At 73.6% G+C, this 56101-nt stretch carries 54 protein-coding genes; 23 read left to right on the forward strand and 31 right to left on the reverse strand.

The window, feature by feature from the left end:
• Positions 1 to 51: 51 nt before the first annotated feature.
• Both ABD332_RS16110 and ABD332_RS16115 read right to left on the reverse strand, forming a co-directional pair.
• Positions 52 to 1314: a sensor histidine kinase gene (locus tag ABD332_RS16110; protein ID WP_344502710.1), complete on the reverse strand. Its 1263-nt coding sequence runs from the start codon at positions 1312 to 1314 to the stop codon at positions 52 to 54.
• Entirely contained in the window at positions 1311 to 2003 is a 693-nt protein-coding gene (locus ABD332_RS16115) for a response regulator transcription factor (RefSeq protein ID WP_344502711.1), read from the reverse strand. Before ABD332_RS16115 ends, ABD332_RS16110 begins: the two co-directional genes overlap by 4 nt.
• Before the next feature lie 49 nt (positions 2004 to 2052).
• On the opposite strand from ABD332_RS16115, the gene ABD332_RS16120 reads away from it, so the two are divergent.
• Positions 2053 to 2553 (forward strand): hypothetical protein, encoded by a 501-nt coding sequence (locus ABD332_RS16120; RefSeq protein ID WP_344502712.1) that lies wholly within the window; start codon positions 2053 to 2055, stop codon positions 2551 to 2553.
• A 411-nt stretch (positions 2554 to 2964) separates the two neighbouring features.
• Here ABD332_RS16120 and ABD332_RS16125 read toward each other — a convergent pair whose 3' ends face one another.
• Complete coding sequence (locus ABD332_RS16125; protein ID WP_344502714.1) at positions 2965 to 3837, reverse strand: LysR family transcriptional regulator; 873 nt, start codon at positions 3835 to 3837, stop codon at positions 2965 to 2967.
• A gap of 75 nt (positions 3838 to 3912) precedes the next feature.
• Between ABD332_RS16125 and ABD332_RS16130 the strand changes: the two genes are divergently transcribed.
• The gene (locus tag ABD332_RS16130) at positions 3913 to 4635 is read left to right on the forward strand and encodes a CTP synthase C-terminal region-related (seleno)protein (protein ID WP_344502715.1); all 723 of its coding nucleotides are present in this window, start codon (positions 3913 to 3915) and stop codon (positions 4633 to 4635) included.
• Positions 4636 to 4737: 102 nt separating this feature from the next.
• On the opposite strand, the gene ABD332_RS16135 is transcribed toward ABD332_RS16130, so the two are convergent.
• The 8 genes from ABD332_RS16135 to ABD332_RS16170 all read right to left on the reverse strand — a co-directional run bounded on the left by ABD332_RS16135 (position 4738) and on the right by ABD332_RS16170 (position 11684).
• Positions 4738 to 5523 (reverse strand): endonuclease/exonuclease/phosphatase family protein, encoded by a 786-nt coding sequence (locus ABD332_RS16135; RefSeq protein ID WP_344502808.1) that lies wholly within the window; start codon positions 5521 to 5523, stop codon positions 4738 to 4740.
• A 48-nt stretch (positions 5524 to 5571) separates the two neighbouring features.
• Positions 5572 to 6288 (reverse strand): alpha/beta fold hydrolase, encoded by a 717-nt coding sequence (locus ABD332_RS16140; protein ID WP_344502716.1) that lies wholly within the window; start codon positions 6286 to 6288, stop codon positions 5572 to 5574.
• A 280-nt stretch (positions 6289 to 6568) separates the two neighbouring features.
• Positions 6569 to 7207 (reverse strand): CG0192-related protein, encoded by a 639-nt coding sequence (locus ABD332_RS16145; RefSeq protein ID WP_344502717.1) that lies wholly within the window; start codon positions 7205 to 7207, stop codon positions 6569 to 6571.
• 34 nt (positions 7208 to 7241) lie between these two features.
• Positions 7242 to 8510: a hypothetical protein gene (locus tag ABD332_RS16150; protein ID WP_344502719.1), complete on the reverse strand. Its 1269-nt coding sequence runs from the start codon at positions 8508 to 8510 to the stop codon at positions 7242 to 7244.
• Between the two features lie 163 nt (positions 8511 to 8673).
• The gene (locus ABD332_RS16155) at positions 8674 to 9762 is read right to left on the reverse strand and encodes an amidase family protein (RefSeq protein WP_344502809.1); all 1089 of its coding nucleotides are present in this window, start codon (positions 9760 to 9762) and stop codon (positions 8674 to 8676) included.
• 125 nt (positions 9763 to 9887) lie between these two features.
• Positions 9888 to 10718: a GDSL-type esterase/lipase family protein gene (locus ABD332_RS16160; RefSeq protein ID WP_425552219.1), complete on the reverse strand. Its 831-nt coding sequence runs from the start codon at positions 10716 to 10718 to the stop codon at positions 9888 to 9890.
• On the reverse strand, positions 10718 to 11218 hold the full coding sequence (locus ABD332_RS16165; RefSeq protein WP_344502721.1) for a hypothetical protein: 501 nt from the start codon (positions 11216 to 11218) through the stop codon (positions 10718 to 10720). The genes ABD332_RS16160 and ABD332_RS16165 overlap by 1 nt, the downstream gene beginning before the upstream one ends.
• Entirely contained in the window at positions 11205 to 11684 is a 480-nt protein-coding gene (locus ABD332_RS16170; RefSeq protein ID WP_344502722.1) for a GNAT family N-acetyltransferase, read from the reverse strand. The genes ABD332_RS16165 and ABD332_RS16170 overlap by 14 nt, the downstream gene beginning before the upstream one ends.
• Positions 11685 to 11890: 206 nt before the next feature.
• Here ABD332_RS16170 and ABD332_RS16175 point away from each other — a divergent pair, with 206 nt between their 5' ends.
• Positions 11891 to 12325, forward strand: coding sequence for an SRPBCC family protein (locus ABD332_RS16175; protein ID WP_344502723.1), 435 nt, complete (start codon positions 11891 to 11893; stop codon positions 12323 to 12325).
• Here ABD332_RS16175 and ABD332_RS16180 read toward each other — a convergent pair.
• Both ABD332_RS16180 and ABD332_RS16185 read right to left on the reverse strand, forming a co-directional pair.
• On the reverse strand, positions 12322 to 13329 hold the full coding sequence (locus ABD332_RS16180) for an LLM class flavin-dependent oxidoreductase (protein WP_344502724.1): 1008 nt from the start codon (positions 13327 to 13329) through the stop codon (positions 12322 to 12324). The genes ABD332_RS16175 and ABD332_RS16180 overlap by 4 nt on opposite strands.
• 141 nt (positions 13330 to 13470) lie before the next feature.
• On the reverse strand, positions 13471 to 15348 hold the full coding sequence (locus tag ABD332_RS16185) for a Calx-beta domain-containing protein (protein ID WP_344502725.1): 1878 nt from the start codon (positions 15346 to 15348) through the stop codon (positions 13471 to 13473).
• A 247-nt stretch (positions 15349 to 15595) separates the two neighbouring features.
• On the opposite strand from ABD332_RS16185, the gene ABD332_RS16190 reads away from it, so the two are divergent.
• Positions 15596 to 16363, forward strand: a complete 768-nt coding sequence (locus tag ABD332_RS16190) for a VWA domain-containing protein (protein ID WP_344502726.1) — start codon at positions 15596 to 15598, stop codon at positions 16361 to 16363.
• A gap of 22 nt (positions 16364 to 16385) precedes the next feature.
• On the opposite strand, the gene ABD332_RS16195 is transcribed toward ABD332_RS16190, so the two are convergent.
• From ABD332_RS16195 to ABD332_RS16205, 3 genes are all read right to left on the reverse strand, one after another.
• Positions 16386 to 16901: a gluconokinase gene (locus ABD332_RS16195; RefSeq protein ID WP_344502727.1), complete on the reverse strand. Its 516-nt coding sequence runs from the start codon at positions 16899 to 16901 to the stop codon at positions 16386 to 16388.
• 123 nt (positions 16902 to 17024) lie between these two features.
• A complete protein-coding gene (locus tag ABD332_RS16200) occupies positions 17025 to 17777 on the reverse strand; it encodes an SDR family NAD(P)-dependent oxidoreductase (protein WP_344502728.1) in 753 nt (250 codons plus the stop codon).
• A gap of 54 nt (positions 17778 to 17831) precedes the next feature.
• A complete protein-coding gene (locus tag ABD332_RS16205) occupies positions 17832 to 18224 on the reverse strand; it encodes a hypothetical protein (RefSeq protein WP_344502729.1) in 393 nt (130 codons plus the stop codon).
• Between the two features lie 268 nt (positions 18225 to 18492).
• Between ABD332_RS16205 and ABD332_RS16210 the strand changes: the two genes are divergently transcribed.
• A complete protein-coding gene (locus ABD332_RS16210; RefSeq protein WP_344502730.1) occupies positions 18493 to 19338 on the forward strand; it encodes a GNAT family N-acetyltransferase in 846 nt (281 codons plus the stop codon).
• Between the two features lie 35 nt (positions 19339 to 19373).
• Here ABD332_RS16210 and ABD332_RS16215 read toward each other — a convergent pair whose 3' ends face one another.
• Both ABD332_RS16215 and ABD332_RS16220 read right to left on the reverse strand, forming a co-directional pair.
• A complete protein-coding gene (locus ABD332_RS16215; RefSeq protein WP_344502731.1) occupies positions 19374 to 19754 on the reverse strand; it encodes a hypothetical protein in 381 nt (126 codons plus the stop codon).
• Positions 19755 to 19838: 84 nt separating this feature from the next.
• On the reverse strand, positions 19839 to 20504 hold the full coding sequence (locus tag ABD332_RS16220; protein ID WP_344502732.1) for a response regulator transcription factor: 666 nt from the start codon (positions 20502 to 20504) through the stop codon (positions 19839 to 19841).
• Positions 20505 to 20538: 34 nt separating this feature from the next.
• Here ABD332_RS16220 and ABD332_RS16225 point away from each other — a divergent pair, with 34 nt between their 5' ends.
• On the forward strand, positions 20539 to 22047 hold the full coding sequence (locus ABD332_RS16225; RefSeq protein WP_344502733.1) for a PAS domain S-box protein: 1509 nt from the start codon (positions 20539 to 20541) through the stop codon (positions 22045 to 22047).
• Positions 22048 to 22200: 153 nt separating this feature from the next.
• Here ABD332_RS16225 and ABD332_RS16230 read toward each other — a convergent pair whose 3' ends face one another.
• Positions 22201 to 23910: a DUF6311 domain-containing protein gene (locus ABD332_RS16230; protein ID WP_344502734.1), complete on the reverse strand. Its 1710-nt coding sequence runs from the start codon at positions 23908 to 23910 to the stop codon at positions 22201 to 22203.
• 151 nt (positions 23911 to 24061) lie between these two features.
• Between ABD332_RS16230 and ABD332_RS16235 the strand changes: the two genes are divergently transcribed.
• Entirely contained in the window at positions 24062 to 24547 is a 486-nt protein-coding gene (locus ABD332_RS16235) for a hypothetical protein (RefSeq protein ID WP_344502735.1), read from the forward strand.
• Entirely contained in the window at positions 24544 to 29169 is a 4626-nt protein-coding gene (locus ABD332_RS16240) for a WD40 domain-containing protein (protein ID WP_344502736.1), read from the forward strand. Before ABD332_RS16235 ends, ABD332_RS16240 begins: the two co-directional genes overlap by 4 nt.
• 34 nt (positions 29170 to 29203) lie before the next feature.
• Here the strand turns inward: ABD332_RS16240 and ABD332_RS16245 are convergent, their stop codons facing one another.
• The gene (locus ABD332_RS16245; protein WP_344502737.1) at positions 29204 to 29536 is read right to left on the reverse strand and encodes a DUF952 domain-containing protein; all 333 of its coding nucleotides are present in this window, start codon (positions 29534 to 29536) and stop codon (positions 29204 to 29206) included.
• A gap of 96 nt (positions 29537 to 29632) precedes the next feature.
• Between ABD332_RS16245 and ABD332_RS16250 the strand changes: the two genes are divergently transcribed.
• The gene (locus ABD332_RS16250) at positions 29633 to 29968 is read left to right on the forward strand and encodes a hypothetical protein (protein WP_344502738.1); all 336 of its coding nucleotides are present in this window, start codon (positions 29633 to 29635) and stop codon (positions 29966 to 29968) included.
• Here the strand turns inward: ABD332_RS16250 and ABD332_RS16255 are convergent.
• From ABD332_RS16255 to ABD332_RS16265, 3 genes are all read right to left on the reverse strand, one after another.
• The gene (locus ABD332_RS16255) at positions 29955 to 31721 is read right to left on the reverse strand and encodes a thiamine pyrophosphate-dependent enzyme (RefSeq protein ID WP_344502739.1); all 1767 of its coding nucleotides are present in this window, start codon (positions 31719 to 31721) and stop codon (positions 29955 to 29957) included. The two genes, ABD332_RS16250 and ABD332_RS16255, sit on opposite strands and share 14 nt — an antisense overlap.
• Entirely contained in the window at positions 31699 to 32508 is an 810-nt protein-coding gene (locus ABD332_RS16260) for an SDR family NAD(P)-dependent oxidoreductase (protein WP_344502740.1), read from the reverse strand. Before ABD332_RS16260 ends, ABD332_RS16255 begins: the two co-directional genes overlap by 23 nt.
• Before the next feature lie 121 nt (positions 32509 to 32629).
• Positions 32630 to 33535: an FKBP-type peptidyl-prolyl cis-trans isomerase gene (locus ABD332_RS16265; protein WP_344502741.1), complete on the reverse strand. Its 906-nt coding sequence runs from the start codon at positions 33533 to 33535 to the stop codon at positions 32630 to 32632.
• Positions 33536 to 33803: 268 nt separating this feature from the next.
• Here ABD332_RS16265 and aceB point away from each other — a divergent pair, with 268 nt between their 5' ends.
• From aceB to ABD332_RS16290, 5 genes are all read left to right on the forward strand, one after another.
• Positions 33804 to 35360 (forward strand): malate synthase A, encoded by a 1557-nt coding sequence (gene aceB, locus ABD332_RS16270; protein WP_344502742.1) that lies wholly within the window; start codon positions 33804 to 33806, stop codon positions 35358 to 35360.
• Positions 35357 to 36814, forward strand: a complete 1458-nt coding sequence (locus ABD332_RS16275) for an FAD-linked oxidase C-terminal domain-containing protein (RefSeq protein WP_344502744.1) — start codon at positions 35357 to 35359, stop codon at positions 36812 to 36814. Before aceB ends, ABD332_RS16275 begins: the two co-directional genes overlap by 4 nt.
• A 3-nt stretch (positions 36815 to 36817) precedes the next feature.
• Positions 36818 to 38017: an FAD-binding oxidoreductase gene (locus ABD332_RS16280; protein WP_344502745.1), complete on the forward strand. Its 1200-nt coding sequence runs from the start codon at positions 36818 to 36820 to the stop codon at positions 38015 to 38017.
• Positions 38017 to 39285, forward strand: coding sequence for a (Fe-S)-binding protein (locus ABD332_RS16285; protein ID WP_344502746.1), 1269 nt, complete (start codon positions 38017 to 38019; stop codon positions 39283 to 39285). The genes ABD332_RS16280 and ABD332_RS16285 overlap by 1 nt, the downstream gene beginning before the upstream one ends.
• A gap of 138 nt (positions 39286 to 39423) precedes the next feature.
• Positions 39424 to 39597, forward strand: a complete 174-nt coding sequence (locus tag ABD332_RS16290; protein ID WP_344502747.1) for a hypothetical protein — start codon at positions 39424 to 39426, stop codon at positions 39595 to 39597.
• 9 nt (positions 39598 to 39606) lie between these two features.
• On the opposite strand, the gene ABD332_RS16295 is transcribed toward ABD332_RS16290, so the two are convergent.
• The gene (locus tag ABD332_RS16295; RefSeq protein WP_344502748.1) at positions 39607 to 40221 is read right to left on the reverse strand and encodes a hypothetical protein; all 615 of its coding nucleotides are present in this window, start codon (positions 40219 to 40221) and stop codon (positions 39607 to 39609) included.
• A gap of 91 nt (positions 40222 to 40312) precedes the next feature.
• On the opposite strand from ABD332_RS16295, the gene ABD332_RS16300 reads away from it, so the two are divergent.
• Both ABD332_RS16300 and ABD332_RS16305 read left to right on the forward strand, forming a co-directional pair.
• Entirely contained in the window at positions 40313 to 42052 is a 1740-nt protein-coding gene (locus ABD332_RS16300) for an ABC transporter ATP-binding protein (RefSeq protein WP_344502749.1), read from the forward strand.
• A 90-nt stretch (positions 42053 to 42142) separates the two neighbouring features.
• The gene (locus ABD332_RS16305) at positions 42143 to 42787 is read left to right on the forward strand and encodes a GntR family transcriptional regulator (protein WP_344502750.1); all 645 of its coding nucleotides are present in this window, start codon (positions 42143 to 42145) and stop codon (positions 42785 to 42787) included.
• Positions 42788 to 42954: 167 nt separating this feature from the next.
• Here the strand turns inward: ABD332_RS16305 and ABD332_RS16310 are convergent, their stop codons facing one another.
• Positions 42955 to 43602, reverse strand: coding sequence for a hypothetical protein (locus ABD332_RS16310; RefSeq protein WP_344502751.1), 648 nt, complete (start codon positions 43600 to 43602; stop codon positions 42955 to 42957).
• A gap of 64 nt (positions 43603 to 43666) precedes the next feature.
• Entirely contained in the window at positions 43667 to 44650 is a 984-nt protein-coding gene (locus tag ABD332_RS16315; protein WP_344502752.1) for a calcium-binding protein, read from the reverse strand.
• Between the two features lie 119 nt (positions 44651 to 44769).
• On the opposite strand from ABD332_RS16315, the gene biuH reads away from it, so the two are divergent.
• The 4 genes from biuH (at position 44770) to hpxZ (ending at position 48412) form a co-directional block, all read left to right on the forward strand.
• Positions 44770 to 45612: a biuret amidohydrolase gene (gene biuH / locus ABD332_RS16320; RefSeq protein ID WP_344502753.1), complete on the forward strand. Its 843-nt coding sequence runs from the start codon at positions 44770 to 44772 to the stop codon at positions 45610 to 45612.
• Positions 45613 to 46293: a cysteine hydrolase family protein gene (locus tag ABD332_RS16325; RefSeq protein WP_344502754.1), complete on the forward strand. Its 681-nt coding sequence runs from the start codon at positions 45613 to 45615 to the stop codon at positions 46291 to 46293.
• 3 nt (positions 46294 to 46296) lie between these two features.
• A complete protein-coding gene (locus ABD332_RS16330) occupies positions 46297 to 47937 on the forward strand; it encodes a SulP family inorganic anion transporter (RefSeq protein WP_344502755.1) in 1641 nt (546 codons plus the stop codon).
• Positions 47938 to 48028: 91 nt separating this feature from the next.
• Positions 48029 to 48412, forward strand: a complete 384-nt coding sequence (hpxZ, locus tag ABD332_RS16335; protein WP_344502756.1) for an oxalurate catabolism protein HpxZ — start codon at positions 48029 to 48031, stop codon at positions 48410 to 48412.
• A gap of 8 nt (positions 48413 to 48420) precedes the next feature.
• Here the strand turns inward: hpxZ and ABD332_RS16340 are convergent, their stop codons facing one another.
• The 4 genes from ABD332_RS16340 to ABD332_RS16355 all read right to left on the reverse strand — a co-directional run bounded on the left by ABD332_RS16340 (position 48421) and on the right by ABD332_RS16355 (position 50984).
• Positions 48421 to 48987, reverse strand: coding sequence for an HdeD family acid-resistance protein (locus tag ABD332_RS16340; RefSeq protein WP_344502757.1), 567 nt, complete (start codon positions 48985 to 48987; stop codon positions 48421 to 48423).
• Positions 48987 to 49283 (reverse strand): chaperone modulator CbpM, encoded by a 297-nt coding sequence (locus ABD332_RS16345; protein ID WP_344502758.1) that lies wholly within the window; start codon positions 49281 to 49283, stop codon positions 48987 to 48989. Before ABD332_RS16345 ends, ABD332_RS16340 begins: the two co-directional genes overlap by 1 nt.
• On the reverse strand, positions 49280 to 50275 hold the full coding sequence (locus ABD332_RS16350) for a DnaJ C-terminal domain-containing protein (protein WP_344502759.1): 996 nt from the start codon (positions 50273 to 50275) through the stop codon (positions 49280 to 49282). Before ABD332_RS16350 ends, ABD332_RS16345 begins: the two co-directional genes overlap by 4 nt.
• A 91-nt stretch (positions 50276 to 50366) precedes the next feature.
• Complete coding sequence (locus tag ABD332_RS16355) at positions 50367 to 50984, reverse strand: Hsp20/alpha crystallin family protein (RefSeq protein ID WP_344502760.1); 618 nt, start codon at positions 50982 to 50984, stop codon at positions 50367 to 50369.
• Positions 50985 to 51139: 155 nt separating this feature from the next.
• On the opposite strand from ABD332_RS16355, the gene ABD332_RS16360 reads away from it, so the two are divergent.
• The 3 genes from ABD332_RS16360 to ABD332_RS16370 all read left to right on the forward strand — a co-directional run bounded on the left by ABD332_RS16360 (position 51140) and on the right by ABD332_RS16370 (position 52893).
• Positions 51140 to 51535: a DUF2267 domain-containing protein gene (locus ABD332_RS16360; protein WP_344502761.1), complete on the forward strand. Its 396-nt coding sequence runs from the start codon at positions 51140 to 51142 to the stop codon at positions 51533 to 51535.
• 167 nt (positions 51536 to 51702) lie between these two features.
• On the forward strand, positions 51703 to 52302 hold the full coding sequence (locus ABD332_RS16365) for a hypothetical protein (RefSeq protein WP_344502762.1): 600 nt from the start codon (positions 51703 to 51705) through the stop codon (positions 52300 to 52302).
• Positions 52303 to 52398: 96 nt separating this feature from the next.
• A complete protein-coding gene (locus ABD332_RS16370; protein WP_344502763.1) occupies positions 52399 to 52893 on the forward strand; it encodes a pyridoxamine 5'-phosphate oxidase family protein in 495 nt (164 codons plus the stop codon).
• 39 nt (positions 52894 to 52932) lie between these two features.
• Here ABD332_RS16370 and ABD332_RS16375 read toward each other — a convergent pair whose 3' ends face one another.
• The gene (locus tag ABD332_RS16375) at positions 52933 to 56055 is read right to left on the reverse strand and encodes a penicillin acylase family protein (protein ID WP_344502764.1); all 3123 of its coding nucleotides are present in this window, start codon (positions 56053 to 56055) and stop codon (positions 52933 to 52935) included.
• Between the last annotated feature and the right edge of the window lie 46 nt (positions 56056 to 56101).

Below are 56101 nucleotides of genomic sequence, written 5' to 3' on the forward strand. Positions count from 1 at the left end.
TTGCACTGACCACGGTGCCGGGCGCGGCGATAGCGGGGGCCTGTGGCAACCCTAAGGTTCGGTTAACGCGCCCAGCGTCACCGTGACCCGTGCGCCGCCGAGGGGTGAGCGGTCGACGGTGAGGGTTCCGCCGGCGGTTTCCGCGGTACGGCGGGCGATGTCGAGACCGAGACCGGTGGACCCCGCGTTGCTGACGCCACGGGCGCCCGCGGACGGGTCGAAGCCGGCTCCGGCGTCCTGGACGGTGAGGACGCGGCGGGAGTCCAGCGTGACCGCCAGGGCCACCCCCTCCTCCGTGTGGGCGAAGACGTTGCCCAGCAAGGCGTCGACGCACGCCGCCAGCTCCGTGGCGGAGACCGCGACGGGCAGCGGGCCGGCCGGCAGGTCCGTCTCGACCGGGCGGCCCTGGTCCTCGGCGAGCACGGTCCAGAAGCGGACCCGTTCGGCGACGACCGCGGTCGCGTCGCAGGACGGCACGTCACGCTCGCGGCGGGCGTCCTCGATGACGGTGGTGACGGCCCGGTCCAGGGCGGCCACGTGGGCGAGGATGCGGTCGGCGTCGGCGGGGTCGCGCAGGCCTTCGGCGTCCAGGCGCAGGGCGGTCATCGGGGTCCGCATGCGGTGCGAGAGGTCCGCGACGCGCTCGCGTTCGGACTGCAGGAGGTGGCGGATGCGGGCGGCGAGGTGGTTGAGGGCGGTGGCGACCGCGCGGACCTCCGGCGGCCCCGACGACGCCGGCGCCCGGCGGTCGAGGTCGCCGCCGGCGAGCGCGTCGGACACCGCGGCCAGGGAACGGATCGGGCGCACGACCATGACGGCGAGGCGGTCCGCGACGGCGACGCCGACGGCGAGCAGGCCGGCGCCGAGCAACGCGAGGACCAGCCACGCGCGGGTCACGCCCTGGCGCAGCTCGGCCAGCGGGACGAACACCCGGATGACCGCGGTGCCCTGCGGGAGGCCCTGGACGGCGACGAGGACCTCGCGACCGGCGGCGTGCTCGACGGAGAAGCTGCCGGTCCGGGCGGCGAGCCGCACCGCCGGGGTCTGGTCGGTGAACGGGCCCACGACGGCGCCGTCCGGCTGGTACACGCTGACCGGCCGCGAAGGGTCGACGTTGAGCTGCTCGACGGCGAGGCGCAGCGACTGCGGGTCGGCGGTGGCCACGAGAATGCCCAGGGACTGCGCCTGCGTCATGGCGACCGAGACGGCCCGGTCCGCGGCGACGCCGCGCAGCAGCAGCGCGAGCGGGACCAGGAACGCGAGCAGCACCAGCGTCATCGCGGCCGCGACGAGCAGCGCCAGGCGCCACCTCACCGCGGCAGCCCGAACTTGACGCCGACGCGGCGGACGGTGTGCAGGCGGCGCGGCTCCTGGGCGGTCTCCCCCAGCTTGCGGCGCAGCCACGACAGGTGGACGTCGACGGTCTTGTCGGCCGTCGTGTACGGCACCTGCCACACCTCGGTGAGCAGCTCGCGCTTGCCGACGACCTCGCCGGCGCGGGTCATCAGGTGGTACAGCAGGTCGAACTCGCGCGGGGTGAGGTCCAGCGGCGCGCCGTCGAGCGTCGCGGTCCTGGCCCGCGGGTCGATGCGCACCCCGTCGACGTCGAGCGCGGGATCCCGTTCGGGTGCGGACGGCCCGCCGTCGGCGCGGCGCAGCACGGCGCGGATCCGGGCGTCGATCTGTTCGGCACCGTACGGCTTCACGACGTAGTCGTCGGCGCCGGCGTCCAGGGCGCGGACCATCTCGCCCTCGGTGCGCCTGGCGGTGACCACGATGATCGGCACGCGGCTCACCGCCCGCAGCATCCGCAGCACCTCCCGGCCGTCGAGGTCGGGCAGGCCGAGGTCCAGCAGGACGACGTCCGGCGCCTCCGCGACGGCGAGCTTGAGCCCGTCCATCGCGGTCGCGGCGGGCACGACGACGTGCCCCCGCTCGGTCAGCGCGCGCACGACGCCACTGCGGATGGTCCCGTCGTCCTCCACGAGCAGCACCTTCGCCATAGCCAGAGGTTAACCATGCCTTAGCCATCGGCGGTGGATAGTGGTGTGCATGTGGACGACGTTGCACCGCCGGTGGGCCCTCGCGGGCGGCGCGTGGCTGGCGACCGTGGCCGTTGCGACCGCCGTGGCGACCGGCGCCGTCGGGTCGATGCGGCAGGGCATCTTCGGCACGTCGGACACCCCGTACAGCGAGGCCAAGGTCGACGCGCTGCTGGCCGGCGCCACGACGGGCCCGGCCGCGTCACCGGCCACACCACCGGTCACGCCGGACGGGACGCCGGGTCAGTCGGCGAGCCCGACGACGGCCGGGGGCGGGGTCGTTCGGGCCCTGACGACCTCGGCCGGGACGATCGTCGCGGTGTGCGACGTGGGTCTGGTCACACTGCGGTCGTGGACACCCAACTCGGGCTTCGAGACCGACCACGTGCAGCGGGGACCGGCGGCGGTCGCGTCGCTGCGGTTCAAGGCGCGCAGCGGCGGCGGCGACGTGCGCGCCGAGGTGACCTGCGCCGGCACCGAACCCCACCTCACCGTCGCCGGCGACGACTGACCCCTTCGCGGCATCGGCGCGTGTACCACGCAACGACGGCCTGACCTTGCGGCTTGTTGGTGCCCTGTGCGGCACTGAACGGCCCCCGCGGCACCGACGGCCTGGACCAACCGCCGCGGCGGCTGCAATCCCGGTGCAACGACGACCGACGCCCGTGCGACGGCGGCAGACCCGACACGACGATCATCTCGACCAACCGGCGCGGCGACCGCACGCCCGGTGCAACGACGGCCATGCGGCGGGATGAGCGGCCGGCACGATGAGGACCGGCGTCCACGCGGCGAACGAGTCAGGGATCGCAGCGCCTCAGCGAGGACGCGGGCCGGCGGAGTGAGCCGTTGACGGCCCGATGGCCATGCGGCGAACAAGCGGGTGGCGCGACGAGGGCCGGGGTCCGCGCGGCGGGACAGGTCAGGGTCGCAGCGCCTCGGCGAGGGCGCGGGCCGGTGGGGTGAGCGAGCCGTGGACGAGCTCCGTGCGGTGCACGAGTCGCGGCCTTGTCACCGGGACGCCGGCGACGCCCGGGTGGGTCAGCGGGCCGGGCAGCAGCGCCAGGCCCGCACCCGCGGCCACGAGCGCGAGCAGCCCGCCGGTGTCGGTGCCCTGGTAGGTGAACCGTTCACGGAACCCGCCGCTGTGCGCCAGCGCCCGCAGCTGCGGCAGTGGCGTGGCGACGTCGGGCGCGTCGATCCACGTCGCGTCGGACAGGTCGGCGAGGCCGACGGATGCGCGGCCGGCGAGCGGGTGGCCGGTGGGGAAGGCGACCAGGGCGGCGGACTCCGCCAGTACCGACGCCGCCAACTGCCCTGCGTCGGGCAGCGGCAACGGGTCGCTGGGCGCCGTCACGCCGTCGACGAGTCCGACGTCGAGCGTCCCGGTGGCGACGCCGGTGGCCACCGCGTCGCGGCCGGCCAGCAGCAGCGTGAACCGCACGCGGGGCATGGCCCGCTGCACCTCGGCGAGGACCGCGGCTGCCCGCGCGCTGCCGGCGAACGGCGTGGCGCCGAGCACGACCGTCGCGGCGGGCTGGCCCGACAGGCGGATCACGTCGGCGCGGGCGGCGCTCAACCGCAGCAGGATCGGGCCGGCGTGCTCGAGCAGCCGGGCGCCCGCGTCGGTCGGCGCGACCGGCCGCCGGTGCAGCAGGGTGGTACCCAGGTCGGACTCGAGCGCGGCGATCTGTTGCGACACGGCGGACTGCGTGTAGCCCAGCTCCTGCGCCGCGGCGGAGAACGACCCGGCGCTCGCGACCGCGACGAACGTGCGCAGCAGGTGCGGATCCACATCATCAGTATTGCTTATCCTGCTACGCGAATCAGTTGTTGGACTGATGTACGCCGGTCACGGGACAGTGGACGGATGACAGAGACCCGCACCGCCCGCATCGCCCTGGTGGGCGACCGTTCCCTGCACGTCCGTTCCCACGCCCGGATTCCGGGGCTGCTCGACGTCCTCCGCGCGCAGCACGGCATCGGCGTCGACGCGTACTGGATTCCGACACCCGACGCCCCGGCGACCGACCTCGCCGGGTTCGACGGCGTCTGGCTGCTACCGGGCAGCCCGTATCTCAGCGAGGAGGGCGCCCTGCACGCCGTGCGGGTCGCCCGGGAGCACGGCATCGCGTTCCTCGGCACGTGCGGCGGGTTTCAGCACCTGCTGCTGGAGTTCGCCCGCACGGTCTGCGGCATCGCCGACGCCCGGCACGGCGAGTCCGAGCCCGACGCCAGCCAGCAGCTGATCGTCCCCCTCGCCTGCTCGCTCGTCGGCCACGAGGGCGCGGTCAACCTGACCCCCGGCTCGCTCGCCGAGCGCGTCTTCGGGGTCGAGCGTTCGATCGAGCGGTACCACTGCGGGTACGGGCTGGACCACGCCTTCCTGCCGGAGCTGACCAGGCACGGGCTGCGCTTCACCGGCTTCGACGACGAGGGTCAGGTGCGGGTCGCGGAGCTGGCGGGGCACCCGTTCCTGATGGGCACCCTGTTCCAGCCCGAACTGGCCGGCGACGGCTCGCGCTGCCACCCGGTCATCCGCGCGTTCGCCGAGGCCGCCGTCTCCGTCGCCGCGCGGTCGGTGGTCTCGTAGCCGACCGGTCAGCAGCGGCGGCGCGCAGGCCGGTGCGCCCAGCCGGCCGCGTTCCGGGTCGACGCCGACGATGCGGGCGACGCTGATCCTGGCGTCGCCCGCTCAGCGCAGGTCGGCGACGACGGCGAAGTGGTCCGACGGCCAGACGCCGTCGTGGGGGACGGTGCCCGCCAGGTGGACGCCCTCGACGGACCCGCGGCCCGGGCCTTGCAGGCCCACCAGGACGTAGTCGATCCGGGCGTTCGGCGTCGCGTGGCAGGTGACGTGCGGGTTGCGGCGGTCCCAGGTCCACCCTGGGTCGCTGCGGCCGTGGTACCGCCACGCGTCGACCAGCACCAGGCCCGGCACGACCGGCGCGGTGAGGTGTCCGCCCAGGCGCCGCATCTCGTCGGACTCGGGCTCGGCGTTGAAGTCCCCGGTGAGCACCGGCGGGTGCTCCGGGATTCGGTGCCCGGCCACGAACGGCACCAGCCGCTCGACCTGCGCGCACCGGGCCGCGGAGCCGTCGGACGGCGAGTCCAGGTGGGTGGTGAACACCGGCACCGGACCGTCGGGAGCGTCGATGCGGGCGTGCAGCACCGTCCGGCCCTCGCCGCCGAGGTCCCCGATCGCGGTCGCACCGATCGGCCACCGGCTCAGCACCGCGTTGCCGACATCGACGGTGGTGTCGCCGATCCGGTCGTGCCAGCGCCCCGGCATCGGCGAGCTGCTGAACGCCCAGTGCATGCCGAGCTCCCGCGCCAGCAGCTCGACCTGGTGCTCACCGCCGCGGACCGCCCAGGCCTCCTGCAGGCAGCACACGTCGGGCTGCTCGGACCGGAGGGTGGCGAGGATCGCCTCGTGCCGGGCCCGCCAGTCGCCGAACCGCCACCACACGTTCCACGTCATGATCCACACCGGGCCGATCGTAGATCACCGATCCGGCGGGTGGTCCACTCAGCGCGGGGCGGCGAGGACGGGCAGGAGCGCGGCGGGGTCCTCGACGTGGGCGTTGTGACCGAGGCCGGGAAGGTCGACCGGCTCCGGGACGAGCGCCGCGAGCTGCTCGTGGCTCACCATCTGGTCGTGCTCACCCCGGGCGAGGACGACCGGGACGCGCGCGGCGGCGAGGAGGGCGGCGACCCCGGGCTCGCCGACCGCGAACGTCCGCGGGTCGTGCGTGCTCCGCCAGCCCTCGCCGTCGCGGGTCACGGCGGCGTCCGGCGCATCATCCTTGAGTCCGACGAGCCCGGCGACGCGCTGGAAGCGAGTTGCGGCCTCCTCGCGGGTCGGGTGGATGATCGGCGGCTTCCTGGCGAGCGCCGCGGCGCGGTCGAGCTCCTCGGCGGTCCAGGCGACCTTGATGCCGAGCCCGACGACCGCCCGCACCCCGGGCAGGTCGGCGAGGTGCAGGCCGATCACCCCGCCGAACGAGTGCCCGACGACGACGGTCCCGTCCGGGTCGACCAGCCCGGCGACGGCGTCCGCGACCCCGGCGAACGTGTACTCCTCCAGCCACCCCGAGCCGCCGTGGCCCGGCAGGTCGGGCGCCACCCAGGCCGTGTCGAGGAGGGCGGTCAGGTCGTCCCACACGTCGGCGGTGGCGCCGAGGCCGTGCAGGAGCAGGATCGCCGGGGTGCCGGAGCCACCGCGGAGCACTCGAAGGTCGGTCACCCCGACAGCATCCCCCACAACGGCGCCGCCACGGGCCGGCAACCACCCGCGCCCAGAATGAACGGGTGGCCCGCCCCGCGCCGGGACGAACGGGTGACGCCTCGCGTGCTTCGCATCCACGCAGGCCGGTCGTCACCCGCACCCTGGTGAACGGGTCGTGCAGGACACCAGCATCGCGGACGCTGCCCTCCGCGTCGCCTCGGAGGTCGGATCACCCGCACTCCCTCGACCGGGCGAGCCGGTCAGCGCACCCCGCGTCGAGATGGGCGGCGGTGAGGGGTTATCTGGCGGTGGCGTACGCGAGGAGGCGTGGGGTCGTGACGTCGCCCCAGGCGGCGGTGAGGGTCGGGGCGCCGGGAGGGGGCGGGGCGTCGTCCTTGAGGACCCTGAGCACGGTGAGTTCGTGGGAGCTTGTTGCGATGCGGGTCGGGTCGGCGTCCTCCACGTGGAGGATGTCGGTGGTGTCGGGGGCTGCGGCGCCGGCGTGGCCGCTGCCGTTGGCCTGGACGTCGCTCGGGCGGGCCTGGCGGACGCCTTCGACCTCGAACTCCTCGGCGGCCTGGGGTTCGGCGGTCAGGATGATGCGGGCGAGGGCGGCGGCGTAGACGGGGTCGCCGGTCGCGTCGTACACCCACCTGGTGCCGAGGACCGAATGCTCGGTGGTGCCGACCAGCCAGTGGTCGGCGCCGGCGAGCGGTGCGCCGCGGTAGGTGAGCGGGACCTGCAGGACCGGTCCGTCGCCGGCACGGACGAGGATCGTCTCGATGCCGACCTCGCCGGCGGGGTCGTCGAAGCGGAACGCGCCGACCTTCGCGACGTCGGGGGCGGCGGGGCCGGCGTACCAGGAGCGGGTGGGCAGCCACGCGTTGAGCAGTTCGAGTTTGGTGGGCGTCAGGTCCGCCCGGTGCAGGAGCGCCATGATCGCATCGTAGTGGCGGCGGCGGTCGTCCCGCTCAGGGCAGCGGGCTGGCGGGCCACGCCGCGACGGCGTTGCCGCCGGTCCAGACGCAGTCGTCCAGGATCCAGCGCACCACGCCGGCGTCGTAGGCGCCGGACGCGGTCGCCCGCAGCACCCCCGCGCCCTCGTCGACGGTGACCTCGAGGATCCGCCGGCCGTCGGCGGTGCGCTCGGAGAGGCGGGCCGGGTGGCCGCCGATCGTGGTGTCCATGGCGGGCAGCCGGGCCGGCGCCTGCTGCGGGACGCTGGTCAACCTGAGGTCGGACGTGCCGTCGGTGAGGTCGAGGATGGTGTGCGTCTCGCCGGCGAGGAACGTCATCGTGCAGCGGTCCGCATGCATGCCGTCGGGGAGGTTGGTGAGCCGGTAGGGCACGACGCAGCGGTACGCGCGGTCGAGGCGCACCCCGGTGGCGAACACCAGGGCGCGCGGCTCGTCGAGCGTGGTGACGACTTGCAGCCACAGCCCGTCGGCGTCCTGCCAGCGGATCACGGTGGTGCCGTCGGAGGAGGTCAGCACGGCGGGCCGGCCGGCGACGGTGACCGGGGTGGGTGCGCCGATCTGCGGCTCCCAGCCGTCGGTGGTGACGCCGACCCGGACGGTGGTGCCGGCGAGCCGGTCGGTGGTGCCGGCGAGCCCGTCGGTGGTGCCGGCGAGCCCGTCGCCGGCGCCGGTGGAGCCGTGGAAGGTGAGGGATTCCTGGCGTTCGCGGACGAGTTGCTGGTAGGTGACGCCGAAGGACGGTGACGGCAGCCGGTCCACGCTGAGGTGCAGCACCAGGGGGCGGCCGATCCTGCCGGGGCCGGCCTCCGCGGCGGCCTCGCCGGTCGCGGCCGGTGGGCGCGGCACGTCGACCATCAGCTCGCCCTGAACCTCGCCGGCCTCGCCGGCCGCGCCGGGTGACGGCGACGCCCCGCCCGACGGGTTCTGGTGGGCCGGCAGGCCGGTGAAGACGTCCGAGGGCAACTTCGGCGCCGGGTCGCCGCCCGGGAGCAGCGCCAACGCCGCCGCGACGGCGGCGACGACAGCGCCCGCGCCGCCGAGCAGCAGCCACCGCCGCGGCCAGGAGGCGGTGCCCTCGCGGGACACAGCGCCCGCGCCGTCGCCGAGGAGCGGCCACCGGCGCCGCCCCGGGACGGCAGCGGCCGCACTGGACGACAGCGACAGCGTCGAGGCCGGAGCGGCAGGCAGCACTCCGTGGGGCGGAGCGGCGATGGTCGCCTGTCCACTGTGGGCGTCGGTGTCGACGGCCGGGTCGTCGGTCATCGCGGCTCCGGGGCGGTGAGGGGTGACTCAGCCATCGTGCCCCCCGTCGGCAACCACGAAGCCGACGGCGAGATCGGTCTCATCTATCCCGGCAGGGCGCCGGTGTCACGACACAGACGTCGGGAGGGGGTGCCGAGGTTGCACGGGACGCACCGCGCGGAGCTCAGGCCAGGGTGCGTGCCGCCAGGGCGAGCAGGCCCAGGTCGTGCCCGGGCGGCGCGATGACGGCGACCCCGGCCGGCGGCGTCGAGGAGGTCGGCACGGAGACGCTGGGCAGGCCATACGCGCTGGCGGGGACCGCGCACCGCAGCGTGTCGCGGCGCCACGCGTCGCGGGCGGAGGGGCTCAGGTCGCGGGGGTGGCCGGGGCCGCCGGCCGGCAGGACGAGCCAGGCGTCGCGGTCGGCCAGCAGGTCGAGCAGCTCGGCCCGCAGCCCCGCGAGGAACGACCGGGCCTCGGCCTCCTCGGCGGCGGTGACGGACGCGCCGAAGCGGAACCGGTCCTCGACGTCGACGGCGAGCGCCCGCGGGTGCGCGGTGATCCACTCGCCGTGCGCCCGCCACGCCTCGGCGGCCTGCACGCGGCGGAAGGCCAGCAGCAGCGGGTCGGGATCGTCCCAGGTGGACAGTGTGACGGGCGAGACCGGCAGGCCGAAGAGGGAGTCCCCCGTCAGGCCGGGGACCTCGCCGACGGCGAGCAGCCGCGACGGCGGCGCCGACGGCCCGGACGGCAGCAGGACGGAGCCGACGAGGGCCAGGTGCGAGGCGGTGGCGGTGATCCAGCCGACGGTGTCGAACGACGGCGCGAGCGGCAGCACCCCGCCGGTGGGCACGACGCCGTGGGTGGGGCGCAGGCCGAAGAGGCCGCAGCAGGACGCGGGGACACGGATGGAGCCGCCCGTGTCGGTGCCGAGGCCGATGTCGGCGTGCCCCGTCGCGACCGCCGACGCGGGGCCGCTGGAGGAGCCGCCCGTGACGAGGCCGGGTGCCGAAGGGTTGGGCGGGGCACCATAGTGGACGTTCGTGCCGGACAGGGAGTAGGCGAGCTCGTCGGTGTGCGCGATGCCCTGGATGGTGGCGCCCGCGGTGCGCAGCCGGGCGACGGCGGGGGCGTCCTCGGCGGCGGGCAGGGCGGACGCGAGCCACGTGGGGTTGCCGCCGCCGACGGCGAAGCCGGTGACCTCGAAGAGGTCCTTGACCGCGACCCGCAGGCCGTCGAGCGGGCCGTGCCCGGTGGCGTGGGCCAGCGGCATGCCTTTCACCCGCCACACCGTAGGGTCCGCGGACATACCGTCGCCTCCCACCTGCCGCCGCAACGTCGCGGCGGGCCGTTGAGTGAGCGTAGCGCCCGCGCGACGAACGCACAGGGGGTCGGACCTCACCAGTCCGGCGGGCCGAGCCAGGTCGCCTTCGCCAGCGCGTTCTGCCCCGCGGAGTTGGGGTGGAAGAAGTCCTGCGCGACCACCATGTCGAGGGTGAACGCGACCCGGTGCGCCGCCCCGCCGTCGTCCCGGCACCGGGGGCCGTAGGCCTTGCAGGCGGCGGCGAGCTGCGTGTTGTAGGCGTCGACCCGCGCCCCGAACGCCTTGCGCCGCGCCACGTCCGCGGGTGCGGTGGACGTGGGCGCGGCGAGCAGCGCCTGGCAGATCCCGAGCGACCACGCCTTCACCGCGACCTGGCTGGTGTGCCCGACCTCCCAGAGCCGGTTGATGTCGGGGATGCTGACGACCAGGACGCGGGCCTGCGGCAGGCCTTCCTTCAGCACGGCGAGGGCGTCGTCGACCTGGCGACGGAACGTGTCGACGGGGGTCATCGCGTCGAGGGTGGGCCGGCAGGCGTCGTTGGCGCCGATGAGGATCGTGACGTAGGTGGCCTTCGCGGTGACCGCGGTGCGGGCCTGCGCGGCGAGCGCGTCGGCGCGGGCGCTGCCCTGGGCCGAGTTGACGCCGCGCAGGCCCGGATACGACGGCCGGAGCCGCCGGTAGTGGCTGTCGACGCGGGTGCCGTCGCCGGTCGACCACGAGTTGCGCGGGCACGGCGAGGGCGCGAGGCACGACGCGAACGCGGTGGTGAGCGAGTCACCGAGGGCGGCCATGGCCATGGAGCCGGACGACGGGGCCGGGCCGGCAGGACCCCCGCCACCCTCACAGGCGAGCGCGAGGACGACGAGCGCGGCGAAGAGCACGTTGCGTGCCCAATTGACGACGATCAGCACATAGTAGCGTGCAGGCGCTTCAGCAGCGACATCTCCAGCTCCTCCGGCAGCTGGAAGAAGCCGTCCTCGGTGAGCAGCCGGTGGTGGTCGTTCGGCCGGTAGGACATCGGCACCAGCGCGCCGTCGCGCACCTCCACGCTCCCGATGACGTCGCACGAAGGGACGTCGCCCGAGGGGTCGGGGGTACGGGCGTCCAGCAGGTCCACCCAGCCGTGCCCGCCGACCGCGGCGGCCTGCTCGCGGATGCCGGGCACCACGAAGACGTCGTCGGCGATCATCTCGTGCAGGAAGCGCACGAACGCCGGGTTCTCCTCGAAGTGGTCGGGCTGCATCGCGGCGGGCCCGTCGACGCCGACGGCGAGGAGCCCGACGACCGCCTCCGGCGACAGCCCGTACTCCGCGGCATCGTCGGGCTCGACCGGTGACACCAGATGGCGCAGCCGCTCGCCGACGTACACCTCGTACACGAACAGCGAACGCTTATCGGTCTCCACGGAGCTTCCCGTAGACGAGGACGTCGCGCCAGGCGCCGTCGCGGAACTCCGCGGAGCGCAGGATGCCCTCGCTGAGGAACCCGACCTTCTCCAGCGCCTTCTGCTCCGGGATGTTCTCCGGCTGCGTGCGGGCCTCGATCCGCGGCGCCGCGCTGTTGGCGAACAGGTAGTCGCACAGCAGCGTCTGCGCGCGCCAGCCGACGCCGCGGCCGCGCCACTCCGGCAGCAGGATGATGCCGATGCTCCAGTACCGCGACCAGCCGGTGCCGGTCGCCTCCCAGCTGACGTAGCCGGCGGCGGTCTCGTCGGCCTCGACCATCAGCCGGCCGTCGTGCTCGCCGAGGAAGCCGTCCTCGGCGAAGCGCCTGGCCGGGCCGGTCGGCTCGCGGTAGCCGGACCAGGCCGGGCCGGCCAGCCCCGGCTCCGTCACGAACCGCCGGAACATCCCCAGATCGCTCTCGACCACCGGTCGCAGCCGAACCCAGGTCTTGTTCAACGTTGCCTCACCTCGCCTCGGAGAACCGCCGAACGGGCCGCCGATGTCAGCCGGCCGCCTGCGCACGACGCACAAGATCGTCCGCCATCCTCGCCGATGATCGGGGCGACCGCCATCCGACCAACCGCCGGGAAAGGCCAACCGACGGTAGATCGGCCACGCTACCGTCTGAGCCCATGTCCGTCGATGCCTTCGCTCACACGTTCCTCGTGGCCGCCCCGCCCGCCCGGGTCTTCGAGCACCTGGCGGACCCGCACTCGTATGTGGGCCTGTCGCCGCTCGTCGTGGCCGTCCGCGACGTGCGCACCGACGGCGACCAGGTCGGCTACGTGGCCCTCGAACGGTTCCGCTTCTGGACGAACCGGATCCGCGTGACGATGACCCTCGACCCGGCGGCACCGGCGGTGGTCAGCGACGTCGTCTCGCCCGGCCGGGTCCGGCTGCGGGCGGCGGTCACGCTGGCGCCGTCCGGGGCCGGGACCGAGGTCACGGAGACGATCACGGTCGACTCGCCGTCGTTGCTGCGCCGGTACGTGGTGCGCACGGCGAGGTCCGTGCAGCTGCGACGGGCCGCCGAACTGACCCGTCGCATGTCGGCCGGGCCCTCCTAGCGGGTCAGGTGCGCCGCGACGTGCTCCCGGATCAGCGCGAACGAGCGGGCGCGGGCCTCGATGTCGTACACCATGCAGGTCAGCATCAGCTCGTCGGCCTGGGTGCGGTCCAGCAGCCCGGTCAGCTGCGCGCGGACGGTGTCCGGCGAGCCGAGGGCCTGGCCCTCGCGCCGTTCCAGGACGAATTCGCGTTCGCGCTCGCTGTACGGGTAGGCCGCCGCCTCCTCCGGCGTGGCGAGGGCCTCGGGCCGGCCGGAGCGCAGCCGCAGGAACGACAGCTGGCTCGGCCCGGCGAGGAACTCGGCCTCCTCGTCGGTCGGGGCGCAGACGGCGCTGACGGCGACCATCGTGTAGGGGGCGTCGAGCCACTGCGACGGCCGGAAGCTGTCGCGGTAGAGCCTCAGCGCGGGCAGCGTGTTGGCGCTGGAGAAGTGGTGCGCGAACGAGAACGGCAGGCCGAGCAGGCCGGCGAGCTGGGCGCTGAAGCCGCTGGAGCCGAGCAGCCACACGTCGGGCTTGTCGCCGCGCCCGGGTGAGGCGAGGATGCGCTGCCCGGTGTCGTCGCCGGTGAAGTAGGCGATGAGGTCCTGCAGCTCCTCCGGGAAATGCTCCGCGGACAGGCCTTCCATGGTGCGGCGCAGCGCGAGCGCCGTGTGCTGGTCGGTGCCGGGCGCCCGGCCGATGCCGAGGTCGATGCGGCCCGGGTGCAGCGCCTCGAGGGTGCCGAACTGCTCCGCGACGACGAGCGGCGCGTGGTTGGGCAGCATCACGCCGCCGGAGCCGACGCGGATCGTGGACGTCGCGGCGGCCAGGTGCGCCAGCAGCACCGCGGGCGTGGAGCTCGCGATCGCGGGCATGTTGTGGTGCTCCGCGACCCAGAACCTGCGGTATCCGAGCGCCTCGACGCGTCTGGCCAGCTCTGTCGTGTTGCGCAGGGCATCGCCGGCGGACGCGTTCGCGGCGCGGGGCGCGACGTCAAGGACGGAAAGCGGAATCTCGGTCACAAGTCATGGTCAACAACGCCGTCCCCGGGAATGTTCCCGAAGGCGGGGCGGTGTGACGTGGCGCTGGTCGTACACCTGCCGCAGACGCGAACAGGCGCGGCCCGCCCCCATGTGAAGGGGCGGGCCGCGCCGCGGTGACGGTCAGACGCGGCAGGGGTTGCCGGTCGGGTTGGCGGCGGTGCCGTGGATGTCGGCGCGTGCCTCGCTGATGACCACGTCCGTCAGCAGCGTGTCGAGGACGACGGCCTGCTGGGTGACGCTGGTCGGGGTGGTCGTGGTCGCGTTGAGCTTGAGCGAGCCGACCACCAGCGGCACGGTGAGCGGTGCGCTGCCGACCGTGACCGCGATGCCGTTGATCTTCAGGTACGCGATGCTCGACGACCCGCTGAGGACCGGCGCGAGCCCGCCCGGGCCGGACGCGCAGGTCGCCTTCGCGGTGGCCTGGATGAGCCCGAGCTCGATCGTGATCGGCGCGACGCCGCCGACGGTGATCTTCACCGACTCGACGGCGGCCTTCGCCGTGCCGTTGTCGCCCGCCGCGGGTGCGGCGTCGAGGTTGTCGGGGGTGAGCGCCGCGTTCGCGTCCAGGGTCTTCGACTCCACCTTGATCAGGCCGGAGTCGAGGGTGAGCTGGGCGAGGACCTTGCTGTCGTCCGCGCACGGCACGTTGGCCGGGTTCGCCGCCGGCGAGGACAGCGGGCCGACCCGCAGGACCTGCGCCGTGCAGGAGAACGTGCCGTTGCGGTCGGCGTCGACGATCGTGCCGAGGCCGGTGCCGTCGGCGATCGCGGCGCCGGCGGGCGCGGACAGGTTGACGGTGAAGCTCTCGTCGAGCTCGTCGACCGCGTCGTTGACGACCGGCACGGTGACCGGCCGGCTGGTCTGCCCCGGCGTGAACGTGACCGTGCCGCTGCCCGCGGTGTAGTCGGCGCCGGCGGTGGCGGTGCCGTCGGCCGTGGCGTAGTGCACGCTGACCGGCGACGTCGCCGGGCCGGAGAGCGAGACGGTGAACGTGGCGTTGCCCGCGTTCTCGTCGACGACGACGTCGTTGATCGCGATGGTCAGGACGGTCACCGACAGGGTCTGGATGAAGGCCGCGCCCTGGCTGACCCCGTCGACCTGGAAGTCGACCTTGCAGGTGTACGTGCCGGGCGCGGCACCTCCGGCGACCGTGACGTGCTCGGTGAAGTCGGCGGTCGCGCCGCTGTCGACAGTCTTCGAGGCCGGGTCGAACGTCAGCGCCAGGTTGCCGTCGCAGTCGAACACCACCGGGGCGACCTTGACCTGGATCGCCTGGACGCCGGCGAGGATCGCGGCGCTGACCTGGTCGGCGGGCACGTCCGGCAGGTACACGCCGCCGGTGCCGGACGTGATCGCCTCGGCCTGGCCGCCGGCGTTCATGCCGCCGACGTCGACGGCGACGACGCGGATGTGCGCGGCGTTCAGCGCCGCGACGGTGTCGGCCAGGCCGTGGCCGAGGCTCGGGTCGTGCGACGGGGCGTCGCCGAAGACGACGACGATGCGGGTGCCGCCGTCGCGGAAGTGCACGGCGCCGTTCGCGAGCTGGAACAGTGCGTTGAGGTTGTCCTCCGGCAGGTCACCCCCGCCGCCGGCGACCCATTGGTCGATGCCGGCCTGGACCGCCGCCTGGTCGGCGGTGATGTCCTGGCGGACCGTGAACGGCGCGGAGTCCTCGAAGTCCTTGTACTCCGCGACCCCGAACCGCGCCTGCGGCTGCGCGGCCGCGATCTGCCCCATGACCGACGCGGCGTTGGCGCGCACGTCGGTGATCGGCCCGGTCATGCTGCCGGTGGTGTCGGCCAGGAAGACGATGTCGGGCTTCGGCGGGACCGGCGCGGTCTCGACGTGCTTGGCGATGTCGGCCGACTGGCCGGGCCCCAGTGTCAGGCTGACACCGGGCGGGGTGACACCTGGAGCGGCCTGCGCGGCGGTTGCCGTCGCGAGGACGGTCACCGCCCCTGCGGTCAGCACCAGGCTGAGCAATGACGCGAGTTTCACGTGCTCCTCCTGCGACGGTCGGCGGTTGCCGAGGAGAAGCAAACAATGGCGCCGTCCGCGCGAAACAGGACTTGCCGACCGGGCCGGCGTCGGATAAGAAGCGCTCAGCCGCCCCTTACGAATTCACTCCTGTGAGTGTCCGTGAATGCCGTTCCACATTCAATTCAGTCCTTCGCCCGGGTGTACGAATGTCGACACACCCACAGGAGTTACCGTTGTCCTTTACTGACGTACAGGGGGTGGCGGCATGGCCGGGAGAACGCAGCCGACCGCGGCGCGGGCCGTGCAGCTCGTCAAGGAGCCGTCCGGGGCGCCCGCGGTCAACCTCGCCAAGGTGCGCGAGTCGGGCCACGTCGACCTCGCCAAACGCGCCGACAAGGCCGGCCTGGCGCTCAGCAGGCGCGGGCTCGGCGGCATCCGCGCCCAGGCGATGCTCGTGCTCGACCACTCCGGCTCGATGCGCCCCGACTACAAGTCCGGCGCGGTGCAGACCCTGGTCGAGCGGGCTCTCGGCTTCGCACTGCAGATCGACATCGACGGCACCGTGCCGGTCGTCCCGTTCGACACGAAGGTCCTGCCGACGGTCGCGGTGACCGTCGACAACTACAGCGGCGTCGTCGACCGCGAGATCAACCAGGGCTGGATGGGCACGACCAACCTCGCCGACGCGCTCGCCGTGGTCCTCGCCGAGGCGGAGCGGACGACGGCTCCGATCTTCTGCATCGTCGTCGCCGACGGCAGCCCGGACAGCAAGCGCGCGACGACCAAGGTGGTGTGCGAGCTGGCGCGCTACCCGGTCTTTCTGAAGCTGCTCGCCGTCAAGCCCGTCGAGTACTTCCAGACCCTCGACGACCTCGACGACTCCAAGCGCCTGCTGGACAACGTGGACACGAAGTACTCGACCGAGGCGCTCGACCTGCTGACGTGCAGCGACCTGCAGTTCGCCGAGGCGATGGCCGACGAGTGGGACACCTGGGTCGCCGCGGCCACGGCCGCCGGCATCCTCACCCCCTGATCGCACGACCGGGGCGCCGGCCTCACCGCGGGCGGGTCCCCCGCACGATCTCGTCGACGATCTGCTCGGGGGTGGCGTCGATCGACACCGCCAGGATGTCCTCGCCGGGCTGCGGCGGCTCCAGGGCGGCGAACTGGCTGTCGAGCATCTCCACGCGCATGAAGTGACCGTGGCGGGCCGCGAGCCGGCGCGTGATCAGGTCGCGGGAGCCTTCGAGGAACACCAGCCGCACCTGCGGGCGGCCGTCGCGCAGCTGGTCGCGGTACGCCCGGCGCAGCCCCGAGCACGACACGACCCCGGGGGTGCCCGCGGCCGCGTGCTCGTCGATCCAGCGGCCGATCGCCGCGAGCCACGGCGCGCGGTCCTCGTCGGTGAGCGGCTGCCCCGCCGCCATCTTGGCGACGTTGGCCGGTGGGTGGAAGTCGTCGGCCTCCGCATACCGCCAGCCGAGCCTCCCGGCGAGCAGCGCCCCGACGGTGGTCTTGCCGGTCCCGGCGACACCCATCACGACGATCACTGGAGGTGGGCTGTCCGGCATGGCGACACGGTACCCAAGCGACCGGTCCGCCACACACGGCGGTCGCCGCCGTCGGGTCGCCCGACGGGATTTCGAGGTGGGCCGGTCGGTGGTCGTCGCCGACCGGCCCTCGACGGCCTGCGGTCAGGACGCCGCCATCGCCACCAACGGGGGGAAGTGGCGGGCGACGAGCTGCTTGGCGACGGTCGCCGGGTCGGCGATGTCGCCGACCCGGTGGCGCTCGACGAGGCGGGCGTGGCCGGGCAGGCCCGTGCCGCGCTCGCGGAGGGTCCGCTGCATCTGCGTCTCGATGGCCCCGGGGTCGACGATCTCCACCGTGCAGGAGCGGCTCGCCGCCTCGCTGACGCAGCGCATGAACGCCTCCGCGCCCGCCTTGGTGGCGCAGTACGTCGCCCAGCCCGGGTAGCTGCGGTGCGCCGCGGAGGAGGCGACGTAGACGATCCGCAGGCGGGGACCCGGGTCGCGGGCGAAGGTGGACAGGAAGGTGTTCGTGAGCAGGATCGGCGCGACCAGGTTGACCTGGACCGCGGCGAACACGTCCTCGGGGGCCAGCTCGCCGACCAGGCCGATGGGCTCGACCGTCGCGGCGTTGTGCAGCAGGACGACCTCGTCCTCGGGTGCGGTCCCGCCGACGAACGCGGCCAGCTCCGCCTCCGTCGGGAGGCTGACGGCCTCGGCGAGGTCGGTGGCGCGCAGCCGTACCGACGCCGGATGCCGAGCGGCGAGCACCTGCTGCTCCGAGGGGAAGGCGCGGGCCAGGCCGAAGACCCTGGCACCGTCGGCTTGCAGCGCGTGGAACAGGGCCGCGCCGAGCCCTCTCGAGGCGCCGGTCACGATGACCGAACGCTTGCGAATAGCGTCCGCGGGTGCGGACATGACATCACTCCAACCGTGTCGAGGTGACAACAACGACGAGGGTGGGAGTTCGGCTTACGTGCGCCAGACCTGCAGTGCGGCGCGGGCGGGCGCGTGGCCCGTGCGGGCACCCGCGGACGGCTCGACACCGGAAGCCGGCATGAGCTGCGCGATGACGCCCGTGGTGAGCTGCGCGGCGTGGTGGGCCGCGACCTCGGGGGTGTCCACCTGCTCGCCTTCGGCGTGCAGCATGAGGGGCTGCCGCTCGTCGTCGTCATCGCCGTCCGACGACGGCTCGTGGTGATGGTGACCGGCGGCGAACGGGACGGGGCTGGACGTGAGGAGCTGGTGGACGATCCCGGCATGGGACGCCGGCGAGCCGACGGTGGCCCCGAACAGCATCGCGAGGACCAGGGCGAGGACGCCGACGACCCAGCCGGGCGTGCGTGCCCGCGTGAGTCCGTCCAAGGTCCGCCCCCTCCCCGGTGTTGCCCAACGTCATCATGGCCCAACGGAGTACTTCTCGGAGTGTCGCGAATTTGCCAGCATCCGCGAAATTCAATTTCCCGGATAGGGTACGCAGGTGCTGGTCCGAGCGGTCGCCGAGGGCGACCTGTCCTGGTTGCAAGAATTGCTCACCAATGCATACGGTGCGGTCCACGTCATCACGGGAGAAAACGGTCGCGACGCCGACCGGCTGCCAGGACTCGTTGCCGAAAGCGCAACGGGCGAACGGGTGGGCCTTCTCACCTATGAGGTCGCGGCGACGGGCCTCGAAATCGTCACGCTCAACGCCGTCCGTCCACATGCCGGGATCGGGACCGCGTTGCTGGACGCCGCGCGGGCGGTCGCGGCCGACGCCGGATGCAGCCGGCTGTGGCTCATCACCACCAGCGACAACCTGGACGCGCTGCGGTTCTACCAGCGGCGGGGACTGCGGGTCCGGGCCGTGCACCCCGGCGCCGTGCAGCGCGCCCGCCGCCGCAAGCCGCAGATCGCCGAGGCCGGCGACTTCGGCATCCCGCTGCGCGACGAGGTGGAGCTGGAGCTTTCGCTGCGGGACGAGGAGGCGTACGTCCGGCCGGGCACCCTCGCCGACGTCAAGCCCGTCCTGGGGCTGATGGACGGCGCGACCCGCTGGCTCGTCGGGCTGGGCCGGACCGGGCAGTGGGGCACCGAGCCGCACTCGACCAACCCGCGCCGGCTGACCGCGATGATGCGGTGGGTCCCGCAGGGGCACCTGCACGTCGCCGAGATCGACGGCACCGCGGTGGGCGCGATCGTGGTCGGCGAGGCGCCGGAGCACATCCCGGTCGTCTACGAGCCCGAGCTGTACGTGAACCTCCTCGTCACCGATCGCGCGCGGCAGGGCCGCGGGCTGGGCGGGACGCTGCTGGACCACGCCCGGGTGCTCGCCGTGCGGCGCGGGATCGGGCTGCTGCGGGTCGACTGCTACGCGGGCGACGACCAGGCGCTGGTCGGCTGGTACCGCCGGCAGGGCTTCACCTCGACGGAGACCTTCACGGTCCGCCTCGCCACCGGCGTCGACTGGCCCGGCCAGGTCCTTGAACAGCGCCTCTGAACAGCGCCTTTGAACAGCCGCTCCGAACGGCGGCTCTAGGCCGGCGTGCCGCCGAGCGCGGTGGCGAGGGTCTCCAGCAGGCGCAGGTCGTGCGCGTACTCGGACAGTTCGGACCGGCGGACCGCGACGAGCCCGCCGGGGCCGCCGCTGACGCGCACGTCGCGCCACGACGACCCGGCCCGGCACAGCGCGGCGACGGCCGTCGGCGGCGCGCCCGCGTCGGGGACGAGCGTGCCGGCCGCGTTGCCGAGGGCCTGCAGCTCCGGCACGGCCGCCGCGACCCGGGTGACCATGGCGCCGCCGGTGTGGCGGATGTCGACCCGGAACCCGTCCCGCACGCCGGTCACGTGCACGCCGGCCGCGTCCTCCACGCGGTGCAGCCCGCGCGGCAGGAGCTCGCTCAGGTCCTCGTCCACCCGCCCAGCCTGCCCGCTCCCCCACCGGCGGGCGACGACGGCCGCACCACGAACGCCTGTGGTGCACGCACCACAAGGCACGTCTCAGTCGCGATCGGCCAGGTAGAGCAGCACGGCGCCGACCCGGCGGTGGGTCTCACCCTCCTCGACGAGGCCGAGCTTGGCGAAGATCGAGTTGATGTGGCGCTCGACGGCGCGGACCGTGACGAACAGGCGCTCCGCGATCGTGGAGTTGTTGGCGCCCGTGGCCATCTCCGCCAGCACCTGCCGCTCCCGGGCGGTCAGGTGGCGCAGCGCGCTGCCGGCCGGGCGGGCGCGGGCGGTGAGCATCGTCTCCACGATCCGCGGGTCGATGACGGAGCCGCCGCCGGCGACCGCCCGGACCGCGTCGGCGAGCTGGCCGGGCTGCGCCAGGCGCTCCTTCAGCAGGTACGCCCGGCCGGCCACCCCGTCCTGCAGCAGCGCGGTCGAGTGCGCGGGGTCGTCGTACTGGCTGAGCACCACCACGCCGATCGCCGGGTGGCTGCCCCGCAGCGCGATCGCGGCCCGGACGCCCTCGTCGGTGTTGGTCGGCGGCATGCAGATGTCGGTGACCACGACATCGGGCGCCAACCGCTCCACAGTGGACAAAAGCTCCCCGTGGTCGGCGGCGAGTCCAATCACCGACAGGTCGGCCTGGTCACTGAGCAGTGCCTTGACACCCTCCCTGACCAGGAGACTGTCATCCGCCACCACGACCCGGATACTCATGGGTCCGTAACCTACCGCCTGCCCCGGAGGACCCGTGAGCGTCGACTTCGCCCTCCTGCTCCGCCTGGAGCACGCCGTCGCCGACATCCTCGCCACCCCGGAGCCGGCCGGGCGGCCCGTCCTCGACGCGATCGGCCGGGCCCTCGGCTGGTCGGCGGGCGCGATGTGGCAGGTGACCCCCGGCGGGCTGCGGTGCGTGGCGACGTGGTCGACGTCGGACCGGTTCGCGGCGTTCGAGACCGCGACCCGCGACCTCGTGCTCGCCCGCGGCGAAGGGCTCCCGGGCGCGGTGTGGCAGCGCGGCGAGCCGGCGTGGGTGCGCGAGTTCGGGCGGCAGGCGGCGTTCCCTCGGGCGGCCGCCGCCGGTGAGGCCGGCCTGTCCGCCGCGTTCTGCTTCCCGTTGCGGAGCGCGGAAGGGGTCGAGGGGATCGTCGAGTTCTTCACCAGCACGCTCGCCGAGCCGCCGCCGGACCTGGTGTCGACGGCGAAGAGCCTGGGCCGCCGCATCGGTGACGCGCTGCACCGGGCGCGGGCGGCGGACGCGGTACGCCGCAGCGAGGCCCGTCTCCGCGCGGTGCTCGACGCCGCGCTGGACTGCGTCGTCATCGCCGACGCCGACGGGATGGTCCTCGAGTTCAACCCCGCCGCGTGCCGGACCTTCGGCTACCGCCGCGACGAGGCCGTCGGGCGCGAGCTGGCCGAGCTGATCGTGCCGCCCGCGCTGCGCGAGGCGCACCGGCAGGGGCTGCGCCGGCTCCTCGCCTCGGGCGAGCCGCGCCTGCTCGACCAGCGCGTCGAGACGACCGGCCGGCGCGCCGACGGCACCGAGTTCCCGGTCGAGCTGACCATCACGCGGGTCGCGGTCGCCGGTCCGGCCGTCTTCAGCGGGTACCTCCGCGACCTCAGCGACAGGCACAGGGTGGCCGAGGAGCTCAAGGCGTCCCGCCGCCGGGTGCTCGAGGCGGCGGTCGGCGAGCGGCAGCGCCTCGAACGGGACCTGCACGACGGCGCGCAGCAGCGCCTCGTCGGTCTCGGCATGACCCTCGCCAGGGCCCGCACCGCCCTGCCCGACCAGCCGGCGCGGGCCGCGGCGATCCTCGACGACGCCATCGCCGCCCTGGAGGAGTCCGCGATCGAGCTGCGCGACCTCGCCAGGGGCATCCATCCGGCGAGCCTCACCCGGTACGGGCTGGGTGCCGCCCTCGCCGACATGGCCCGGCGCAGCCCGGTCGAGCTGCGCCTCGGCGAGCTGCCGGCCGGCCGGTTCCCGCCGGCGGTCGAGGCGACCGCGTACTTCGTGGTGAGCGAGGCGGTCACGAACGTCGCCCGGTACGCGGGGACCGGCACCGCCCGGGTCGATGTCGCCGTGTCCGGCGCGGAGCTGGTCGTGACCGTCACCGACGGCGGGCGCGGCGGCGCCGACGCCGGGCTCGGCTCGGGGCTGCGCGGGCTCGCGGACCGGATCGCGCTGCTGGACGGCACCCTGACCGTCGACAGCCCGGCCGGCGCGGGGACCACGGTGCGGGCGAGCATCCCCCTGTGATGTGGTGCCAGCATCCATCCGGCACTGGTGCCGGCGCACTGCTGCCCCGCCCCGGCGGGCGCGAGGATTCCCTTCAGTCGGACGACTTTCGAGGGGACACCACCATGACGTACGCCATCCGCTGGGCCGGCCCTTCCCGCGCACGCTGCCGGGTCAGGGGTTCCTGACGTCCCACAGCCACAGCCCGCCGGTCAGCCGCCCCGGCCCGAGCAGCGCGTCGAGGGTGCCGCGCTCCGCCGCCGCGGCGGGACCGTCGGGGGCCAGGACGATCGACGTGCGCCAGTAGGCGAGGTCGAGCCTGGCCTGCTCCCGGTCGAGGTCGGTGACGGCGGTGACCTGGTGGGTGCCGGTGGCGGCGTTGATCAGCCGGTCGGTCGGCCGGGCCGGCGCGCCGACGGTCGCGTGCCGGCCCTGCACGCCGCCGGCCGGGCCGAGGAAGTAACCGTGCGACATCCGCAGCTCGGTGCCGGTCGCGGTCGCCCAGCTCATCGCCGTCCAGTGCTCGAACGTGGCGAGCGGCACGATCAGTACCGACTCCTGCGGCCCGACGAAGGAGCGCCACTCCCCCGACGCGATGAACGCCGGGACCGGCGGCCGGTCGAACACCTTGATCGGCACCGGCGCCGCCGGCACCAGCACCGCCGCGACCAGACCCGCCTTGAGCAGCCGCATTCCCGCCGGCGCGGGCAGCCGGTCGAGGCCGATCGCCACCAGCGGCGCGACCGCCCAGGTGGCCGCCTCGCCGAGCCGCGTCGGGAGCAGGGTGTCGAAGAGCGGCAGGTGCCGCAGCAGGGCATAGGGGCCCGGGACGCCGATCTCGCGCTGGTACAGCGTGAGCTCGTTGCCCAGCGACAGCACCGCGAACAGGGCGCCGGTGCCGGCGAGCGACCGCACGAGCGGCTCCCGCCACCGCCACGCCACGACGGCGGCGACCGCGATGACGAGCGGCCAGCCGAAGTAGCCGTGCTGCTCGGCGGAGAACCCGGGCTCCGGCTGGAACTCGCTGAACCGCACGGCGACCGAGTTGCGCGAGAACGACGTGAACCCCAGCAGGTCCGTGTGGAACGCCGTCATCTGCTTCTCGCCGCCGCGGTAGGCGCCCGTGCCCGAGAACTGCCACCACAGCGGGAACGCGAGCACGACCGCCGTCGCGAGGAGCGTGACCCCGAGCCCGGCGAGGACGCTCAACGCCCGCACCTCGCGGGGCCGCTGCACCAGCCACAGCAGCCCGAACACCCCGATGGCGAGCGCCGTGATGAACAGCGTCTCCTCGTTGATGAAGACCTGCCACACCACCAGCGCGGCCAGGATCAGCCCGCCCCGCACCGGCGCGTCGCGCAGCTTCACGACCCGCCACACGATGACCGGCACCAGGAACTGTGCCGTGAGGTTCGGGTGGAACGTGGCGTGGTTGGCGACGCTCGGCGCGAACGCGGCCACGAGCCCGCCCACCCAGGCGGCGACCCTGTTGTCCACGACGTGCCGGGACAGCAGCCAGAACCAGGCGGCCGCGGTTGCGGTGAGGGTCAGCACCACCAGCAGGTCGAACGTGATCCCCGGCCCGACCAGCATCGTCACCGGCGCCAGCGGCAGCCCCAGCCCGAACATCGTCGTGTTCGCCATGCCGTTGACGCCCACCGGCGCGTTCAGCCGGTCGAGGAGGAACGGGTTCTCCAGGTGCCGCACGCACCGCGCCGCCCACGCCAGGTAGTACTCGGCGAGGATCCGGTCCCCCGGCGTGTACGGCAGCCGCTGCCCGGGATGCGCCAGCAGCCGCCCGCAGAGCACGATCGCACCGGCGAGATACCCGGCCACCGCCACCGCGTCGCCCGCCCACCGGCTCCGGGATTGCCCCTCGTCCATGCCGAGACCCTAGCTGCCGCCGCATCGGCGACCCGTACGCGGGTGACTCCGGCAGTCGCCTACCCGACGCCGCAGCGAGCGACCGGTCACGCTCCGCTGTGTTAGCGTCGTCGCCATCCCGGGTCGATCCGGGCTATCCGGGGTGGTCCTGATGCGGTCGGTGCGGATCGTCTTGAGCTGGTGCCATCGGGACCAGCGACTCAAGGAAGCGCTGCTGCGTGACCTGCTGCCGGCGCTCGGGCTCTTCCGGGACCTGGAGGTCCAGTGGTGGCAGGACAGCCACCTGACCTGCGGCGAGGAGTTCGGCCCGGCCATCGTCGGCCGGTTCGGTGAGGCCGACTTCGGGCTGCTGCTGCTGACCAGCGCCTACTTCACCCGGCCGTTCATCCGGCAGCACGAGCTCCCCCGGTTCGCCGGGCCCACCGCCGACAAGGGCTCGCTGCCGGTGGCGCTGGGCCCGCTGCCGTCGTTCGGCCCGCACCGTGACCTCGGCGGGATCGAGCAGCAGCTGATCTTCGGGCAGGAGCAGGGCAGCTATGCCGAGCTGTCCGGCGTCAAGCGGACGATCTTCGCCAACAGGCTGGCCGACTCGATCCGCGCCCGGGTCCTCGACCTGAACGGGTTCGTGACGCTGTGACCCCGCTCCCTCCGGCGGAGGCCGTCGCCCGCGTGGAGGCGCTGCGCGCCGCCGGTGCGGTGACCGAGCTGCAGGCGGCCCGGCTGAACGTGATCGTGCGGCTCCTCGACGCGGGCGGACGGTTCCTGCTGCGCTCCGCGCTGGACGAGGCGGAGTTCCCCGCCGACCAGGCGCGGGGCCAGGACGCCTTCCAGGACTTCCGGGGACGGGTCAACCGCGCGGCCGAGACGGCCGGCGTCGACCTGCAGCTGGAGCTGGAGCCCCGCAAGAGTCCGCCGGAGCGCCGCCACGGCTGGTTCGCCGGTGGTGACCTGACGGACGCGGGCATCGTCGCGTTCACGGGCAGGGCGGCCGACGACACCGGCATCGCGCACCCGATCGCGCCCGAGGTCACCGAGCTGGGGGACTCGCGACGCACCAGGGTGTATGTCAGCGTCGCCGCCGCCGACGCCGGCTCCCGGCCGACGCGCCAGCTGGTCGGGCTGCTCCGCCAGCACCTCCAGCTCGACGGCGAACGGCAGTGGGAGGTCGCCGACCCCGACTCGATCGGCCTCGGCGAGAACCTGCAGGACAGCCGCGATCGGCTCTGCGCGCAGGCGGACGTCCGCGTGGTGCTGCTCAGCCCGTCGTACCTGACCGACGAGGCGAACTCGGCCGAGCGGCACCGCGTCCTGGACCGGCCCGGCCGCCGGGTCGTCTTCGCGCTGACCGCCCTGCCCGACGCGACGCCCACGCTCGGGCCGTTGCCGCGACGCGGGGTGCGCCGCCGCGAGCAGCCGTGGGCCGTGCTGCGCGGGGAGCAGCAGCGCAAGCAGTACATCGACGCGCTCGTCGACGCGCTGCACGCCGAGGTCCGGGCGCAGCCGGCGCCGGCGCTCGACGCCACGGCGGAGCTCGCGGAGCACACCAAGCGGCTCACGGACCGCCGCGGCGGCAACGACAGCACCGTGCTGGTGGACGCCGAGGTCAGCGAGACCACGTTCCGGGAGTCCCACCTCGAGGCGCCGGACAGGGGCCCGGCGCTGGCGGCGGTCAACCGGCTGCTGGAGTGGGCCATGGCGCAGGACGGCCCGCGGCTGTGCGCGCTGCTGGGCGACGTCGGCCTGGGCAAGACCACGACGGCGAAGCTCTTCGCGCGGGCGCTGCTCGACCAGCGCTCGAAAGGGGCGCCGCTGCCGCTGCTGTTCGACCTCCGCGATGTCCGCGCCGGCGACCTGAGCCGGGCGATCACGCTCGACACGATCCTCGACAGCATGCTGGAGGCCAGCCGGCCCGCGGCGGTGCCCCGGGAGCGGCTCTCCGCCGACACCGTGCGCCGCCGGCTCACGCAGGGCGACGCCGTCGTGATCTTCGACGGTCTCGACGAGGCGCTGGTCCACCTCGAGCCGCACGACCAGCGGCTCTTCATCCGCCAGCTGTGGCGCGCCGTCGAGGGCACGACCAGCACCCGCATGCTGGTGACCTGCCGGACGCAGTACTTCCGCACGATCCGCGACGAGGTCAACTTCTTCACCGGCGACGACCGGCAGGGCCCGCAGGGCAAGGACTACCTGGCGCTGCTGATGCTCCCCTTCGGCGAGCGGCAGATCCGCGACTACCTCGCGGGCAACCTCGACGCCGAGCCGGACAAGGTCGAGGCGTTCCTGACCCTCATCGGCAGCGTCCACGACCTCACCGACCTGGCCCGCCGCCCGATGACGCTGAAGCTCATCTCCGACCAGGTCGAGTTCATCGAGACCGCGAAGCTCAAGGGCCGGGCGGTGCGCGCCGTCGATCTCTACGGCGAGGTGGTCGAGCGGTGGCTGGCCCGCGACAGCGGCAAGCACACCCTGCTGCCCGACCACAAGCACCTGCTCATGGAGGCGATCGCCGCGGAGATCTGGCGCTCGGGCCGCAACTCCTGGACCGCCGGCGACGTAGACGACTGGCTGCTGGACCTTCTCGACCAGCGCCCGGACCTCCGCCGCCACTACCGCGACAACGTCCCCGACCTGTGGAAGACCGACTTCCGCACCGCCACGTTCCTCAGCCGCGACGGCGACGAGTTCACCTTCGGCCACCGCTCGCTGTTCGAGTACTTCCTCGCCCGCCACCTCTTCCGGGCGCTGCGCGAAGTCCCCGCCACCGGCCCCGACCCGGTGGCCATGCCGGTGCCCGGCCCGGAAACCCTCGACTTCCTCGGCCAGTGCCTGGCGGCCGCCACCCCGCCCGCCCGCGCGGCGGCCCTCACCGGCCTCGCGGCGATCCGGGACCAGTACACGCCGGAGGCGTCGGAGCTCGCCTTCGCGTACGCACTGCGCGCCGCCGAGCACGGACACCCGCACCAACCCCTGACCCGGGTCCAGCTCCCCGGCGCGAACCTCGCCGAGTGGACCATCGGCAACCCCGGCATGAGCGGACACGCGCTGAGCCTGGCCGGCGCCGACCTCCGCGGCGCCGACCTCCGCCGCGCCCGCATCCACCACACCGACCTCACCGGCGCGGACCTCACCGACGCCCGCCTCGACTCGGCCGAGCTGCACGACAGCAGCTTGAGTCAGGCCGATCTCGACGGTGTACTGATCGCCTCCGCACTCCTGCGCCACTGCGACATCGGCGACGTCGACTTCACGCGAACCATCCGCCACCGCACGCAACTCCTGTGGTGCACCCCCTCCCCCCAGCCGGCCGAAGGCCTGCTCGTCGCTCCCCTGCCGGGCGAGGAACACGCTCGAATCACGCCCTGGGTCACGAGCATGCACACCGGCACGGTGAACGCGGTGGCGTGGTCGCCGGACGGCACCCGCCTGGCCACCGGCGGCAACGACGGTGTGCGGGTCTGGAACGCGACGACCGGCGAGGAACACCTCCAGCTCACCGGGCACACCGATTGGGTCCGGTCGGTGGCGTGGACTGCGGACGGCACCCGGCTGGCCACCGGCGGCGACAACGGTGTGCGGGTCTGGAACGCGACGACCGGCCAGGAACACCTCCAGCTCGCCGAGCACACCGGCCCGGTGAACGCGGTGGCATGGTCACCAGACAGCACCCTCCTCGCCACCGGCGGCGACAACGGTGTCCGAGTCTGGAACGCGACGACCGGCCAGGAACACCTCCAGCTCGCCGAGCACACCGGCCCGGTGAACGCAGTGGCATGGTCACCAGACAGCACCCTCCTCGCCACCGGCGGCGGCACCAACGGTGTGCGGGTCTGGATCACCATGACCGGCGCCGAACACCTCCAACTCGCCGGACACACCGGCTGGATCCGGTCGGTGGCCTGGTCACCGGACGGCACCCGCCTGACCACCGGCGGCACCGACGGTGTCCGGTTCTGGGACACGGTGACCGGCACCGAACACCTCCAACTCGCCAGACACACCGACTCGGTGGACGTCGTGGCGTGGTCTTCAGACGGCACCCGCCTGGCCATCGCGAGGAAGTACAGCGTGCGGGTCTGGAACACCGTGACCGGCGAACATCTCCAACTCGCCAGACACACCGACTCGGTGAACGCGGTGGCATGGTCTCCAGATGGCACCCGCCTGGCCACCGGCAGCGGCAGTGACGTGCTGATCTGCGACGCGGTAACCGGCGCCGAACACCTCCAGCTCGCCGAACACACCGACTCGGTGGACGTCGTGGCGTGGTCTGCGGACGGCACCCGCCTGGCCACCGGCGGCGGCAGCGGTGTGCAGGTCTGGAACACAGTGACCGGCGCCGAACACCTCCAGCTCGCCGGACACACCGGCTGGATCCGGTCGGTGGCCTGGTCACCGGACGGCACCCTCCTGGCCATCGGCGGCGGCACCAACGGTGTGCGGGTCTGGAACACCATGACCGGCGCCGAACACCTCCAGCTCGCCGGACACACCGGCTGGATCCGGTCGGTGGCCTGGTCACCGGACGGCACCCTCCTGGCCACCGGCAACGACAACGGAATGCAGGTCTGGAACACAGTGACCGGCGCCGAACACCTCCAGCTCGCCGGGCACACCGGCTGGATCCGGTCGGTGGCCTGGTCACCGGACGGCACCCTCCTGGCCACCGGCGGCGACAACGGTGTGCGGGTCTGGAACACCATGACCGGCGCCGAACACCTCCAACTCGCCGGACACACCAGCTCAGTGAACGCGGTGGCGTGGTCGCCGGACGGCACCCACCTCATCACCGGCAGCGGCCGCAACGTGCTGATCTTTGACGCGGTGACCGGTGCCGAACACCTCCGCCTCGCCGGTCACACCAGCTCAGTGAACGCGGTGGCGTGGTCGCCGGACGGCACCCGCCTGGCCACCGGTGGCAACGACGGCGTGCGGGTCTGGAACGCGGTGACCGGCGAAGCGCAGCTGCACATCTCCGGGCACACCGACTGGGTCCGGTCGGTGGCCTGGTCACCGGACGGTGCTCACCTGGCCAGCGGCGCCGATGACACCACCGTTCGGATCTGGGATGCGACGACCGGTCAGGCCGACCGGTTCGTCGTCCACGGATTCGACGGCAGCGAGATGGCGGTCTTCGACGCGGTGTCCGGGGATCTCGTCGGCGCGAGCTCCGGGGCGTGGCGGTGGATCTTCTGGGGGCCCGACGGGCTGCCGGCCGAGACGTTCGGGGCGCTTCCGCCGCTCCCCACGTCGCACAGCTGAGCTACGCGGGGTCGCGGTTTGCGGCGGGCGGCGGTCAGGCGGGGATGACGTCGTCGACGGAGGCGGCGCCGGCGATGCGGTGGACGGCGGCGACGGCGGCGCGGGGAAGGGGGGCGTAGACGTGCGGGAACAGGCCGCCGTTGGCGGAGGTCTCCCAGCGCAGCCACATGCCCATGGTCTGCGCGTCGATGGCGACGACGACGAGGTCGGGCACGTCGGCGAAGTAGCGCTGGGCCGTGCCGGCCACCTGGTCGCGGGACGAGCAGTGGATGTAGCCGTCGCGCAGGTCCAGGGGCGAGCCGTCGAAACGGCCGTTCGCCTCGAACGCCGCCCACTCGGCGGGCAGCAGGATCTTATAGATCAGCACGGGCACACAATGCCACGGGTGAGAGGTTCCTTCACCTGTCCCAGGTGAACGTGTGTGAGCGACGAGTCACCCGTTTGCGACCTAGCGTCCGCGATTATGAGAACTCGGACATGGGTGTGCGTCGCCGGCGCCGCCATCGCGGTGGGCTCGTTGAGCGCCGCGCAGGCTCGAAGACCTGACCCGCCGATGGTTCACACGGCGCAGATGACCGGGCAGCAGACCGCCGAGCAGCCGGATTCCATGGTGTACCTGCTGACCGGCACCGGCCTGGTCGCGATCGGCGGCGTGGTGCTCGTCGGCGGTGTCTCCGGGCTCGGCGGCCTCGACATCCCGGGCGGTATCACGATGACCGTCGGCCGGACCAGGCTGTGGGCGAGGTCGGTGCGGGTCCGCGGAAGGCACCGGATCCGCCGGAGGATCACAGGCGGGTGATCCGGTCCTTCAGCAGCGTGGTGGCGATCGCGGCCTTGCGCGGCTGGCCGCGGACGAACGCCTCCGCGAACTTCGCCGCCTGCTGGTAGGTGACGCTGGCCGGCATCGGGGGCTCGTCGGCGTCGACCGCGACGTCGACGAGCGCCGGCCCGTCGAAGGCGAACGCCTCGCCGAGGACGTTCTCCAGGGCGATCGGGTCCGTGACGCGGGCCGCGTACGCGCCGCAGCCGCGCGCCCAGCCGACGTAGTCGGCCAGCGGGTCGTCGCCGTACCGGACGCCGAACTCGGGGAAGCCGTTGACCATCTGCTCCCAGACGATCATGCCGAGGGCGCTGTTGTCGTTGATGACGACCTTGATCGGCAGCTTGTAGCGGGCCGCGGTGTGGAACTCGGCCATGAGCATCGCGAAGCCGCCGTCGCCGACGAACGCGATGACCTGCCGGTTCGGGTACTCGTGCTGCAACGCGATCGCGTACGGCAGGCCCGGCGCCATCGACGCGAGGGTGCCGGAGAGGTAGAACTCGCGGCCGCCGGTGGCCTGCCAGTGCCGGGCCGCCCACGTGGTGACGGTGCCGGAGTCGCAGGCGAGGATCGCGTCGGGCGCGGCGACCCGGTCGAGCGTGCTGGCCAGGAACTGCGGCGCGATGGGGTCCCGGTCCGCCCGCTCGGTGGCGGCCATGCGCTCCCGCCAGTCGCGCATCTTCTCCTGGTACCGCAGCAGCCAACGCCTGTCGGTGCGCCGCCGCAGCCGGGGCAGCAGGGCCTCGCAGGTGGCCGCGGCGTCGCCGACGAGCGGCACGTCGGTGGGGATGCGGGTGCCGACCCGCGCGGGCTCGACGTCGATCTGCACGACGTGCGCCTGGCCTGGCGCCGGGAGGAACTTCGTGTACGGGAAGTTCGTGCCCACCATCAGCAGCGCGTCGCACTCCTGCATCAGGTCCTCGCTGGGCGCGGTGCCGAGCAGGCCGAGCCCGCCGAGCGCGAAGGGCGAGTCGTCGGGCACGACCATCTTGCCCAGCAGCGACTTCACGATCGGCGCGCCGAGCACGTCGGCGACCAGCTCGACGAGGGGTCCGGCGCCGCGGGCGCCGATGCCGGCCAGGATCGCCGGCTTCGAGGCGTTGTTGAGCAGGTCCGCGGCGGCCTGGAGGTCGTCGTCGGCGGGGCGCACCGGCGGCGCGACCAGCACGGGCGCGGTCGCCGGCGCGCGGGTCGGCCCGACGGTCTCGAACGGGTTGTCGCCGGCGGTCGCGACCTGCACGTCGTTCGGGACCGTGAGATGCGCGACGCCGCGCCGGGCGAGGGCGGTGCGGACGGCGATGTCGACCAGCGACGGCACCTGCGCCGGGTTGCCGATCGTCTCGTTGTACTCCGCCACGTCCTCGAAGAGCCGGTCGAGGTGGACCTCCTGCTGGTACGCGGTGCCGATCACGCTGGACTCCTGCATCCCGGTGATCGCCAGGACGGGGGCGTGGTCGAGCTTCGCGTCGTAGAGGCCGTTGGCGAGGTGGATGCCGCCGGGCCCGGAGGTGGCGAGGCAGACGCCGAGCCGGCCGGTGGCCTTGGCGTGCGCGACCGCCATGAACGCGGCGGCCTCCTCGTGGTGCACGAGCACGAACCTGACCCGGTCGGCGTTGCGCCGCAGGCCCTCCATGATCCCGTTGACGCCGTCGCCGGGCAGGCCGAACACCGTGTCGACCCCCCAGTCGGCCAGCCTGGCGATCAGTGCCTCACCGACAGTCGCTCTGCTCATGCGTTTGTGCTTTGCCGGTGGCGGCGGAACCAAACATCGCCCTGAGCCGGCGGCGCACCTCGGGGTCGTAGGCGTCGGGGTGCGCGCGGGCGGGCCGGTCGCCGTCGAAGAACCCGCCGGTGCCCCGCTCGTGCAGGATCAGCCGCAGGGTCGCCTCGCCGCCCTCCTGGACCGTCGACCTGGGCGCGGCACCGTAATCGTGGACCATCTGGGTGTCCATGAACGTCGCCGGGTGCAGGCAGTTGACGGACACCTCGCCGCCGGCCAGGCGTCCCTCCAGTTCGCCGGCAAGGTCGTCGGCAAGGTCCAGGCTCCACGCCGCCAGCGCGAGTTTCGACCTCCGGTAGGCGGTGACGCCGTCGTACGAGCGGCGCAGCTCCACGTCGTCGAAGTCGATCGGCGCCTGGCCGATGGATCCGACGTTGACGACCTTGGCGGGCGCGTTGGCGGTGAGCGTGGGCAGCAGCGCCGTGGTGAGGCGGACGGGGGCGAGGAAGTTGACGGCCCAGCGCAGCTCGTGCCCGTCGGCGCTCTCCTCGCGGGCGCCGCCGGGCGGGCCGAACCCGACGCCGGCGTTGTTGACCAGGATCGTCAGGTCGTCGCGGCCGGCGACCGCCGCGGCGAGCCGGTCCACCTCGGCCAGGCTCGCGAGGTCGGCGACGAGGCCTTCGGCGGTGCCGCCGGCCGCGCGGACCTCCGCCACACCGCGCGCGACCTTGTCCGGGTCGCGGCCGTGCAGCAGGACGGTCAGGCCGGCCGCGCCGAGCCGCGGCGCGGCGCGAGCCACCGCCCGAGGCCCGAGGTGGCGCCGGTGAGCAGGACAGCTGTCATCTTCCGACCGTATACACGGCGAGGCCCCACCGGCCTGCTGCCGGTGGGGCCTCGCTTGCGTCGTGCGGGGCCGGTGCTCAGCCGCCGAAGCCCGCGGGCAGGCCGCCGCTGTCGTCCGCGTCCTTCGCGTCGAGGATGTCGACGATGAAGCGGAGCGTGCCCTTGGGGTAGCCCTCGGGGGCGTCGTCGCCGTAGGCCTTGCTGCCGGGGATGTCGAGCTGGACGCGGCTGCCGACCTTCAGGCCGACGAGGCCCTCGTCCCAGCCCTCGATGACCTGGGGCTGCTTGCGGAGCTGCTTCTGCCCGACCGGGATCTCGATCGTCTTCTTCCGCGGCCAGGACGCGTCGAAGACCTTGCCGTCCTTCATGGTCGCGCCGACGTAGTTGACCGTGACGGTCTGGCCGGCCTTGACCGCCTTGCAGTCGCCCTTGATGAGGACCTTGGTCTTGAGGGACGTGATCTCTTCGGTGCTGGCGGTGATCTTCGGCTCGGTCGCCAGGCCCTTGTCCATGCCGCCGAGCAGCGGCGGGAACGCGTTGGCGTCGCCGACCGGCTTGCACTTGATCCGGTTCTTCTCGGCCCGGTCGCCGAAGTACCAGACGCCGGCGAACGCGCCGCCGACGACCAGCAGGACGATCATCGTGCCGGCAATCGCCTGCCCGGCACGACGGCGGCGGGCGACCTTCGCGGCGGCGATGCGCGCGGCGGCGCGCTTCTCCGCCTTCGTCGCCGGCGCGACGGTCTTCGCGTTCTTCGCCTTAGCCGACTTGTCGGACTTATCCGATTTGTCGGGCTCGTCGTCGTCTGCGGTCGCGTCCGGGTCGTCGCCGTCCGCGGCGGCGTCCGGGTCGCCGGCTGCGGCGTCCGAGGCGTCGGCCGGGTCACCGTCCTCGTCGGCGGTGTCGTCGCCGGCACCGTCGGCCGCCTCGGCGTCCGCGTCCGGGTCGTCCTTCTTGCCCAACGACACGGTCTCCTCGGCCACGCCCTCGGCCTCGGTCGGCTCAGTGTTCGTCGTGTCGCTTTCCGCGTCCGCGGTGGGCTCGACCTCGGTGTCCGGTGCCGCCTGTGGCGGAGTGGCCTTGGTCGACCTCGCAGTGCGGCGGCTTCTGCCCCGATCGCTCACAGTTGGAAGACTCCCCTGCTGGACGGACCCGATAATCCGGCGGACCTGAGTTTTGTTCGCCAGAGCTTCCCATATCACACGCGCCGCGACACGCCCCGGGTGGCAGCGCAGCCGATAGGGTCATGTCATGGGCACTGTTCAGGGCGTCGAGATTACCGGACCGCTCGACGACCGATTCGCCGAGATCCTGACCGAGGAAGCTCAGAGTTTCCTGGCAGATCTGCACAGGACGTTCGACGCCCGGCGGCTGGAGCTGCTCCAGGCCCGCAAGGAGCGCGAGGCGGAGCTCGCCGCCGGAGGGACGCTCGGCTTCCTGCCCGAGACGCGCGAGATCCGGGAGGGCGACTGGCAGGTGGCCGAGCCGGCGCCGGGCCTGGTCGACCGGCGGGTCGAGATCACCGGGCCGACGGACGCGAAGATGACCATCAACGCGCTCAACTCGGGCGCGAAGGTGTGGCTCGCCGACCACGAGGACGCCAACACGCCGCTGTGGGCCAACGTCATCGGCGGCCAGCTGAACCTGCGCGACGCGAATGCCGGCACCCTCTCGTACACCTCCGGCGAAAAACACTATGAGCTCACCGGCGGACCGCGCCCCACCGTCGTGGTCCGCCCGCGCGGGTGGCACCTGCCGGAGAAGCACATCCTGGTCGACGGCGCGCCGACGTCCGGTTCGCTGACCGACTTCGGGCTCTACTTCTTCCACAACCACCTCGTCACCCGGCCGTACTTCTACCTGCCGAAGATGGAGTCGCATCTGGAGGCCAGGTTGTGGAACGAGGTGTTCGCGTTCGCGGAGGAGCGGTTCGGCCGCCCCACCGGCACGATCCGGGCCACCGTGCTGATCGAGACGTTCCCCGCCGCGTTCGAGATGGACGAGATCCTGTACGAGCTGCGCGAGCACTCGGCGGGCCTCAACGCCGGCCGGTGGGACTTCATGTTCAGCGTCATCAAGAAGTTCCGGACGCGCGGCAAGGACTTCCTGCTGCCGGACCGCAACACGGTGACGATGACGGTGCCGTTCATGCGGGCCTACACGGAGCTGCTCGTGCGGACGTGCCACCGGCGGGGCGCGCACGCGATCGGCGGCATGGCGGCGTTCATCCCGAGCCGGCGCGACCCCGAGATCAACAAGGTGGCGTTCGAGAAAGTTACCGCCGACAAGACCCGCGAGGCCGGCGACGGGTTCGACGGATCCTGGGTCGCGCACCCCGACCTCGTCGAGACGTGCCGGACCGTGTTCGACGGCGTGCTCGGCGACCGGCCCAACCAGCTCGACCGGCTCCGCGAGGACGTGACCGTGACCGCGGAGGACCTCCTCGCCGTCGGTGACACGCCCGGGCAGCAGACCGAGGCGGGGCTGCGCAACGCGGTGAGCGTCGGCGTGCAGTACCTCGACGCATGGCTCAAGGGCAGCGGCGCCGTCGCGATCAACAACATGATGGAGGACGCGGCGACCGCGGAGATCTCCCGGTCGCAGGTCTGGCAGTGGCTGCACAACGGTGTCACCCTGGCCGATACGGGTGCGCCCGTGACGCGCGAGCTGGTCGAGCGGATCGCCGACGAGGAGCTGGCCGCGCTCGGCCGGGACCTGCGGGAGGCGCGGGCGCTGTTCATGGAGGTGGCTGTGGCGGACGAGTTCATCGACTTCCTGACCTTGCCGGCGTACGACCGCATGCCATGACCATTGAAGGGCTGGTGGCGCGGTTGCGGGAATTCCTGCTGCCGGAGCAGGTGCTCACCGACCGCCAGCAGCTGCGCACGTACGAGTGCGACGGGCTGACCCACTACCGGGTGGTGCCCGCGGTCGTCGTGCTGCCGCGGACGGCCCAGGAGTGCGCCGACACGGTCCGGGCGTGCGTGGCCGCCGGGGTGCCGTTCGTCGCCCGCGGCTCCGGGACCGGCCTGTCCGGCGGGGCGCTGCCGCACGCCGACGGCGCGCTCATCGTCACCTCGCAGCTGCGCGCGATCCGCGAGGTCGCCCCGCAGGACGAGCGGGCGGTGGTCGAGCCCGGCGTGATCAACCTGCAGGTCAGCCGCGCCGCGTCCCCGCACGGCTACTACTACGCGCCCGACCCGTCCAGCCAGCAGATATGCTCGATCGGCGGCAACGTCGCGGAGAACTCCGGCGGCGCGCACTGCCTCAAGTACGGCTTCACCACCAACCACGTCACCGGCGTCGAGATCGTCACCCCCGACGGGGACCTGGTCCGGCTCGGCGGGCGGGCACCCGACGCACCCGGCTACGACCTGCTCGGCGCGTTCGTCGGCTCCGAAGGCACCCTCGGCATCGCCACCGAGGTCACCGTGCGCCTCGTCCGGCTCCCGGAGACGGTCCGGACCCTCCTCGCCGCCTTCCCCGGCACCGACCAGGCCGGCGCCGCCACGTCGGCGATCATCGCGGCCGGGGTCGTGCCGGCGGCGATCGAGATGATGGACGCCCTGGCGATCGAGGCCGCGGAGGCGGCCGTGCACTGCGGCTACCCGGGCGGCGCCGGCGCGGTGCTCATCGTCGAGCTGGACGGGCCGCGGGCCGAGGTCGACGCCCAGTTCGCCGCGGTCGAGGCGTTCTGCCGGGAGCACGGCGCGTTCGAGATCCGCATCGCCGCCGACGACGCCGAGCGGGCCCTGTTCTGGAAGGGCCGCAAGTCGGCGTTCGCCGCCGTCGGCCGGATCAGCCCCGACTACATCGTCCAGGACGGCGTCATCCCCCGCACCGCGCTGCCGCAGGTGCTGACCCGCATCGGCGAGCTGGCCCGCGACCACGGCGTCCGGGTCGCCAACGTCTTCCACGCCGGCGACGGCAACCTGCACCCGCTCGTCCTCTTCGACGAGACCGTCCCGGGGCAGGCGGAGCGGGCCGAGGCGGTGTCGGGCGCCATCCTCGACATCTGCGTCGAGCACGGCGGGTCGATCACCGGCGAGCACGGCGTCGGCGTCGACAAGGCCAAGCACCTGCCCAGCATGTACAGCGCCGACGACCTCGACACGATGCAGCTGGTGCGGTGCGCGTTCGACCCGCACGGGCTGTCGAACCCGGGCAAGATCTTCCCGACGCCCCGCCTGTGCGGCGAGGTACCGGGACGGCGCAAGGGCACCCATCCGCAGCATCAGCCAGGCATCGCGGAGGTCTTCTAGGTCATGATCGCTGGAGCTTCACCCGTCCCGGCGGCGCGGATCGCGGGCGTGCCGGCCGCCGCCGTCGCCTCGCCCGCGTCGACCGCTGAGGTCGCCGACGTGGTCCGCGGCGCCGCCGGCGACGACCTCGCGCTCGTCGTGCGCGGCGGCGGCACCAGGCAGGACTGGGCGCTGCCGCCGCAGCGGCTCGACCTGATCCTGGAGACGTCCAACCTGTGCGGGCTCGTCGAGCACGCCGCCGGCGATCTCGTCGCCGTCGTCCGCGCCGGCACGCCGCTGCGGCAGGTCCAGGAGGCACTGCGCCCCGCCGGGCAGCAGCTCGCGCTGGACGAGCCGCTGCCGGGCGCCACCGTCGGCGGCACCGTCGCGGTCAACGCGTCCGGCCCGCGGCGCATGCTGTACGGCACCGTCCGGGACCTGCTCATCGGCGTCACCGTCGTCCGCGCCGACGGGGTCGTGGCGAAGGCCGGTGGCAAGGTCGTCAAGAACGTCGCCGGATACGACCTCGGCAAGCTGGTCGCGGGGTCGTACGGCACCCTCGGCGTCATCACCGAGTGCGTCTTCCGGCTGCACCCGCTGCCCGCCGCCCGCCGGTTCGTGTCGGTCCGCGTGGACGGCCCGGACGACGCCGCGCGGGTCCTCGCGGCGGTCCTCGGCGCCCAGGTCGTGCCGAGCGCCCTGGAGGTCGACACCGACCCGCTGACGGTGACGGCGCTCGTGGAAGGCGTGCCCGAGGGGGTCGCCCAGCGCGCGGCCGACCTGGAGAAGCTGCTCGGCGACGGCGCCGGCACGGCCGAGACCCCGCCGCCCGGCTGGGGCACCTACCCGTGGCGGCCGGGGGACATCGGCATCAAGCTCACGTCGGCGCTGTCGCGGGTGCCGTACCTGCTGACCGCCGTCGGCGTCACCGCGCAGCTGCACGACGTCAGGCTGCACGTGCGCGGCTCGGCCGGCACCGGCGTCCTCTACGCGGGCCTGCCCGGCGATACCGACCCGGGCTCCGTCGTCGGCGTCGTCAGCGACCTGCGCGCCGCCACCCGCGCCGGCGCCGGCCACTGCGTGGTGCTCACCTCCCCGCCGGCGGTCCGGTCCCGCGTCGACGTGTGGGGGCACGTCGACGGCCTCGACCTGATGCGCCGGGTGAAGGAGCAGTTCGACCCGCTCGGCATCCTCGCTCCCGGCCGGTTCGTGGGGGGCATCTGATGGTGCTCGAAGGACCTTTCGTCGACCCCGGGCTCGTCTCGGACTGCGTGCACTGCGGTTTCTGCCTGCCGACCTGCCCGACGTACGTGCTGTGGGGCGAGGAGATGGACTCCCCGCGCGGCCGCATCCAGCTGATGCGCCAGCGCCTCGAGGGCGAGCCGCTGACCCCGTCCGCCGCCGGCCACTTCGACGCGTGCCTCGGCTGCATGGCGTGCGTGACCGCGTGCCCGTCCGGCGTCCGGTACGACACCCTGATCGAGCAGACCCGAGTCGCGGTGGAGCGGGAGCATCCCCGGCCGTTGCCGGAACGGGCGCTGCGGGGCCTGGTGTTCGGCCTGTTCCCCCACCCGCGACGGCTGGCGCTCGTGAAGCGGCCGCTCGGGCTGTACCAGCGGCTCGGCTCCCCGCTGCTGTCCCGGCTGCCGGGCCGGCTGGCGGCCCTGGCCGCGCTCGCTCCGCCGGTCCGCCGATCCGTGCCCCTGCCCGCGCTGGTGCCGGCCCTGGGCCCGCGCCGCGCCGTGGTCGGGATGCTCACCGGCTGCGTGCAGCGCGAGTTCTTCCCGTCCGTGAACGCCGCGACCGCCCGCGTCCTGGCCGCCGAGGGCTGCGACGTGGTCATCCCGCCGTCGCAGGGCTGCTGCGGCGCCCTCAGCGTCCACAGCGGCCGCCACGCCGAGGCCGCGGACTTCGCCCGGGGCATCGTGGACACGTTCGCCTCGGCGGGCATCGACGCCCTGGTCGTGAACGCCGCCGGCTGCGGCTCGTCGCTGAAGTCCCTCGGCGAGCTGCTCGCCGACGACCCCGCGTACGCTCCCCGCGCGGCCGCGCTCGCCGCCCGCGTCACCGACTTCTCCGAGCTGCTCGCCGACCTCGGCCCGGCCGCCCCGCGCCACCCGCTCCCACTGACCGTCGCCTACCACGACGCCTGCCATCTCGCCCACGCCCAGGGCGTCCGCTCCCAGCCGCGGACCCTCCTGCGCGGCATCCCGGGCCTCGACCTGCGCGAGATCCCCGACGCCGAGATCTGCTGCGGCTCCGCCGGCGTCTACAACATCCTGAATCCCGCCCCGGCGGCCGACCTGGCCGCGCTGAAGGCCCGCAACGTCCTGTCCACCGGCGCCGACTGGCTCGTCACCGCCAACCCCGGCTGCCTCATGCAGATCACCGCCGGCCTCCGCACCACCGGCGCCACCATCCGCACCGCCCACACCGCCCAGGTCCTCGACGCCTCCATCCGCGGCGTCCGCCTCAACCCCGACCCCGCGTAACGGGACGGGCAGCGCGGCACGGCGGCGATCGCGGCCGCTGCGCTCGTTCATGCCGGTCGGCCCCGGACCATGGACCCGCCCGGCGTCGGGTAGGCGACGGGGCCGAGCCTGGTGGCTCGGCCCCGCGTGGATGCCGGTATGACGACGAACCTCGTGGACTGTCCCGAGTGCGGGCTCCCGGCCACCGTGCGCGGCGACGGGCCGGCGCGGAGCACCGGCGGGCCGGTCGAGCACATCCGGCTGCACTGCGTGCTCGGTCACCGCTTCTTCGGGCCGGTCACCACCCTGCGGCGCCCGCCCGGGGGCGCGTAGCGGGGCCGGTCAGTTCGGGCGCAGGGGGCGGCCCTGGCCGTCGACCGGGCGGCCGGTCAGCAGGATGATGCCGTCGACCACGAACCAGACCCACAGGCCGAAGACGATCAGGAACGGCAGCCAGAAGAGGAAGCCGCACCAGAACGACGTCCAGCCGACGACGACGCTCAGCACCAGCTGGGTCACGCCGAGGGCGGTGTTGCCCGCGTACAGCCGGCCGATGCCGCCGAGGATGAGGAACAGGCCCGGCAGGAGCTGGAGCAGGCCGGCGGCGAGCTTCGACTTGTCGGAGTACGGCTGGCCGGTCGCCGGGTCGTAGCCCGCGTTGGCCGCGCCGGGGACGCCGTAGCCGGGCTGGCCGTAGGCCGCCTGCTGACCGTACGCCGCCTGCTGCTGACCGTACGGGTCGTAGCCGCCGGACGTGGGGGCGCCGGAGACCGGCAGCTGGTAGGTCGGCGAGTACGGCGGGCTGGAGCCCGGCGGCGACGAGGACGGCGGGCCCGACATCGGCTGCTGTCCGGCCGGCAGCGCGTACGGGTCGGAGGGCTGCTGCCCGTACTGGGGCTGCTGGCCATACGGGTTGGGCTGATATGGGTCCTGCTGCCCGTAAGGTGGCTGCGTCATGGGAGCAGGTTACCGCCACCGGCCGAAGGGACATGACCCTGTGAGCATGGTGACGTTGAGCCGCCCCCGTGTCATGCGATCGGATTGACGCATGGACTTCGACGGCCGCAGGCCGCTGCGCACCACCGTCCGCCTGCTGGCCCACCGGAAGTGGCGCATCGCGCTGGCCACCGTCGCGTTCGCGGTGAAGGACAGCCCGATCTGGCTGCTGCCGCTGCTCACGGCGAACATCATCGACGTGGTCGTGGAGCACCGGCCGCTCGCGCAGCTGTGGCTCAACGCGGCCGTGCTCGCCGTGGTCCTGCTGCAGAACATCCCCGTCCACATGCTGTGGGTCCGGCAGATGAGCCTGATCGTGCGGGACCTCGGCACGGACCTGCGCTCGGCGCTCGCCGGGCGGTTGCAGCAGCTGTCGATCAGCTTCCACACGAAGGCGGGCGCGAGCCTGCTGCAGACGAAGGTCGTCCGCGACGTGGAGAACGTCGAGATGATGCTGCAGCAGGTGGCGGCGTCGGGGACGTCGGCGGTGCTGACCCTGGCCGGGGCGCTGAGCCTGACCGCGGTCCGGGTCCCGCAGTTCGTGCCGCTGTTCCTGCTGGTGGTGCCGGCGACCGCGGGGCTGGTCGCGATGGTGCGGCGGCGGTCCGGGGCCCGCAACGAGGAGTTCCGCCGCCGGGTCGAGGACCTCTCGGCCCGCGTCGACGAGATGGCGCACCTCATGCCGATCACGCGCGCGCACGCCCTGGAGACCGAGGCGCTGCACCGGGTCCGCGGGACCGTCGAGGAGGTGCGCGCGGCCGGCCGCCGGCTCGACCTGGTCAACGGCCGCTTCGGCGCGCTGTCGTGGGTGACGTACCAGCTGCTGGGCGCGGCCTGCCTGATCGCGGCGGGATGGGCGGCGTGGAGCGGGTTCGCGCCGGTCAGCGCCGGCGACGTGGTGCTGCTCAGCACGTACTTCGCGGTGCTGACGTCGTCGGTCATCGGGCTCTTCGGGCTGGCCCCGATCATCACCAAGGGGCTCGAGTCGATCCGGTCGATCGGCGAGGTGCTCGCCGCGCCCGACCTGGAGCGCAACGAGGGCAAGCAGGTCGTCACGACGGTCGCGGGCGCCGTGACGTTGCAGGGCGTCGGCTACCGGTACACCGACGGCGCGGACCCGGCGGTGAGCGGCGTCGACCTCGACGTGCGGCCGGGAGAGACGATCGCGTTCGTGGGCCCGTCCGGGTCCGGCAAGTCGACGATGCTCAACCTGCTGATCGGGTTCATCCGGCCGACCGAGGGCCGGATCCTGCTCGACGGCGTCGACATGGAGCGCATCGACCTGCGCAGCTACCGCCGCAGCGTCTCGGTCGTGCCGCAGGAGTCGGTGCTGTTCGACGGCACGATCCGCGACAACGTCACGTATGGGCTGCGCGGCATGACGGAGGAGACGGTGACGCGGGCGCTGCGGGACGCGAACGCCCTGGAGTTCGTGGAGCGGCTCCCCCACGGCTGGGACACCGTCGTCGGCGAGCGCGGCGCGCTGCTGTCCGGCGGCCAGCGGCAGCGGCTCGCGATCGCCCGGGCGCTGGTCCGGGACCCGCGGGTGCTCCTGCTGGACGAGGCGACCTCGGCGCTGGACAGCGAGTCCGAGGCGCTCGTGCAGGAGGCGCTGACCCGGCTCATGCGGGGGCGGACGACGTTCGTCGTCGCGCACCGGCTCGCCACGGTCCGCAACGCCGACCGGGTCGCGGTCCTGTCCGGCGGCCGGCTCGCCGAGCTCGGCACCCACGACGAGCTCCTCGCGGCCGGCGGCACGTACGCGAGGCTGCACCGCCTCCAGCATGTGTAGCCACGCGCGAGCATCGTGGACGGGCGCGTGGACAGCCGCCCGCGAGCGGCGCGTGTGAGCGTCCCTCCCGGGGTCTGCGACACTGGGCAGGTGAAACCCGGTGCGTCTGACGAGCTGGCCAGCGCGAGCCTGGTCGAGCTCGCCATGTCACGGCTGCGCCGGGAGATCCTCAGCGGCGCCACCGACCCCGGCGAGCGGCTCGTGGAGGAGCAGCTGACCCGCAGGTTCGGCATCAGCCGCGCCCCGCTGCGGGAGGCGCTGCGCCTGCTCGCGCAGCAGGGCCTCGTGGAGCACGTGCCGCGGCGCGGGGTTCGGGTCGCCACGCTCTCCGCCGACGACATCCAGGAGTTGTACGCGGTCCGCGACGTCCTCGAGCGGCACGCCGTCTCCGCCACCACATCCGACGCGGACCTCGCCGGTGTCGCCGCCGCGGTGAAGGCGCTGCAGGAGGCCGACGCCCGCGGCGACCAGTTCGACGTGGCGACCGCCCACCGGGAGTTCCACGTCGCGGTCGTCGCCCTCGCCGGCAACCGCCAGCTGACCCAGGTCTACGAGTCGATCCTGGTGAAGATCCAGCTGTACATGGCGCTGAACCTGCGCCGCGAGGCCGAGGTCGCCCGCCCGCACGACGGCGTCCACCGCCACGAGCGGCTCTTCGAGGCCGTGTCGGCCCGCGACTCGGCCGCCGTGCTCGCGGCGCTGGACGAGCACGGCGCCCGCTCGTACATCGGCTGACGACGCTGGACGCGAGGCGGTCGGCCCCGCAGGCGCCGGCGGCCGGTTGGGCGGCACCTCGGGCAGCGTCGCGGCGAACGCCTCGCGGGCGTGGTGCGGGAGCAGCCAGCCGCCGTCCATGCTGACCCGCACGCCCGCCGAGGCGCCCGGCGTGCCGCGGGCGGGGGTCAGCCGCTCGGCGAGGTCCAGCCGGAGTGCGAAGGCACCGGTGGCGGCGCGGCGGACGGCACGGGCACGGGCTCCGCGGCGGGCTGGACGGTGGCCCAGGCCGCCGACGGCGCGGCGGTGGCGGGGACGGTCCAGCCCGCGGGCATCGGGTACTCCGGCAGCGGCTGCGCCGCGAGGGCCGCGACGAACGCGGGGTGCGGGCGCCGCGGCTCCAGCCACAGGCCGTCGCGGCTGACCCGGACGCCGGCCACGGCTACGCGGGTGCCGCGGGCGACGACGATGAGCCCGGCACCCATGCAGGCCACCGTGACGGCGATGGCGGCGAGCGCGGCCGTGCCGTGGACCCGCTCGCTCAGGTACAGGGCGGCGACGAGGCCGGCGACGATCGTGGCGGCGCCGGCGGCGATCCGGGCGGCGCGGCGCAGGCCGCAGCGGTGGCACGACGGCCAGGCCGGCGCGAGCGCCTCCTTGCGCAGCGGCCTGAGCAGGATCCGGTAGAGCAGGCGGCCGGCGAGCACCGCCAGGGGCCACGCCCACAGGGGCAGCGGCGACAGGAACACCATCGGCCGCATGCTGGTGGCGGGCCGCCCGTGGCGTGGGCAGATCGGCGGCACGAACGCGCCGGCGGGGATGCGGACGGGCGGCATGGCAGGCTCCGGGGGCCGAGGGGTCGGCGGGATTCTGCCACGCCGCGCGCCGTCCGGGAACCCGTCAGGGCAGCGGGGCGAGGATGGAACAGCTGCTGGTGGTGGCGCCGTCGGCGCCCGGGTAGCAGATGTCGGAGTCGGCGCCGCCGTTGAGGCTGTCGAACCCGGCGTCGCCGTACAGGACGTCGTTGCCGGTGCCGCCGTTGATGGTGTCGGCGCCCTGCCGGCCGCGGAGGATGTCGGGGCCGCCGCCGCCGTTGATGACGTCGTCGCCGGAGTAGGTGGTGCACGGCGGCGGCGCCTGGATCGCGGTGGGCACGAGCAGCCCGCCGCCGGACGGGAAGGGCTGGCACGGCGTGGTGTACCAGCCGCCGTCGATGACGTTGGCGTTGCCGTCGCCCGTGAGGGTGTCCGCGGCGCCACCGCCGGTGAGGTTCTCGACCTCCTGGTACACGTCGGACTCGCCGGTCAGCGGGTCGCCGCCGTGCGCCGGGCTCACCAGGGTCGCGGTGATCTTCGCGGTCCGGCCCTGGAACGTGACGGTGTCCGAGCCGGTGCCGCCGTTGATCCAGTCGTCGCCGGGGCCGGAGTGGATGACGTCGTCGCCCGGGCCGCCGGACGCGTCGCCGGCCGCGGCGGGCGTGGCGTGGCCGCCCATCTTGATGACGTCGTTCCCGTCGCCGCCGGAGGCGTGCACGTTGGACGTGGTGCGGTTGTCGATGACGTCGTCGAGGTCGGAGGTCTTGATGTCCAGGAAGGTCGCCGCATGCACACAGTGGACGGTGGTCTGGGTGGCGTACGGATAGCTGCAGGTGCTGCCGTCAGGCGTGCTGAACGTGATCGGGTAGACGTCGGTGAAGGCGACGACACCGGGCGACGGGTTGCTGACGGTGAGCCGGTTGGCCTGGTTGAGCGCCGCCTCGTAGTGCATCTCACCGCTCATGGTGAGGGTGGCGACCAGTGGTTCCGCGTGGGCGGGACCCACGGCGGCGACGGTGCAGCCGACACCGAGGATCACCGCGAGTCCGAGCCGGGACAGTCGTCTCATCGCGGCAGGGTCGCAGTGACGGCGATCACATACGAGCAACTGTCGGGTACCGGCCTCCGGACATCGACGCGTTACACGGGCCGCGGTTCGGCGTAACAGAACTGTCGACAATCGACAGCATGCCCGCACTCGACGGGACCGCCGAGGAGCCGACCGCGGCGCACGGGTTCCTGTGCGAGGCCTCCGCGGCCGGCACCGCGCGGGACATCACCGCCAGCGGGGGCCTTTCGGGCACACCGTCACTTGGAGGGGCAATGACTGCAAGCATCGGCCCGGTCGTCGAGGCCCGGCCCTACGCCTGGCCGTACGACGGCTCGGTCCCGGTCGGGCGCACGGCGCTGCTGTGCATCGACTGGCAGACGGACTTCTGCGGACCGGGCGGCTACGTCGACAGCATGGGCTACGACATCGGCCTGACCCGGGCGGGCCTGCCGGCGACCGCGAAGCTGCTCGACCACGTGCGCGGGCTCGGCATGCTGGTCGTGCACACCCGGGAGGGCCACGACCCGGACCTGTCGGACCTGCCGCCCAACAAGCGCTGGCGGTCCGCGCGGATCGGCGCGGAGATCGGCGCCGCCGGCCCGTGCGGGCGGATCCTCGTCAAGGGGGAGCCGGGCTGGCAGATCGTGCCGGAGGTCGCGCCGGCGCCCGGCGAGGTCGTCGTCGACAAGCCCGGCAAGGGCGCGTTCTACGCCACCAACCTGGACCTGGTGCTGCGCACGCGCGGCATCACCCACCTCATCCTCACCGGCATCACGACCGACGTGTGCGTGCACACCACGATGCGCGAGGCGAACGACCGCGGCTACGAGTGCCTCATCCTGTCGGACTGCACCGGCGCGACCGACCCGGCCAACCACGCCGCGGCGCTGCACATGGTCACCATGCAGGGCGGCGTCTTCGGCTGCGTGGCCACCTCCACCGACGTCATCGCGGCGACCGTGTCCGGCACGGTGGTCTGAATGGCCACGGTGGACGCCTCGCCCGGGCCCTTCACCTTCGACCCGGCGAGCACCGCGCTCCTCGTCATCGACATGCAGCGCGACTTCATGGAGCCCGGCGGCTTCGGCGAGACCCTCGGCAACGACGTCGCCCAGCTGCGCCGCGTCATCGAGCCGACGGCGGCGCTGCTCGTGGCCTGCCGGGCGCTGGGCCTCACGGTCATCCACACCCGCGAGGGGCACCTGCCGGACCTGTCGGACTGCCCGCCGGCGAAGCTCAACCGGGGCGAGCCCAGCATGCGCATCGGCGCGCCCGGGCCGATGGGCCGCATCCTGATCCGCGGCGAGCACGGCCACGACATCATCGACGAGCTGGCCCCGGCCAGCGACGAGCTGGTCATCGACAAGCCCGGCAAGGGCGCCTTCTACAACACGTCCCTCGGCGACGTCCTCGCCGCGCGCGGGATCCGCAGCCTGGTCGTCACCGGCGTGACCACCGAGGTCTGTGTGCACACCACCGTCCGGGAGGCCAACGACCGCGGCTACGAGTGCCTCGTGCTGTCGGACTGCGTCGGCTCCTACTTCCCGGAGTTCCAGGAGGCGGGCCTGCGGATGATCGCCGCGCAGGGCGGCATCTTCGGCTGGGTCGCGCCCTCATCCTCGTTCATCGCCGCACTGCAACCCTCTCCGCAGAGGACGTGAGACATGACCACTCCCGCTTCGCTCAAGGTCCCGTGGTGGGTCCGCGGTGACACCAACGCGTTCTTCGGCTTCGGCGTCAACGTGCTCGTGAACGTGCTGACCCTGACGTCACTGTGCCTGTTCGTGGTGAAGCTCAGCGAGCGCGACGTCTTCCACGCGATCCTGCCGGCGCTCGGCATCGCGCTCGTCGCCGGCAACGTCTACTACACGTTCCTGGCGCGGCGCCTGGCCCGCAAGGAGAACCGCACCGACGTCACCGCCCTGCCCTACGGGCCGAGCGTGCCGCACATGTTCATCGTCATCTTCGTCATCATGCTGCCGGTCTACCTGAAGACCGACAACCCGACGCTGGCCTGGAAGGCCGGTCTGGCCTGGGCCTTCATCATCGGGGTCATCGTCATCATCGGCGCGTTCGTCGGGCCGTACATCCGCAGGTACGCGCCGCGGGCGGCGCTGCTGGGCACCCTCGCCGGCATCTCCATCACGTTCATCTCGATGCTGCCCGCCGCCCGGATGTGGGACCTCGCGTGGGTGGCGCTGCCGGTGTTCGCGCTGCTGCTCATCGGCCTGCTCACCGACACGAGGCTGCCGGGCAACTTCCCGATCGGGCTCGCCGCGCTGCTCGTGGGCACCGCGATCGGCTGGGCCGGCGGCGCGATGGACGGCAACGCGGTCAGCGCCGCCGTCGACGACATCGGCTTCGCCCTGCCCGGCCTGCACCTGGACCTGCTCACCTCCGGCCTGTCCGACGTGGCGCCGCTGCTCGCGACCGCGATCCCCCTCGGCGTCTACAACTTCACCGAGGGAATGTCCAACGTGGAGAGCGCCGCGGCCGCCGGCGACAACTACAACCTGCGCAGCGTCCTGCTCGCCGACGGCGCCGGGGCGCTGATCGGCGCGGCGCTCGGCTCACCGTTCCCCCCGGCCGTGTACGTCGGGCACCCTGGCTGGAAGAAGGCCGGCGGTGGCAGCGGCTACTCGATGGCGACCGGCGTCGTCATCGCGATCCTGTGCTTCCTGGGCCTGTTCGGCTTCCTCGGCGCCATCTTCCCGCTGCCGGCGATCGTGCCGATCCTGCTCTACATCGGACTGCTGATCGGCGCGCAGGCCTTCCAGTTCTCCCCCAAGGCGCACGCCGCGGCGGTCATCGCGGCGCTGATCCCCAACATCGCCCAGTGGGCCACCAGCCAGATCGACAACTCCCTGGCGGCCGCGGGCACCACCGCCGCCGAGGTCGGCGACGCCGCGCTCGCCGGCAACGGCGTCGTCTACAGCGGCCTGCTCACCCTCGGCCAGGGCGCGATCCTCGCCGGCCTCGTGTTCGGCTCGATCGTCGCGTTCATCATCGACAAACGCTTCATCCACGCGGGAATCTTCGCCCTCGCGGGCGCGGCGCTGGCCTTCGTCGGACTGATCCACGGCGAGAAGGTCGCCTGGAACGCCAACGGGCAGGTCGCGCTCGGCTACCTCTTCATCGCGGTGGTGTGCGGCCTGTTCGCCCTGAGCCGCCCCGAACCCCGGCCGAAGGACGCCGACGAGCTCGAGCTGGACCGCCTGCACGGCGAAGCCCCACCGGCTCCCGCTCCGGCGGCCTCTGCCCCCGCACCACCGGCCTCCGCCCCGGCCGCCGCTCCGGCGGCGTAGCCCTCCCCGACTGCGCGGTGGTCCCCCGTCCTCCCTGGGGACCACCGCGCGACCAGCACCGTGCAAGCCAGTCGCGTCAGAAGGGACACCCGTGCGGATCAACAGGGACGACATCGTCGCCGAGGTGGAGGCGGCGTTCGTGGCGTACGAGAAGGCGCTCGTCGCCAACGACGCCACCGCCCTCGCCGAGGCGTTCTGGGACTCCCCGGCCGTGGTCCGCTTCGGCGTCGCGGACCACCAGACCGGCGCCCGCGAGCTCCGCGACTGGCGGTCCGCGCAGCGGCCGCTCCCGCCGGGCCGCCGGCTGTTCGGCACGAGGATCACCACGTTCGGCACCGACCTGGCCACCGTCACCACGATGTTCGACTACCCCGGCACCGACGACCGTCCCGGACGGCAGTCCCAGACCTGGGTCCGCCTCCCGGAGGGCTGGCGCATCGTCCACGCCCACGTCTCCCATCCCCGCGGCGACTGAGCGGCCTTTCAGGCGGCCGACAGCCGTCCCCGCCCCTGATGCGACAGCTGGTACGCGGCGACGAGGAGCAGCACGCCGCTGGCGATCGCGTACACCCCGATCGCCCACGCGATCGCGACCGCGCCCGCCTCGGGCCGCACCACCACGAACAGCCCGGCCACCACCGAGATCGCGCCCACCAGCGCCAGGGTCCAGCCGCCGTGCTGGCGGGCGGCGAGCCACAGGTCGGCGACGCCGGTCACGATCGCCCAGGCGCCGACGATGACGGCCAGCACCACCCCGGTGATGCCCGGCCACACGATGGCGAGGACCCCGACGACGAGCCCGAACAGCCCGGCGACCGCCCGCGCCAGCCGCGGCCCGTTGCCGTCGGCGAAGCCGGTGACCGGGTTCGTGGCGCCCGCGGAGGGGCGCATGGCGTGGACGAGCTGCTCGATGCCGGTCGCGATCGTGAAGATGCCGAACAGCACCGCGAGCGCGATCACCGTCACCCCGGGCCAGATGATCGCGACGATGCCGAACACGACGGCGAGGACGCCTCGCACACCGAGCAGCCACGCTTCTCTTCTGAGCATCATGCCCTCCTTGCGAGTCGGTCTTCGAGTTCGTCGATCCGGTCGAGCAGGTCCAGCACCACGCCGACGGCGGCGTAGTTGAGCGTCAGGTCGTCGTGCAGCCGGCGGATGCGGGCGACGGTGGCCAGCTCCCGGACGGCGAAGCCGGGTGCGCCGTCCGGGAACGTCGTGACCTCCACCAGCCCGAGCGTGACCAGCCGCGCCACGAGCTCGGGGTGCAGCCCGGCCGCCGCGGCGAAGTCGGGCAGGGTCAGTTCGTCGGGAAGCCGCGCCGCCCGCACCAGTGGAAACGTCATGCCGGGCTCCGGGGGTCGGTCGTGGACGCCGCGGCGAGCTCCGCGTACAGGCGCCGCTCGCGCTCGGACAGGTCCGGCGGGACGACGATGCGGACCTTGGCGTACAGGTCGCCGGCGGCGCCGCGCGGGTTGGGCAGGCCGAGCTCGGGCAGGCGCAGCCGCCGGCCCGACGACGAGCCGGGCGGCACGTCCAGGCGCACCGGACCGGCCGGGGTCTGCACCCGCACGGGTGCGCCGAGCGCCGCCTCCCACGGCGCCACCGGCAGCTCGACCAGGATGTCGCGGCCACGGACCCGGTACCGGGGATGCGGCGACAGACGGACGACGAGGTAGAGGTCCCCGTCCGGCGCGCCACCGGTGCCCGGCCAGCCCTGACCGGCGAGCCGGACGCGCTGCCGGTCGGCGACGCCCGCCGGGATGTCCACTGTGTACTGCCGGGGCCGTCCCGTCGGTCCGGGCAGCGTGATCGTGCGCCGGCCGCCGTGGTACGCGTCCTCGACGGAGACGGCGAGCTCGGCCTGGTTGTCCGCGCCGGCCCGCCCCTGGGAACCCTTCCCGTCCCGGGAAGCGTTCCCGTCCTGGGAGCCGGACCGGTCCCGTGCGCCGGCCTGGTTCGCGGGGCCGGTGGGGTCGCCGGGAGCCGCCTGGTCCCGGGGGCCCGGCTGGTTGTACGGGGGCTGGCGGCGCTGCGGCCCGGGGGCCTGGCGTCCGGGGGCGGCCGCCGGACCGGGACCGCCCCGCTGGAACAGGCTGCCGAGCCAGTCGTCGGCGGCCGCCTGGGTCGCGTCGTAGTCGCGGCGGCGGCGCGGGTCGGACAGCACCCGGTACGCCTCGGCGATCCTCTTGAAGCGCTCCTCCGCGCCGGGTTCGCGGCTCACGTCAGGGTGGTGCAGGCGGGCGAGGGTCCGGTACGCGCGCCGGACCTCCTCCCGGCGGGCGTTCCTCGGCACGCCGAGGTCTGCGTAGTAGTCGCGGGTGTCAACCGTCGTCATCGGTACCCCCAACTCGTGCGCCGACCGCGTCGACCGGCGAGCGGCCCCGCGAGGGGCGGCATCGCCGTGTCGCGCGCCTGGACCCGGCCGCTCAGGTCATGCCGCTGCGACCGACCTGGCCCGTGCTGCCGGTGCCGGTGCTTCCGGCCTGCTGGCTCGCCGGCCGTGGACGGGACTGGCCCTCACGCATCTGCTTCGCCTGCGCCGCGGGCGTGTCGGCGGGGTCGGTCTGCGGCGGCCGCCCGGCCCGCGCCTGCTGCTGCCCGGCGCCCGTGCCCTGCGGGCCGGTGCCGGTGGCCCGCTGCTCCAGGCCGGGCCGGGCCGCCGACGACTGGACGGTGATGCGGCGGGGCTGCTCGCCGCGCGCCTTGGGCGCCACGATCGTGAGCACGCCGCTGTCGAGGTTCGCCTCGACCCGGTCGCCGTCGATGTCGCCCGGCAGCGCGACGAGGAACTCGAACTCGCCCTCCTGCCGCGCGTGATGGTGCATCGTGCCGGTCCGGGTCCGGGCACGGTAGCTGCCGGCCACCCGGATCTCGTTGTCCCGCAGGTCGATCCGCACGTCGGCGGCGTCGACGTCGGGCAGGTCCAGGTCGACCCGGTAGGTGTCGGTGGTCTCCTCGATGTCGACCGGCACGCCACCGATGCGCGGCATCGCCGCCGCCGGGAACGGGAACGCCCGGCCGGGTCGGGTCACCAGGAATGCCATCAGTAGGTCTCCCAACGGTGAGGGGATGTACGCGGCCATGCTGGGCGCGCGCCGGGTGACCCCGTCCCACCTCCGGCGGATGAGCGGACGTGTTAGGCCCGTTCGCTCCCTGCTGGTGATGGTGCTTCACCTGCGGGCTGGGGAGCGTTCCTCGCATGTATGAAGACGTGTTCATCACGGAGGTCCGCGAGAAGACCGGCCTTGCCACCGCCGAGGAGACCCGGCGCGCGGTCCGGGGTGTACTGCACGCCCTCGCCACGCGCCTGCCCGACGGCTGGGTGCACCACCTCGCGGCGGAGCTGCCACCGACGCTCGCGGAACCCCTGTGGTCCTATCAGCACCTGTACGACCAGGAGGTCCACGTGGACTTCCTCGCCGACGTCGCCGCCCGTGCGGCCGTGCCACCGGCCCTCGCCGAGCCCCTGGCCCGCGCGGTCTTCGCCGTCATCGCGAGCGCCGGCGACCCGGCCCTGCTGCGCCGCGTGTACGCCCCGCTGACCAGCGACATCCTCGCGCTCACCGCGTCCGACCGCTCCCTCCTGCCCGTCTGATCCGGGCCCGGAGGCGGCACCCACAAGGACCCCGTCCGAGCCTGGGCGGGGTCCCCGCAACCCGGCCGGCGCCGCCGGGACGGGGGTGGGACGCGACCGCGCCGGCGCGGCACCCCCCTCGCGGCTGACGGCGGCACGCATCGACGGCTGCGGGTATCGTCGCTCGGATGGCTGCCGTGTGCGGGATCGACGACTGTGGCGTGCTGGCGATCGGGAGGTGTCGGGACTGCGGCAACGCGTTCTGCATGTCGCACCAGGGGCGCAACCCTGCCTCCGGCGACGGCTACGCCGCGCTGTGCGAGCCGTGCGCCGCCCGCCGCCACGCCGCCACCGCCTCGAACCGTGACGTCGCCCCCGTGCAGCGCCTCGGCGACGAGCAGCGCTGGGTCATGTCGGGCCAGGCCGTCCGCGACCTGACCGCGAAGGGTGTGCCGGCGCTGCCGGTGATCGAGCAGCGCCGCCGCGCCGTGAAGCTCCGCTTCGGCGGCGAGCGCGTCGAGATCGACGAGATCGAGGTCGGCACGCTGTGGGTCCTCGGCAGGTTCGAGTGGACGCAGCCGGTCGACGGCGTCGCCGAGACCCGGGAGCGCACCACCGGCCTGCTCGCCGAGCCCCGCGGCGGCTACCCGGTCGCCGCGTTCCGCCAGGCGGTCGCCCGCTGCCGCGTCACCGAGCTCGGCGCCACCCTGGTCCGCGACGGGGGCGCCGAGCTGGAGGCCCGCGCCGTCCCCCTGCTCGCCCAGGCCGCCCGCCGCCTCCTGCGCTGAACCGCGCCGGACAAGGCCCGCCGCGCTGATCGTGCGACCCCGAATGACACGTTCGGTAGTTGACCCTGGCGGCGGCGGTACGCCAATCTGGCTGCCATGCTGTCGTGGGGGCGCTTCCGGCGGTCCGCGCCCGACCTTGCCGCGGCAGGGCGGGCGCTGCTGTACCGCAGCGGGGTCGGGCTGGCGTACCTCGGGACGGTGCGGGTCGACGGCGGGCCGCGGGTGCACCCGGTCAGCCCGCTGCTGGTCGAGGACGGGCTCTACGCGCTGCTCATGGTCTCGCCGAAGCTGGAGGACCTGCTCCGGGACGACCGGTTCGCGCTGCACACGTTTCCGCTCGGGGACACCGAGGACGCGTTCTACCTGACCGGGCGGGCCCGGTTCCCGCGCGAGGAGGCGCTGCGGCGCAGCGTCGCGGCGGCGTTCCTCGCCGAGCGGGCCATGTCGGGGCCGCCGCCCGGCTTCGGGCAGAACGTGCTGGTCGAGCTGGTCGTGGAGACATGCGTGCTGAGCCGGGCGGGCGAGCAGATCACCTGGGCGGCGGCCGGCCCCTACCGGCACGAGGTCGGCCGCCACCGCGCGATGCGCTGAGCCCGGAGGCCACCGCGCACCGCGCTGAGCCCAACGGCGCTACCGCGAGTACGCCTCCAGCTCCCACAGCGAGTAGCCGTAGCCGGTGGCGCGGGCGACGCCGGCCATGCGGACGTAGCGGGCGCTGACCGGGGCGAAGGTCACGCTGTCGGTGCCGCCGTTGCCCGCGTCGATCGTGGCCGCGGTGGTCCACGCGGTGCCGTTGGCGGACACCTCGATGCGGTAGCGGGTGCCGTACGCGGCCTCCCACCGCAGGATCACCCGCCGCAGGGTGCGGGCCGAGCCGAGGTCGACGGTCAGGGACTGGTCGTCGCTCCACCAGCTCGCCCAGCGGGTGGTCGGGTCGCCGTCGACGGCGGCGCCGGCGCTGTAGCCGATGAACGTGCCGTTGCCGGTCGCCTTGCGGCCGAGGGCGAGGTTGGTGATGTCGTCGCCGCGTTTCGCCGGGAACGACACGACCTGCTGGTAGGTGGGGCGGTTCTGCCAGGAGATCTTGTCGTGGGTGATGCCGCCGAGCGGGGACTGGACGATGCTGTCGGCGCACCACTGGTCGCCGGCGCCGCAGGAGGCGTCGCCGGGGTAGGTGGTGGTGGTCGGCTCGGCCGCCGCGGCCGCGAGGGTCGAGGACAGCGTGGCGCGGCAGGCGGCCGGCGTGCCGCAGTAGGTGCGGCCGAGACCGCCCCGGACGGGGTCGCCGAGGACCGTGCGGAGGTCCTTGTCGAGGTACCCCCACCAGCCGTTCTGGAACGACGAGCCCTTGTGGCTCTGCGACTGGTTCAGCGACGTGGCGCCGGTCGATCCGGTGAAGCCGGACGGCGACTCGTCGATCTGCAGGGCGCCGGTGAGGGCCGTGTACACGTCGTCGCCCAGGCCGGGCTTGAAGACGCCGGCGATCAGCTTCGGCCACCAGGCGTCGAAGAGGCGGATGGCGTCGGCGTGCTGGTACACGTGGGACCCCGGCGCCGTCTCGATCCGCTTCGCGCCGGCCGCCTGCCACGCGGCCAGCGCGGCGTAGGACGGCGCTCCGGGGCCGAGGATGCGCAGCAGCTCCGGCAGCAGCGCCTCGGCCCGCAGGTCGGTGACGGCGGCGTCCTCGACGAGGCGCACCACCGCCGCCCGGTCGACCTTGCCGCCGCCGGCGAGGGCGGCCTTGACCCGACGGTCGAGCAGGTCGGCGCGGTGCACGGCGCCGAAGCTGAAGTTGCCGTCAGCGGCGCTGTAGCCGGCCGCCTGCTTGTTGTTCCAGCTGACGAAGTAGTCCTGGCCCGCCGACTGGGGGTGCTGCGCGACGGTCGTGTAGTCGGCGGTGTTGGTGTCGGGGTTCCAGTTCTGCCACTCGTAGGCGGCCTCGGCGCGGGTCGGCAGGTTCGGGTTCGCGCCCGCCTTTCGGACCGGGTTGGCGCCGGAGTTGAAGTACGCGGTGTCGGTCGCGTTCACGTAGAACCAGTTGAACGCGTAGCCGACGTCCGCGGCGGAGGCGATGAACGCCGCCGGCGAGCCCATCGCGGCCGGGTCGTTGAACGCCTGGAACCCGATCGCGGAGTCCGCCTCGTGCCGGTAGGTGGAGCGCAGCCGGGTGAAGGCGACCGGCACGCCGCCGGCCTTGCCGCGCCAGGCGACGAGCCCGTACTTCGTGCGGAACGTGGTCAGCCGGTAGAAGCCCGCCGGCGTCGGGTCGGCGAGCGTCGGCGTCCACGCGTTGGTGCGGGTCAGCGCCTCCATCGGCGTGCACGTGCCGTGGAACAGGTAGCCGGAGGACTGGACGGTCGGCGCGGAGCCGTCGGTGTTGCACAGCGGCACCGAGTAGGTGTCGGTGATGTCCTGCTCGGCGGAGGTGGCGCTCCAGGCGTAGTCCTGGCCGCGGCCGAGCAGCACGTACAGGTTGAGGCCGGCGAACGCGACACCGTGCGCGCTGATCCCGGGGCCCTGCAGCTCCTGCAGCATCAGCAGCTGCGGCGAGAAGTAGCCGGTCTGCGGGCCGAACACCGCGATCGGATGGCCGGTCGCGGAGTGTGCGGCGTCGACGACGACCGCGTTGGACATGCCCTTGTGCTGGGCCGAGAACGAGCCGGTGGCGGCCGCGGTCCCGGAGCCGGTGGGGTCGAAGACGACCGGCTGCGCGGTGACGGTGCCCGCGTCCGGCAGCGCGACGCCGGGCGCGTCCGGGTCGGCGGCGCCGTAGGGGAACGACTGTCCGTTGTGGAGGGTGAGGACCGCCTCGGGGTCGTTCTGGCCGCGGAACGCCGCCCAGAGGCGGTCGCCCTCGACGGGTCCGTAGCGGGCGCGGGCGGTCACCCGCACCAGGGCCGACTCCACCTCGCCGCCGCCACCGCCGCCGAAGAGGCCGCCGACGACGCCGGCGATCGCGATCAGGTCGGTCGTCTTGAACTGCTCCGGCCCGCCGGCGTTGGTGACCGCGTCGAGGTGCCCGGTCAGCACGTACTCGCCGGGGCAGTTGCGGCCGGACATGCAGGCGGCGATGTAGGCGTTGACGCCGGCGACGTAGTCCTGCACGTCGGTGTAGAGCTGCGCGCCGCGCGGGCCCTTGGTCCGCAGCTGCTCGACCTGGGCCTGCAGGTCGGCCTCGGTGTAGGGGGCGTTGCGCCAGATGCTCTGCTCCAGCTCGCGGTTGCCCGGGGAGCCGCCCGCGAACGGGGTCAGCTGCCCGCGGCCGACCCGGCGCAGCAGGTCCATGACGAACAGCCGGTCCTCCGCGCCCGCGTAACCGGCGCCGAACATGGTGCCGGCGCGGGTCGTGCCGGTCACGTGCGGCACGCCGGCGCTCTTGTCCCGCACGATCGTGACGTCGGCGCGCGGGCTGTAGGTGCGCTCGGCCTGGCCGGCGGGGACGCCGAAGGAGGCGCTGTTGTAGAAGCGGTCGATCTGCTCGCCCGTGAGGCCGGTGTACGCGGAGACCAGGTCCGCGTACCTGCCGAGCTGGTCGGCGGAGTGCGGTGGCCGGTAGCCGAGCGCCTGGTGCGCCAGGATGTCGGCGAGGGTGGCGTTGCCGTTCTGGCCGGGCGGGACGATGTCGTCGCACTCGTCGAGGCAGTAGTCCGTGGGGACGAGGACGGCGGCGGGAGCCTGCACGGGGGTTGCGACGAGCACGCCGGCCGTGATGAGCAGTGCCGCGGCGGCGCGTTTCAGCAGGGGCAGGGACATGGCGGATCCCTTCCGGGGGTCGCGAGTCAATGTGAATACGACTCGG

It is taken from the genome of Dactylosporangium maewongense, assembly GCF_039531485.1.
In the GTDB taxonomy this organism is placed as follows: Bacteria; Actinomycetota; Actinomycetes; order Mycobacteriales; family Micromonosporaceae; genus Dactylosporangium; species Dactylosporangium maewongense.

Coding starts and splice junctions, on each gene's coding strand:
- ABD332_RS16115 (WP_344502711.1), bottom strand. CDS start 2,003: ATGGCGAAGGTGCTGCTCGTGGAGGACGACGGGACCATCCGCAGTGGC.
- ABD332_RS16120 (WP_344502712.1), top strand. CDS start 2,053: ATGTGGACGACGTTGCACCGCCGGTGGGCCCTCGCGGGCGGCGCGTGG.
- ABD332_RS16130 (WP_344502715.1), top strand. CDS start 3,913: ATGACAGAGACCCGCACCGCCCGCATCGCCCTGGTGGGCGACCGTTCC.
- ABD332_RS16135 (WP_344502808.1), bottom strand. CDS start 5,523: ATGACGTGGAACGTGTGGTGGCGGTTCGGCGACTGGCGGGCCCGGCAC.
- ABD332_RS16145 (WP_344502717.1), bottom strand. CDS start 7,207: ATGGCGCTCCTGCACCGGGCGGACCTGACGCCCACCAAACTCGAACTG.
- ABD332_RS16150 (WP_344502719.1), bottom strand. CDS start 8,510: ATGACCGACGACCCGGCCGTCGACACCGACGCCCACAGTGGACAGGCG.
- ABD332_RS16155 (WP_344502809.1), bottom strand. CDS start 9,762: ATGCCGCTGGCCCACGCCACCGGGCACGGCCCGCTCGACGGCCTGCGG.
- ABD332_RS16175 (WP_344502723.1), top strand. CDS start 11,891: ATGTCCGTCGATGCCTTCGCTCACACGTTCCTCGTGGCCGCCCCGCCC.
- ABD332_RS16190 (WP_344502726.1), top strand. CDS start 15,596: ATGGCCGGGAGAACGCAGCCGACCGCGGCGCGGGCCGTGCAGCTCGTC.
- ABD332_RS16195 (WP_344502727.1), bottom strand. CDS start 16,901: ATGCCGGACAGCCCACCTCCAGTGATCGTCGTGATGGGTGTCGCCGGG.
- ABD332_RS16200 (WP_344502728.1), bottom strand. CDS start 17,777: ATGTCCGCACCCGCGGACGCTATTCGCAAGCGTTCGGTCATCGTGACC.
- ABD332_RS16220 (WP_344502732.1), bottom strand. CDS start 20,504: ATGAGTATCCGGGTCGTGGTGGCGGATGACAGTCTCCTGGTCAGGGAG.
- ABD332_RS16230 (WP_344502734.1), bottom strand. CDS start 23,910: ATGGACGAGGGGCAATCCCGGAGCCGGTGGGCGGGCGACGCGGTGGCG.
- ABD332_RS16235 (WP_344502735.1), top strand. CDS start 24,062: ATGCGGTCGGTGCGGATCGTCTTGAGCTGGTGCCATCGGGACCAGCGA.
- ABD332_RS16250 (WP_344502738.1), top strand. CDS start 29,633: ATGAGAACTCGGACATGGGTGTGCGTCGCCGGCGCCGCCATCGCGGTG.
- ABD332_RS16255 (WP_344502739.1), bottom strand. CDS start 31,721: ATGAGCAGAGCGACTGTCGGTGAGGCACTGATCGCCAGGCTGGCCGAC.
- aceB (WP_344502742.1), top strand. CDS start 33,804: ATGGGCACTGTTCAGGGCGTCGAGATTACCGGACCGCTCGACGACCGA.
- ABD332_RS16275 (WP_344502744.1), top strand. CDS start 35,357: ATGACCATTGAAGGGCTGGTGGCGCGGTTGCGGGAATTCCTGCTGCCG.
- ABD332_RS16280 (WP_344502745.1), top strand. CDS start 36,818: ATGATCGCTGGAGCTTCACCCGTCCCGGCGGCGCGGATCGCGGGCGTG.
- ABD332_RS16285 (WP_344502746.1), top strand. CDS start 38,017: ATGGTGCTCGAAGGACCTTTCGTCGACCCCGGGCTCGTCTCGGACTGC.
- ABD332_RS16290 (WP_344502747.1), top strand. CDS start 39,424: ATGACGACGAACCTCGTGGACTGTCCCGAGTGCGGGCTCCCGGCCACC.
- ABD332_RS16295 (WP_344502748.1), bottom strand. CDS start 40,221: ATGACGCAGCCACCTTACGGGCAGCAGGACCCATATCAGCCCAACCCG.
- ABD332_RS16300 (WP_344502749.1), top strand. CDS start 40,313: ATGGACTTCGACGGCCGCAGGCCGCTGCGCACCACCGTCCGCCTGCTG.
- ABD332_RS16310 (WP_344502751.1), bottom strand. CDS start 43,602: ATGCCGCCCGTCCGCATCCCCGCCGGCGCGTTCGTGCCGCCGATCTGC.
- ABD332_RS16315 (WP_344502752.1), bottom strand. CDS start 44,650: ATGAGACGACTGTCCCGGCTCGGACTCGCGGTGATCCTCGGTGTCGGC.
- biuH (WP_344502753.1), top strand. CDS start 44,770: ATGCCCGCACTCGACGGGACCGCCGAGGAGCCGACCGCGGCGCACGGG.
- ABD332_RS16325 (WP_344502754.1), top strand. CDS start 45,613: ATGGCCACGGTGGACGCCTCGCCCGGGCCCTTCACCTTCGACCCGGCG.
- ABD332_RS16330 (WP_344502755.1), top strand. CDS start 46,297: ATGACCACTCCCGCTTCGCTCAAGGTCCCGTGGTGGGTCCGCGGTGAC.
- ABD332_RS16340 (WP_344502757.1), bottom strand. CDS start 48,987: ATGCTCAGAAGAGAAGCGTGGCTGCTCGGTGTGCGAGGCGTCCTCGCC.
- ABD332_RS16345 (WP_344502758.1), bottom strand. CDS start 49,283: ATGACGTTTCCACTGGTGCGGGCGGCGCGGCTTCCCGACGAACTGACC.
- ABD332_RS16350 (WP_344502759.1), bottom strand. CDS start 50,275: ATGACGACGGTTGACACCCGCGACTACTACGCAGACCTCGGCGTGCCG.
- ABD332_RS16355 (WP_344502760.1), bottom strand. CDS start 50,984: ATGGCATTCCTGGTGACCCGACCCGGCCGGGCGTTCCCGTTCCCGGCG.
- ABD332_RS16360 (WP_344502761.1), top strand. CDS start 51,140: ATGTATGAAGACGTGTTCATCACGGAGGTCCGCGAGAAGACCGGCCTT.
- ABD332_RS16365 (WP_344502762.1), top strand. CDS start 51,703: ATGGCTGCCGTGTGCGGGATCGACGACTGTGGCGTGCTGGCGATCGGG.
- ABD332_RS16370 (WP_344502763.1), top strand. CDS start 52,399: ATGCTGTCGTGGGGGCGCTTCCGGCGGTCCGCGCCCGACCTTGCCGCG.
- ABD332_RS16375 (WP_344502764.1), bottom strand. CDS start 56,055: ATGTCCCTGCCCCTGCTGAAACGCGCCGCCGCGGCACTGCTCATCACG.